Annotated in this window: 41 protein-coding genes, 8 tRNA genes and 1 other RNA gene (1 of these 50 running past the window's edge); 35 read left to right on the top strand and 15 right to left on the bottom strand. The window is 64.8% G+C overall.

From position 1 onward, the window contains the following. The 3 genes from carB to AC1DT6_RS21395 form a co-directional block, all read left to right on the top strand. Positions 1–2,674, top strand: partial view of a carbamoyl-phosphate synthase large subunit gene (gene carB / locus AC1DT6_RS21405; protein WP_441627462.1) — the 3' portion only. Its footprint begins 575 nt before the window's first position; only the last 2,674 of its 3,249 coding nucleotides appear in the window; its start codon lies beyond the left edge, outside the window; it ends in the stop codon at positions 2,672–2,674. 224 nt (positions 2,675–2,898) lie between these two features. Then, complete coding sequence (gene greA / locus AC1DT6_RS21400) at positions 2,899–3,375, top strand: transcription elongation factor GreA (protein ID WP_035860659.1); 477 nt, start codon at positions 2,899–2,901, stop codon at positions 3,373–3,375. Positions 3,376–3,385: 10 nt separating this feature from the next. Beyond that, complete coding sequence (locus tag AC1DT6_RS21395; RefSeq protein ID WP_035860548.1) at positions 3,386–3,889, top strand: DUF4149 domain-containing protein; 504 nt, start codon at positions 3,386–3,388, stop codon at positions 3,887–3,889. Between the two features lie 85 nt (positions 3,890–3,974). Here the strand turns inward: AC1DT6_RS21395 and AC1DT6_RS21390 are convergent, their stop codons facing one another. After that, on the bottom strand, positions 3,975–4,472 hold the full coding sequence (locus AC1DT6_RS21390; RefSeq protein WP_477114882.1) for a YhbY family RNA-binding protein: 498 nt from the start codon (positions 4,470–4,472) through the stop codon (positions 3,975–3,977). 194 nt (positions 4,473–4,666) lie between these two features. Between AC1DT6_RS21390 and AC1DT6_RS21385 the strand changes: the two genes are divergently transcribed. The 11 genes from AC1DT6_RS21385 (at position 4,667) to phoR (ending at position 17,055) form a co-directional block, all read left to right on the top strand. After that, positions 4,667–5,332, top strand: a complete 666-nt coding sequence (locus AC1DT6_RS21385; RefSeq protein WP_035860545.1) for an RlmE family RNA methyltransferase — start codon at positions 4,667–4,669, stop codon at positions 5,330–5,332. A gap of 103 nt (positions 5,333–5,435) precedes the next feature. Next, a complete protein-coding gene (gene ftsH, locus AC1DT6_RS21380; protein ID WP_441627457.1) occupies positions 5,436–7,319 on the top strand; it encodes an ATP-dependent zinc metalloprotease FtsH in 1,884 nt (627 codons plus the stop codon). Between the two features lie 251 nt (positions 7,320–7,570). Then, the gene (gene folP / locus AC1DT6_RS21375; RefSeq protein WP_441627455.1) at positions 7,571–8,368 is read left to right on the top strand and encodes a dihydropteroate synthase; all 798 of its coding nucleotides are present in this window, start codon (positions 7,571–7,573) and stop codon (positions 8,366–8,368) included. 87 nt (positions 8,369–8,455) lie between these two features. Continuing rightward, positions 8,456–9,802 (top strand): phosphoglucosamine mutase, encoded by a 1,347-nt coding sequence (gene glmM / locus AC1DT6_RS21370; RefSeq protein WP_035860542.1) that lies wholly within the window; start codon positions 8,456–8,458, stop codon positions 9,800–9,802. A 259-nt stretch (positions 9,803–10,061) separates the two neighbouring features. Continuing rightward, positions 10,062–11,096, top strand: a complete 1,035-nt coding sequence (pstS, locus tag AC1DT6_RS21365) for a phosphate ABC transporter substrate-binding protein PstS (protein ID WP_441627453.1) — start codon at positions 10,062–10,064, stop codon at positions 11,094–11,096. Between the two features lie 242 nt (positions 11,097–11,338). Beyond that, complete coding sequence (pstC, locus tag AC1DT6_RS21360) at positions 11,339–12,304, top strand: phosphate ABC transporter permease PstC (protein ID WP_441627451.1); 966 nt, start codon at positions 11,339–11,341, stop codon at positions 12,302–12,304. Further along, on the top strand, positions 12,301–13,203 hold the full coding sequence (gene pstA, locus AC1DT6_RS21355) for a phosphate ABC transporter permease PstA (protein WP_441627449.1): 903 nt from the start codon (positions 12,301–12,303) through the stop codon (positions 13,201–13,203). Before pstC ends, pstA begins: the two co-directional genes overlap by 4 nt. Before the next feature lie 53 nt (positions 13,204–13,256). Continuing rightward, complete coding sequence (gene pstB / locus AC1DT6_RS21350; protein ID WP_006157701.1) at positions 13,257–14,045, top strand: phosphate ABC transporter ATP-binding protein PstB; 789 nt, start codon at positions 13,257–13,259, stop codon at positions 14,043–14,045. Between the two features lie 56 nt (positions 14,046–14,101). Next, positions 14,102–14,806: a phosphate signaling complex protein PhoU gene (gene phoU, locus AC1DT6_RS21345; protein ID WP_035860529.1), complete on the top strand. Its 705-nt coding sequence runs from the start codon at positions 14,102–14,104 to the stop codon at positions 14,804–14,806. A gap of 26 nt (positions 14,807–14,832) precedes the next feature. Further along, entirely contained in the window at positions 14,833–15,540 is a 708-nt protein-coding gene (gene phoB / locus AC1DT6_RS21340) for a phosphate regulon transcriptional regulator PhoB (RefSeq protein ID WP_441627446.1), read from the top strand. A gap of 171 nt (positions 15,541–15,711) precedes the next feature. After that, positions 15,712–17,055: a phosphate regulon sensor histidine kinase PhoR gene (gene phoR / locus AC1DT6_RS21335; RefSeq protein WP_441627444.1), complete on the top strand. Its 1,344-nt coding sequence runs from the start codon at positions 15,712–15,714 to the stop codon at positions 17,053–17,055. A 119-nt stretch (positions 17,056–17,174) separates the two neighbouring features. On the opposite strand, the gene ppk1 is transcribed toward phoR, so the two are convergent. Then, positions 17,175–19,298, bottom strand: a complete 2,124-nt coding sequence (ppk1, locus tag AC1DT6_RS21330) for a polyphosphate kinase 1 (RefSeq protein WP_477103524.1) — start codon at positions 19,296–19,298, stop codon at positions 17,175–17,177. A 147-nt stretch (positions 19,299–19,445) separates the two neighbouring features. On the opposite strand from ppk1, the gene ppx reads away from it, so the two are divergent. Beyond that, positions 19,446–20,978, top strand: a complete 1,533-nt coding sequence (ppx, locus tag AC1DT6_RS21325) for an exopolyphosphatase (protein WP_441627440.1) — start codon at positions 19,446–19,448, stop codon at positions 20,976–20,978. A 91-nt stretch (positions 20,979–21,069) separates the two neighbouring features. Here ppx and AC1DT6_RS21320 read toward each other — a convergent pair whose 3' ends face one another. From AC1DT6_RS21320 to AC1DT6_RS21305, 4 genes are all read right to left on the bottom strand, one after another. Next, complete coding sequence (locus AC1DT6_RS21320; protein WP_081862006.1) at positions 21,070–21,924, bottom strand: GNAT family N-acetyltransferase; 855 nt, start codon at positions 21,922–21,924, stop codon at positions 21,070–21,072. 146 nt (positions 21,925–22,070) lie between these two features. Further along, positions 22,071–22,547 (bottom strand): SixA phosphatase family protein, encoded by a 477-nt coding sequence (locus tag AC1DT6_RS21315; RefSeq protein ID WP_035860512.1) that lies wholly within the window; start codon positions 22,545–22,547, stop codon positions 22,071–22,073. Positions 22,548–22,895: 348 nt separating this feature from the next. After that, positions 22,896–23,117 (bottom strand): translation initiation factor IF-1, encoded by a 222-nt coding sequence (gene infA, locus AC1DT6_RS21310; protein ID WP_006157708.1) that lies wholly within the window; start codon positions 23,115–23,117, stop codon positions 22,896–22,898. Between the two features lie 746 nt (positions 23,118–23,863). After that, positions 23,864–23,940, bottom strand: a tRNA-Pro gene (locus tag AC1DT6_RS21305). A 395-nt stretch (positions 23,941–24,335) separates the two neighbouring features. Here AC1DT6_RS21305 and AC1DT6_RS21300 point away from each other — a divergent pair. The 3 genes from AC1DT6_RS21300 to AC1DT6_RS21290 all read left to right on the top strand — a co-directional run bounded on the left by AC1DT6_RS21300 (position 24,336) and on the right by AC1DT6_RS21290 (position 26,710). Then, a complete protein-coding gene (locus AC1DT6_RS21300; RefSeq protein ID WP_441627437.1) occupies positions 24,336–25,553 on the top strand; it encodes a GGDEF domain-containing protein in 1,218 nt (405 codons plus the stop codon). Positions 25,554–25,656: 103 nt separating this feature from the next. Further along, positions 25,657–25,733, top strand: a tRNA-Arg gene (locus tag AC1DT6_RS21295). A gap of 89 nt (positions 25,734–25,822) precedes the next feature. After that, the gene (locus AC1DT6_RS21290) at positions 25,823–26,710 is read left to right on the top strand and encodes an alpha/beta hydrolase (RefSeq protein WP_477103523.1); all 888 of its coding nucleotides are present in this window, start codon (positions 25,823–25,825) and stop codon (positions 26,708–26,710) included. A 122-nt stretch (positions 26,711–26,832) separates the two neighbouring features. Here AC1DT6_RS21290 and fabI read toward each other — a convergent pair whose 3' ends face one another. Next, positions 26,833–27,621, bottom strand: a complete 789-nt coding sequence (gene fabI / locus AC1DT6_RS21285; protein ID WP_035860500.1) for an enoyl-ACP reductase FabI — start codon at positions 27,619–27,621, stop codon at positions 26,833–26,835. 237 nt (positions 27,622–27,858) lie between these two features. Here fabI and AC1DT6_RS21280 point away from each other — a divergent pair, with 237 nt between their 5' ends. The 5 genes from AC1DT6_RS21280 to AC1DT6_RS21260 all read left to right on the top strand — a co-directional run bounded on the left by AC1DT6_RS21280 (position 27,859) and on the right by AC1DT6_RS21260 (position 34,626). Beyond that, the gene (locus AC1DT6_RS21280; RefSeq protein WP_477114881.1) at positions 27,859–29,739 is read left to right on the top strand and encodes an extracellular solute-binding protein; all 1,881 of its coding nucleotides are present in this window, start codon (positions 27,859–27,861) and stop codon (positions 29,737–29,739) included. An 18-nt stretch (positions 29,740–29,757) separates the two neighbouring features. Then, positions 29,758–30,810, top strand: coding sequence for a microcin C ABC transporter permease YejB (locus AC1DT6_RS21275; RefSeq protein ID WP_441627430.1), 1,053 nt, complete (start codon positions 29,758–29,760; stop codon positions 30,808–30,810). Continuing rightward, positions 30,807–31,934: an ABC transporter permease gene (locus AC1DT6_RS21270; RefSeq protein WP_035860490.1), complete on the top strand. Its 1,128-nt coding sequence runs from the start codon at positions 30,807–30,809 to the stop codon at positions 31,932–31,934. Before AC1DT6_RS21275 ends, AC1DT6_RS21270 begins: the two co-directional genes overlap by 4 nt. 74 nt (positions 31,935–32,008) lie before the next feature. Next, positions 32,009–33,649 (top strand): ABC transporter ATP-binding protein, encoded by a 1,641-nt coding sequence (locus AC1DT6_RS21265; protein ID WP_441627538.1) that lies wholly within the window; start codon positions 32,009–32,011, stop codon positions 33,647–33,649. 287 nt (positions 33,650–33,936) lie between these two features. Further along, a complete protein-coding gene (locus tag AC1DT6_RS21260) occupies positions 33,937–34,626 on the top strand; it encodes a C40 family peptidase (RefSeq protein ID WP_477114880.1) in 690 nt (229 codons plus the stop codon). A 102-nt stretch (positions 34,627–34,728) separates the two neighbouring features. Here the strand turns inward: AC1DT6_RS21260 and AC1DT6_RS21255 are convergent, their stop codons facing one another. Beyond that, positions 34,729–35,670, bottom strand: a complete 942-nt coding sequence (locus AC1DT6_RS21255; protein ID WP_441627427.1) for a patatin-like phospholipase family protein — start codon at positions 35,668–35,670, stop codon at positions 34,729–34,731. Positions 35,671–35,920: 250 nt separating this feature from the next. Between AC1DT6_RS21255 and gltX the strand changes: the two genes are divergently transcribed. The 7 genes from gltX (at position 35,921) to AC1DT6_RS21220 (ending at position 38,729) form a co-directional block, all read left to right on the top strand. Then, a complete protein-coding gene (gltX, locus tag AC1DT6_RS21250) occupies positions 35,921–37,324 on the top strand; it encodes a glutamate--tRNA ligase (RefSeq protein WP_441627423.1) in 1,404 nt (467 codons plus the stop codon). A 265-nt stretch (positions 37,325–37,589) separates the two neighbouring features. Next, positions 37,590–37,665 (top strand) — tRNA-Ala (locus AC1DT6_RS21245). 107 nt (positions 37,666–37,772) lie between these two features. Continuing rightward, a tRNA-Glu gene (locus AC1DT6_RS21240) sits at positions 37,773–37,848 on the top strand. A gap of 69 nt (positions 37,849–37,917) precedes the next feature. Then, positions 37,918–37,994, top strand: a tRNA-Asp gene (locus AC1DT6_RS21235). Between the two features lie 331 nt (positions 37,995–38,325). Then, positions 38,326–38,401 (top strand) — tRNA-Ala (locus AC1DT6_RS21230). 107 nt (positions 38,402–38,508) lie between these two features. After that, positions 38,509–38,584, top strand: a tRNA-Glu gene (locus AC1DT6_RS21225). Positions 38,585–38,652: 68 nt separating this feature from the next. Continuing rightward, positions 38,653–38,729, top strand: a tRNA-Asp gene (locus AC1DT6_RS21220). 257 nt (positions 38,730–38,986) lie between these two features. Here the strand turns inward: AC1DT6_RS21220 and AC1DT6_RS21215 are convergent. The 6 genes from AC1DT6_RS21215 to trxA form a co-directional block, all read right to left on the bottom strand. Beyond that, complete coding sequence (locus AC1DT6_RS21215) at positions 38,987–40,339, bottom strand: MATE family efflux transporter (RefSeq protein ID WP_441627421.1); 1,353 nt, start codon at positions 40,337–40,339, stop codon at positions 38,987–38,989. Positions 40,340–40,400: 61 nt separating this feature from the next. Continuing rightward, a complete protein-coding gene (locus tag AC1DT6_RS21210) occupies positions 40,401–42,188 on the bottom strand; it encodes an ArnT family glycosyltransferase (RefSeq protein WP_441627419.1) in 1,788 nt (595 codons plus the stop codon). Between the two features lie 253 nt (positions 42,189–42,441). Continuing rightward, positions 42,442–42,705, bottom strand: coding sequence for a type B 50S ribosomal protein L31 (locus tag AC1DT6_RS21205; RefSeq protein WP_017225511.1), 264 nt, complete (start codon positions 42,703–42,705; stop codon positions 42,442–42,444). Positions 42,706–42,888: 183 nt separating this feature from the next. Continuing rightward, on the bottom strand, positions 42,889–43,740 hold the full coding sequence (locus AC1DT6_RS21200; protein ID WP_441627416.1) for a M90 family metallopeptidase: 852 nt from the start codon (positions 43,738–43,740) through the stop codon (positions 42,889–42,891). 183 nt (positions 43,741–43,923) lie between these two features. Next, a complete protein-coding gene (gene rho, locus AC1DT6_RS21195) occupies positions 43,924–45,186 on the bottom strand; it encodes a transcription termination factor Rho (RefSeq protein ID WP_035868076.1) in 1,263 nt (420 codons plus the stop codon). Positions 45,187–45,376: 190 nt separating this feature from the next. After that, on the bottom strand, positions 45,377–45,703 hold the full coding sequence (trxA, locus tag AC1DT6_RS21190; RefSeq protein WP_010814265.1) for a thioredoxin TrxA: 327 nt from the start codon (positions 45,701–45,703) through the stop codon (positions 45,377–45,379). Positions 45,704–46,218: 515 nt separating this feature from the next. On the opposite strand from trxA, the gene AC1DT6_RS21185 reads away from it, so the two are divergent. From AC1DT6_RS21185 to AC1DT6_RS21175, 3 genes are all read left to right on the top strand, one after another. After that, positions 46,219–46,485 (top strand): hypothetical protein, encoded by a 267-nt coding sequence (locus tag AC1DT6_RS21185; protein WP_035868090.1) that lies wholly within the window; start codon positions 46,219–46,221, stop codon positions 46,483–46,485. A gap of 122 nt (positions 46,486–46,607) precedes the next feature. Beyond that, entirely contained in the window at positions 46,608–49,541 is a 2,934-nt protein-coding gene (locus AC1DT6_RS21180) for a PD-(D/E)XK nuclease family protein (RefSeq protein ID WP_477114879.1), read from the top strand. Beyond that, positions 49,538–53,164 (top strand): UvrD-helicase domain-containing protein, encoded by a 3,627-nt coding sequence (locus tag AC1DT6_RS21175; RefSeq protein WP_441637116.1) that lies wholly within the window; start codon positions 49,538–49,540, stop codon positions 53,162–53,164. The genes AC1DT6_RS21180 and AC1DT6_RS21175 overlap by 4 nt, the downstream gene beginning before the upstream one ends. 251 nt (positions 53,165–53,415) lie before the next feature. On the opposite strand, the gene ffs is transcribed toward AC1DT6_RS21175, so the two are convergent. Next, an RNA gene (ffs, locus tag AC1DT6_RS21170) (signal recognition particle sRNA small type) lies at positions 53,416–53,514 on the bottom strand. A gap of 182 nt (positions 53,515–53,696) precedes the next feature. On the opposite strand from ffs, the gene AC1DT6_RS21165 reads away from it, so the two are divergent. Continuing rightward, positions 53,697–56,195, top strand: coding sequence for an adenosylcobalamin-dependent ribonucleoside-diphosphate reductase (locus tag AC1DT6_RS21165; protein ID WP_477114878.1), 2,499 nt, complete (start codon positions 53,697–53,699; stop codon positions 56,193–56,195). 83 nt (positions 56,196–56,278) lie between these two features. After that, a partial coding sequence (locus AC1DT6_RS21160; protein ID WP_477114877.1) for a DNA polymerase III subunit gamma/tau occupies positions 56,279–57,671 on the top strand: 1,393 nt, incomplete at its 3' end.

The following is a 57,671-nucleotide window of genomic DNA, read 5'->3' as shown; positions in this document are numbered from 1 at the left end:
CGAGGAATTCGAGGAAATCTGCAAGCGCGGCCTGGATCTCTCGCCGACCCGCGAACTGCTGATCGAAGAATCGCTGCTGGGCTGGAAAGAGTATGAGATGGAAGTGGTCCGCGACAAAAAGGACAACTGCATCATCATCTGCTCGATCGAGAACCTGGACCCGATGGGCATCCACACCGGCGACTCCATCACGGTGGCGCCGGCCCAGACCCTGACCGACAAGGAATACCAGATCCTGCGTAACGCCTCGCTGGCGGTGCTGCGCGAGATCGGCGTCGATACCGGCGGCTCCAACGTGCAGTTCTCGATCAACCCGGCCGACGGCCGCATGATCGTGATCGAGATGAACCCCCGCGTATCGCGTTCGTCGGCGCTGGCGTCCAAGGCCACCGGCTTCCCGATCGCCAAGGTTGCCGCCAAGCTGGCGGTGGGCTACACGCTGGACGAGCTGAAGAACGAGATCACCGGCGGTGCGACCCCGGCCTCGTTCGAGCCGTCGATCGACTACGTGGTCACCAAGGTGCCGCGTTTCGCCTTCGAGAAATTCCCGCAGGCCGACAGCCACCTGACCACCCAGATGAAGTCCGTGGGTGAAGTGATGGCCATGGGCCGCACCTTCCAGGAATCGTTCCAGAAGGCGCTGCGTGGCCTGGAAGTCGGCGTGGACGGCCTGGACGACAAGTCCACCGACCGCGACGAGATCGTCGAGGAAATCGGCGAAGCCGGCCCGGACCGCATCTGGTACGTGGGCGACGCCTTCCGTATCGGCATGTCGCTGGAAGAAGTGCACGCCGAGACCGACATCGACCCGTGGTTCCTGGCCCAGATCGAAGACATCGTCAAGACCGAGACCCTGGTCAAGGCGCGCAAGCTGGACAGCCTGTCGGCCGCCGAGCTGCGCCACCTGAAGCAGAAGGGCTTCTCGGATCGCCGCCTGGCCAAGCTGATGGGCGCCGAGCCCAAGGCCGTGCGCGCCGCGCGCCATGCCGCCGGCGTGCGCCCGGTGTACAAGCGCGTGGACACCTGCGCCGCCGAGTTCGCCACCAATACCGCCTACATGTACGGCACGTATGAAGCCGAGCATGGCGAGTGCGAAGCCGAGCCCACCACCAATCGCAAGATCATGGTGCTGGGCGGCGGTCCGAACCGGATCGGCCAGGGCATCGAATTCGACTACTGCTGCGTGCATGCCGCGCTGGCGCTGCGCGAGGACGGGTACGAGACCATCATGGTCAACTGCAACCCGGAAACCGTGTCGACCGACTACGACACCTCGGACCGCCTCTACTTCGAGCCGTTGACGCTGGAAGACGTGCTGGAAATCGTCGACAAGGAAAAACCGGTCGGCGTGATCGTGCAGTACGGCGGCCAGACCCCGCTGAAGCTGGCGCTGGACCTGGAAGCCAACGGCGTGCCCATCATCGGCACCAGCCCCGACATGATCGACGCCGCGGAAGACCGCGAGCGTTTCCAGAAGCTGCTGCATGAGCTGGGCCTGCGCCAGCCGCCCAACCGCACCGCGCGTGCCGAGGACGAAGCGCTGCGCCTGGCCACCGAGATCGGCTACCCGCTGGTGGTGCGTCCGTCGTACGTACTGGGCGGCCGCGCGATGGAAATCGTGCACGAGCCGCGCGACCTCGAGCGCTATATGCGCGAAGCCGTCAAGGTGTCGCATGATTCCCCGGTGCTGCTGGACCGTTTCCTGAACGACGCCATCGAGTGCGACGTCGACGCCCTGTGCGACGGCCAGCGCGTGTTCATCGGCGGCGTGATGGAGCACATCGAGCAAGCCGGCGTGCACTCGGGCGACTCCGCCTGCTCGCTGCCGCCGTACTCGCTGGCGCAAGCCACCGTGGACGAGCTCAAGCGCCAGACCGCCGCCATGGCCAAGGCCCTGAACGTGGTCGGCCTGATGAACGTGCAGTTCGCCATCCAGCAGGTCAACGGCGAGGATATCGTCTACGTGCTGGAAGTGAACCCCCGCGCCTCGCGCACGGTGCCGTACGTGTCCAAGGCCACCGGGCTGTCGCTGGCCAAGATCGCCGCGCGTTGCATGGCCGGCCAGACGCTGGATTCGCAAGGCATCCATGACGAAGTGGTGCCGCCGTACTACAGCGTCAAGGAAGCGGTGTTCCCGTTCAACAAGTTCCCCGGCGTCGACCCGGTGCTCGGACCTGAAATGCGCTCCACCGGCGAGGTGATGGGCGTGGGCAAGACCTTCGGCGAAGCGCTCTTCAAGAGCCAGCTCGCCGCCGGTTCGCGCCTGCCGGAGAAGGGCACGGTGCTGCTGACCGTGAAGGACAGCGACAAGCCGCACGCCGTGGGCGTGGCGCGCATGCTGCACGATATGGGCTACCCCATCGTTGCCACCCGCGGTACCGCCTCGGCCATCGAAGCCGCCGGCATCCCGGTTCGCGTGGTCAACAAGGTGAAGGACGGCCGCCCGCATATCGTCGACATGCTGAAGAACGGCGAACTGGCGCTGGTGTTCACCACGGTGGACGAAACCCGCACCGCTATCGCCGACTCGCGTTCGATCCGTATCTCGGCCCTGGCCAGCCGGGTGCCGTACTACACCACCATCGCCGGCGCGCGCGCCGCGGTGGAGGGTCTGAAGCACATGCAGAGCCTGGAGGTCTACGACCTGCAAGGCCTGCACGCCTCGCTGGCCTGACGGCCCCCTTTGGGCCCCCTGGGCTGCCCGCAGTTGCTGCGGGCAGCCCTCATGGCCTAAACTAACAGCAATACCGTCGATCCGCCGACCGGGCAAGCGTCCGGGCAATGGGTCGATCCAACCTGACAACCTGAAAGGCCGCGGTTGAGCGGAAGTGCCCCGGGCAGCGATGCCGGTGCATGGCTCCAGCTCCGCTGCGGCTCATTTTTTTGCAGAACGAAGACATGAGCACGATTCCGATTACAAAGCGCGGCGCCGAGCTGCTGAAAGAGGAACTGCAGCGCCTGAAGGCCGTCGAACGTCCCGCGGTGATCAATGCCATTTCCGAAGCGCGCGCGCAGGGTGACCTGTCCGAAAACGCCGAATACGACGCCGCCAAGGAAAAGCAGGCCTTTATCGAAGGGCGCATCCTGGAGGTGGAGTCCAAGCTGTCGACCGCGCAAGTCATCGACCCGACCCAGCTCGATACCGATGGCCGCATCGTGTTTGGCGCCACCGTGGACCTGGAAGACCTGGAGTCGGGCAAGCCCGTGAGCTACCAGATCGTCGGTGACGACGAGGCCGACCTCGACAGCGGCAAGATCTCGGTCAGCTCGCCTATCGCGCGCGCGCTGATCGGCAAGTTCGAGGGCGATGTGGCTATCGTGCTGGCCCCTGGCGGCGAGCGCGAGTACGAAGTCATCACGGTTCGCTACGTCTGAACGAGGCTGCGTGTTCTCCTCCTCCTACTCGAGCCTGCCGCCGCTGCCGCATCGGATCTTTCTCCTGCTGACCGTAGTCTGGGCCGGCAGCCTGTGGACCGTGGGCTACATGGTGGCCCCGACGCTGTTTTCGGTGCTGCCCAGCCGGGAGACCGCCGGGCTGATCGCCGGGCAGCTGTTCCGGACCGAGGCAATCCTTGGCGTGGTGGTCGGCGTGCTGCAACTGGCGCTATGCAACCTGATGATCCGCCGTGGCGCGAGGCGCTACCGGGGGCTGCGCTGGCTGGTGCTGGGCATGCTGCTTTGCGTGCTGGTGGGATACTTCGGCATCCAGCCCTTCATGGAGAACCTGAAGGACAAGGCGACGGCGCTGGGCGTGGGCGTGTCCGAATCCCCCTATAAGGGGCAGTTCGGCATGCTGCATGGTGTGTCCAGCGTGTTCTACCTGGCGCACAGCCTGCTTGCACTGGTCCTGGTGTGGCGCGCGGCGGCACCGCGTTCGGCGGGCGAGTAGGGCAAGCCGGCAAGGAGTGTGGCGGACCCCCGCGTGGGGGCGCCGATATCAAGCCGGCGCGCGTCAGGAGGCGCCGGCCAGTCGCTCAGTCGAGCGCTTTCTTCTTCTGGCTGGTCGGACGGGCACGCGCAYGCTTGACGTTGCCGCCAGCGGTGACGCGCTCATTGCCCAGCACCGTCACTTGCGAGCGCTTGGGGCGGCGATTGGGCGCGGCGCTCGGCTTTCTGACGGTCACGGTGCGCGGCGCGGCGCCGCCACGCGGGGCCAGGCGGCCCAGTTCCTGCGGACGATTTTCCTTCAGGACGGCCGGACCCGGGCGCCATACCACCAGCAGCTTGCCGATATGCTGGATCGGGGCGGCGCTGAGATCCTCGCAAATGGCTTCGTACATGGCGATGCGGCTTTCGCGGTCGTCGCCGAACACGCGGATCTTGATCAGGTCGTGAGACGCCAGGCTGCGGTCGATTTCGGCCAGGACGGGCCGGGTCAGGCCCTCGCCGCCGATCATCACGACCGGGTTGAGGCCATGGGCACGTGAGCGAAGTTCGGAGCGCTGGGCGGGAATGAGTTGAAGAGCGGGCATAAGTAAAGCGCAGGCGAGGGCGCAAATGGGCGCGCAAGTGGTGCGCAAACCAAGGCACTGAAGTGCCGAAAAAGCGAATCGGCGCGTATTATCCGTCAAACTGGCACGGTCAGGCTGCAAAATCAGCAAAACGAGTGAAAAACGCACGGTCGACCGCGGGTCGGCGGCGTTTTTCTCAAACAGATGTCTCCGGAATGGCCAAGAACAAATTCAATCAGGCGTGGTTGCACGACCATATCAACGACCCCTACGTCAAAATGGCGCAGCGCGAGGGCTATCGGGCCCGCGCAGCGTATAAGCTGAAGGAGATCGACGAGCAGGACAAGCTGATTCGTCCCGGCCAGGTCATTGTCGACCTGGGCGCTGCCCCCGGCAGCTGGAGCCAGTACGCCCGCAACAAGCTGGCGGCTTCGCCGCGCGCCAAGGACGGCGGCATCGACGGCGCGGTGATCGCCATCGACCTGCTGCCCATGGAGGCGGTCGCCGACGTCACATTCATCCAGGGGGACTTCCGCGAGGAGGACGTTTTCCGGCAGCTGGAGGAAATCGTGCTCCAGGCGTCCGGCGGCGCAAAGATCGACCTTGTATTGTCGGACATGGCCCCCAATTTGTCAGGTGTAGCCTTTGCCGATGCTGCCCGTATCGATTACTTGTGCGACCTGGCGCTGGAATTTGCCCAGGCGCATCTGAAGCCGGAGGGCTCATTGCTGGTAAAGTGTTTCCATGGCAGCGGTTACAGCCAGATCGTGGAGAAGTTCAAGCGCCAGTTCAAGGTGGTCGCCAAACGCAAGCCCAAGGCGTCGCGCGACAAGTCTTCAGAGACCTTCATTCTTGGGCGTTACCTCAAGTCGGCGGGGTGAAGCGAGCCTATCGCTTCGATCAATTTGCTTTTTCCCCCGACGCCGGGCGCTGCATTACAATGCAGCTATCCCGTTGGCAAGGCGTTCGTAAAGGAGTTTGGCCTTGAATAACAACCTGTTTCAAAAGGCGGCAATCTGGCTCGTGATCGCGCTGGTGTTGTTTACCGTCTTCAAGCAGTTCGACAAGCCCCGCACGCAGGAAGGCGTCACCTATTCGCAGTTCATGGATGATGCCAAGTCCGGCAAGGTGGGCCGGGTCGACGTGCAAGGCCGTAATCTGGTGGTGACGCCCAAGGAAGGGCAGAAGTACACCATCATCTCGCCGGGCGACATCTGGATGGTCGGCGACCTGATGAAGTACGGCGTTCAGGTGACCGGCAAGGCTGACGACGAACCCAACATGCTGGTGCAGGCCCTGTACTACCTCGGGCCCACCCTGCTGATCATCGTGTTCTGGTTCTACATGATGCGGCAGATGCAGGGCGGCGGCAAAGGCGGTGCCTTTTCCTTCGGCAAGTCGCGCGCACGCCTGATCGATGAAAACCAGAACGCGGTCACCTTCCAGGACGTCGCCGGTTGCGATGAATCTAAGGAAGAAGTGGTCGAACTGGTGGACTTCCTCAAGGATCCGCAGAAATTCCAGAAGCTGGGCGGCCGTATCCCGCGCGGCGTGCTGCTGGTCGGCCCTCCGGGCACCGGCAAGACGCTGCTGGCGCGCGCGATCGCCGGCGAAGCCAAGGTGCCGTTCTTCAGCATCTCCGGTTCGGACTTCGTTGAAATGTTCGTCGGCGTGGGCGCGGCCCGTGTGCGCGACATGTTCGAGAACGCCAAGAAGCAGGCGCCCTGCATCGTCTTCATTGACGAAATCGATGCGGTCGGCCGTCACCGCGGCGCTGGCATGGGCGGCGGCAACGACGAGCGCGAGCAGACCCTGAACCAGATGCTGGTCGAGATGGACGGCTTCGAGGCCAACTCGGGTGTGATCGTGATCGCGGCCACCAACCGTTCGGACGTGCTGGACAAGGCGCTGCTGCGCCCGGGCCGTTTCGACCGCCAGGTGTACGTCGGCCTGCCCGACATCCGCGGCCGCGAGCAGATCCTGAAGGTCCATATGCGCAAGGTGCCGATTGGCAACGACGTCGACGCCTCGGTAATCGCACGCGGTACCCCGGGCTTCTCGGGCGCCGATCTGGCCAACCTGGTCAATGAAGCCGCACTGTTCGCCGCCCGCCGCAGCAAGCGCGTGGTCGACATGCAGGACTTCGAGGACGCCAAGGACAAGATCTACATGGGTCCGGAGCGCAAGTCCACGGTCATGCGCGAAGAGGAACGCCGCGCTACCGCGTACCACGAGTCCGGCCATGCGGTGGTGGCAAAGCTGCTGCCGAAGGCGGATCCGGTGCACAAGGTCACCATCATGCCGCGCGGCTGGGCGCTTGGCGTGACCTGGCAATTGCCTGAGCACGACAAGTACTCGAAGTACAAGGACAACATGCTCGACGAGATCGCCATCCTGTTTGGCGGCCGCGCGGCGGAAGAGGTCTTCCTCAACGCCATGAGCACCGGTGCTTCCAACGACTTCGAGCGTGCCACCAAGACGGCCCGCGACATGGTCACCCGGTTCGGCATGAGCGATACGCTGGGTACCATGGTGTATGTGGATACCGAGCAGGATGGCATGTTCGGCAAGATGTCGTCCAAGACGGTGTCGGAAGCCACCCAGGTCAAGGTCGACGCGGAAATCCGCCGCATCGTCGACGAACAGTACAACCTGGCCAAGCGACTGCTCGAGGAAAACCGCGACAAGGTCGAGGCAATGACCGCGGCCCTGATGGAGTGGGAAACCATCGACGCGGACCAGGTCAACGACATCATGGCAGGCAAGCCGCCGCGGCCGCCGCGTGGTGCCTCCAGCCAGAACGGTGGTGGCAACACCCCGTCGGGTGGTTCGCCGGTGGCCCCCGCCAACGCACCCGCCACGGCCTGAGCGGCATAGCCGGCGCGCGGCAACGACGTCGGCGGACCAGTAGCCCTGGTGCCGTAGTGGTGGCTGTAGCGTTTGTTCACCAAGCCTGAAGCCGGCGCCTTGTGCGCCGGCTTTTGCTTTGCTGGCGCCGCATATTGCACAGCCAGGTTTCCTTTATCGTCTCTCGCTCTCGTATCTTGTCGTCGATCTCAACTGATTCGTATTTCCAATGCGGCCGCTACCGATTCGCGCGTGACCGCCGACCCCTGGTGATGGGTATTCTCAACGTCACCCCGGATTCCTTTTCCGATGGTGGCCAGCATGCCGGCCGCGATGCCGCCTTGCGGCATGCCGAACGCATGATTGCCGAAGGCGTGGACATCATCGATATTGGCGGCGAGTCGAGCCGGCCAGGATCGGCGGCGCTGCCGCTGGAGCAGGAACTGGAGCGCGTGTTGCCGATGGTCGAGGCGCTGCGCGACTGTGGCCGGGCCTTGTCGATCGATACCTACAAGCCGGAAGTCATGCGCGCCGCGCTGGCCGCCGGTGCCGACCTGATCAATGACATCTGGGGCTTCCGCATGCCCGGCGCGGTCGAGGCGGTGAGCGGGGCGGATGCCGGGCAGGCCGCGCTGTGCGTGATGCACATGCAACGCGATCCGCAAACCATGCAGGAGCGCCCACAGTACGAGGACGTGGTACGCGACGTGGCCGACTTCCTGCGGGAGCGCATCGGCGTGCTGCGTGATGCGGGCATCGACGATGCCCGCATCACGCTCGATCCGGGTTTTGGCTTCGGCAAGACGCCGGATCATAATCTGCGCTTGCTGGGCCAGTTGCCGCAACTCGCCGTGGAAGGATTGCCCCTACTGGTGGGGTTGTCACGGAAGTCGACGCTCGGCACGATTCTGGGCGGCCGCCCACCGCAGGAACGCGTCGCAGCCAGCCTGGCCGCGGCGGTGTGCGCGGCGGAGCGGGGTGCGTATATCGTGCGCGTGCATGATGTAGCGCAAACCGTGGATGCCCTCAAGATCTGGTGGGCCATCCGTCATGAAACCATTGCCAGTTAACATTTGTTTTGACTATTGGCATCCAGCGTTGCGCATTTAGCCCTTAGCATTCGGCATCGCAAGACAGAACAACGGGAGAAAGACCTTATGACACGCAAGTACTTCGGCACGGATGGGGTGCGCGGCAGGGTAGGCGAGGCGCCGATCACGCCCGACTTCGTGATGCGCCTGGGCTATGCGGCGGGCATGGTGCTCGCCCATGGCGCGAAGCAGCAAGACCAGGCGCGTCCGACCGTGCTGATTGGCAAGGACACGCGTATCTCCGGCTATATGCTGGAGGCCGCACTGGAGGCCGGCTTTACCTCGGCTGGCGTCAACGTGCTGCTGACCGGGCCGCTGCCGACGCCGGGCGTGGCGTATCTCACGCGCGCCCTTCGCCTGTCGGCGGGCGTGGTGATCTCCGCCAGCCATAATCCCTACTACGACAACGGCATCAAGTTCTTCTCGGCAGACGGAGACAAGCTGCCCGACGCGGTGGAAATGGCGATCGAGGAGGCATTGGAAGAGCCAATGGTGTGCGTGCGCTCGGACGATCTCGGCCGCGCACGCCGCATCGAGGATGCCGCCGGCAGGTACATCGAGTTCTGCAAGAGCACATTCCCCTACGAGCAGGACCTGCACAAGCTCAAGCTGGTGGTGGATTGCGCCCATGGGGCCGCTTATCACATTGCCCCCCACGTTTTCCACGAACTGGGCGCCGACGTGATCTCGATCGGCAACCAGCCAGACGGACGCAATATCAATGCGGGCTATGGCGCCACCGCGCCTGAGAAGCTGATCGAGGCTGTCAAGGCCAATGGCGCGGACCTGGGCCTGGCCTTCGATGGCGATGCCGACCGCTTGCAGGTGGTGGACCGCGACGGCCGTCTGTTCAACGGTGACGAACTGCTTTACCTCATCGTGCAGGATCGTCTCCATGCGGGGCAGGCCGTACAGGGCGCGGTGGGCACGTTGATGACCAATATGGCGGTCGAGCTGGCGCTAAAGCGCCAGGGCGTGGAGTTCGTGCGCGCCAAGGTGGGCGACCGCTATGTGCTGGAGGAACTGAACAAGCGCAAGTGGACGCTGGGCGGCGAGGGCTCGGGCCATCTGCTCTGCCTCGACCGGCACACCACCGGCGATGGCATCGTGTCCGCCTTGCAGGTCCTGGCGGCATTGCGCCGTAGCGGCAAGAGCCTGGCCCAGTTGCTGGAAGGCGTTTCGCTGTTCCCGCAGACGCTGATCAACGTGCGCGTCGAGAAAGGCTTCGACTGGCAGTCGCACGCTGGACTGAGCGCGGCGCGTGCTGTGATCGAGCCGCAACTGGAAGGCCGCGGCCGTGTCCTGATCCGTGCGTCGGGGACGGAGCCGGTTGTGCGCGTGATGGTCGAGGCCGAGCAGGCCGATACCGCGGAGCAGGCGGCGCAGACGCTGGCGGACGCGTTGCGGGCCTGAGCATCGATTGATTCGACGCGGTCAGGAATGCCGGGCATTGCCCGGCATTTTTTTGCTCCAATCAGCAATTAACCGGCGGAGTTGAAGGCCAGAAGCGAGAGCGGAAGGGAGGTGAGCGGCAGCTGTTTTATGTGAGTCGAGGCTAACTTCCCAGTCGCCAGCAAGAAGATCTCGTGATGTCATGGAATTGTCATACAGGGGGCATACAGTTCGACTTGTCAAAAAATTGTCATTCCCCAACCATGTCTCTGGAGGACATATGAAGCTGGTCAAGACTGCCGTTGCAGGCATCGTGTCGTTGGTGGTGGCGGGCACTGCGTTCGCGGCGGAAATTACCGGTGCTGGCGCATCCTTCCCGGCGCCCGTCTATTCCAAGTGGGCCGACGCATACCAAAAGGCAACGGGTAACAAGGTCAACTATCAATCCATCGGCTCGTCCGGTGGTATCAAGCAGATTGGCGCCAAGACCGTCGATTTCGGCGCTTCCGACGCTCCCCTGAAGGATGAGGAACTCGCCAAGCAAGGCCTGGTGCAGTTTCCCACGGTGATCGGCGGCGTGGTGCCGGTGATCAACCTGCAAGGTATCAAGCCGGGCGAGCTGACCATCACCGGCGAAGTGCTGGCCAACATCTACCTGGGCAAGATCAAGAAGTGGGACGATCCCGCCATCAAGGCGCTGAACCCGCACGCCAAGCTGCCGAACCAGGACATCTTGCCGGTGCGCCGTGCCGATGGTTCGGGCACGACCTTCATCTTCACCAATTACCTGACCAAGGTCAGCCCCGAGTGGAAGAGCTCGGTTGGCGAGGGCACCACGGTCAACTGGCCGGGCGGCGGCACGGGTGGCAAGGGTAACGAAGGCGTCGCTGCTTTCGTGCAGCGCCTGAACGGCGCCATCGGCTACGTCGAGTACGCCTACGCCAAGCAGAACAAGATGACCCACCTGAACATGAAGAACGCTTCGGGTGCCGTGGTCCAGCCGGGCGACGATGCCTTCAAGGCAGCTGCTGCCGGTGCCGACTGGAGCAAGACGTACTACCAGATCCTGACCAACCAGGCTGGCAAGGCGGCATGGCCGATCGCCGGCGCCACCTTCATCCTGGTTCACAAGAACCAGGAAAAGCCGGCACAGGGCACGGAAGTGCTGAAGTTCTTCGACTGGGCGTACAAGAGCGGTGGCAACATGGCCAGCGATCTCGACTACGTGCCGCTGCCGGACGCCGTGGTGAACCAGATCCGCGCGACCTGGAAGAGCTCGGTCAAGGACGGTTCGGGCAAGGCACTGTACAACTGATCGGCCGGCTGCGAACCCGGCCGCATGTGCGGGCCGGGGTTGCAGCTTCGCCTGCCTGGCGCCCAAAAGGCGCCGGGCAGGCAATAAAGTACTACGCAGCAGCAGAGCAGCATCACAGCAGAAACAGCAACGCAGAACGTATGGCAAACATCCTGGCACCCGCAGCGCAATGCGCCGGCTCACGAGCCTGAGCGGGCGGAGCAGCCGGCGACCTGCCCTTAACCGAACTCAAAAACCACATCATGGCGACTACATCCGATCTATCCGCTGTGCGGCCACCCAGCCGTACCGGTGACATCTTGTTTGGTGGCCTGACGCGCGGCGCCGCCATCGTGACCTTGCTGCTGCTGGGCGGCATCATCGTATCGCTCGCGATCAGCGCGTGGCCCACCATCGAGGCCTTCGGCCTGCGCTTCCTGTGGACCGCCGAGTGGGATCCACCCGCCGATGTCTACGGCGCCCTGGTGCCCATCTACGGCACCATCGTGACCTCGCTCATCGCCTTGATCATCGCGGTGCCCATCAGCTTCGGTATTGCGCTGTTCCTGACCGAACTGTCGCCGGCGTGGCTGCGCCGTCCGCTCGGCACGGCCATCGAACTGCTGGCGGCGGTGCCCTCGATTGTCTACGGCATGTGGGGCCTGCTGGTCTTCTCGCCCATTTTCGGCGAGTACTTCCAGAAGCCACTGGCCGCCACGGTGGGCCAGGTGCCGCTGATCGGCAAGCTGTTCCAGGGCGCGCCGCTGGGCATTGGCCTGTTGTGCGCCGGGGTGATCCTGGCGATCATGATCATTCCCTACATTGCCTCGGTGATGCGCGACGTGTTCGAAGTCACGCCGGTGCTGCTCAAGGAATCGGCTTACGGCATCGGTTGCACGACGTGGGAAGTGATGTGGCGCGTGGTGCTGCCTTACACCCGGGCCGGCGTGATCGGCGGCGTGATGCTGGGCCTGGGCCGCGCGCTGGGCGAGACCATGGCGGTCACCTTCGTCATCGGCAATACCAACCTGCTGGACAGCGCCTCGCTGTTTTCGCCGGGCAACAGCATTACCTCGGCGCTGGCCAATGAGTTCGCCGAAGCCGGCGCGGGGCTGCACACTGCTGCGCTGATGGAACTCGGCCTGATCCTGTTCTTCATCACTTTCGTGGTCCTGGCGCTGTCGAAGATCCTCCTGCTGCGCTTGGCCAAGAACGAGGGCGCAAAATGAGCCAAGCCGCAATGTCTTCCTCCTCCTCCTCGATTCCGGCAGTCAGTCCGGATGCGGACTCAATGCGCAAGCGCCTGCAGGCGCGCCGCCGTCGCACCAATTTCTATGCGCTGACCGCGTCGCTGGGCGCCATGGGGTTTGGCCTGTTCTGGCTGGCCTGGATCCTGTGGACCACCATCTCGCTGGGGGTGGGCGGGCTGTCGATGGACCTGTTCACGCAGATGACGCCGGCGCCGAACACCGCCGGCGGCGGCTTGGCCAATGCAATCTACGGCAGTTTCGTGATGGTCGGGCTGGCCACGCTGTGCGGCACGCCGCTAGGCATCCTGGCTGGCATTTACCTGGCGGAATACGGCAAGACTTCGCCGCTGGCCAGCTTCATCCGCTTCATCAACGACATCCTGCTGTCGGCGCCATCGATCGTGATTGGCCTGTTCGTCTACGCGCTGGTGGTGACCCGCATGGGCCATTTCTCCGCCTGGGCAGGCATCTGCGCGCTGGCGCTGCTGCAGATCCCGATCGTGGTGCGTACCACGGAGAACATGCTGAACCTGGTCCCGAACGCACTGCGTGAGGCGGCCTTCGCCCTGGGCACGCCCAAGTGGAAGATGGTGCTGTCCATCACGGTGAAGTCGTCTTATGCGGGCATCGTCACCGGCGTGCTGCTGGCGGTGGCCCGCATCGCCGGCGAGACCGCGCCACTGCTCTTCACGGCCTTGTCCAACCAGTTCTGGACCAGCGACCTGAACAAGCCGATGGCGAACCTCCCGGTGACCATCTTCCGCTTCGCCATGAGCCCGTTTGTCGAATGGCAGCAACTGGCCTGGGCCGGCGTGTTCCTGATTACCGTTGGGGTGCTGGCGCTGAACATCCTGGCCCGCATTCTGTTCAAGAAATGACCAGCGGCGTGATAGCCACACGGCATTCCCGAAATTCCTTGCGAGAGACGAGCATGACCTCGACCGTCATCGACATTCCCGACACGACCCGCGCCAAGATCGACGTGCGCAACCTGAACTTCTACTATGGCCAGTTCCATGCGTTGAAGAACGTCAACATGTCGATCCCGGAGCGCAAAGTGACGGCCTTCATCGGCCCGTCCGGCTGCGGCAAGTCGACCCTGTTGCGTACCTTCAACAAGATGTACGCGCTCTACCCGGAGCAGCGAGCCGAGGGCGAGATCAACATGGACGGCGACAACCTGCTGACCGCCAAGCAGGACATCGCCCTGCTGCGCGCCAAGGTTGGCATGGTGTTCCAGAAGCCCACGCCGTTCCCCATGTCGATCTATGACAATATTGCCTTCGGGGTGCGCTTGTTCGAGAAGCTGTCTCGCTCCGAGATGGACGACCGCGTTGAGTGGGCACTGTCCAAGGCTGCGTTGTGGAACGAGGCCAAGGACAAGCTCAACCAGTCGGGCTATGGTCTGTCGGGCGGGCAGCAGCAGCGCCTGTGCATCGCACGAGGCATCGCCATCCGCCCCGAAGTGCTCTTGCTTGACGAACCGTGCTCTGCTCTCGACCCGATTTCGACCGGGCGCATCGAAGAACTGATTGCGGAGCTGAAGGATGAGTATACGGTGGTGATCGTGACGCACAATATGCAGCAAGCCGCGCGCTGCTCGGACTACACCGCATATATGTATCTGGGTGAACTGATCGAATTCGGCGAGACCGAGAAGATCTTCATCAAGCCGCATCGCAAGGAAACCGAAGACTACATCACCGGCCGTTTCGGCTGATTTGAGCGTTGTGCACGTAACGCATAGCATGCAAATAGAGCGGCTAGGAGAACAACATGTCTGACAAGCACCTGTCGACCCAATTCGACGCCGACCTGAACGCCATCAGCACGAAGCTGCTGCAGATGGGCGGTCTGGTCGAGTCGCAGATCGAAATCGCCATGCGGGCGCTATCGGAGTTCGATGCCGATCTCGCCGACCAGGTGATCGCGCGCGAGCAGCAGCTCAACGCGCTCGAGCTCGAGATCGATGCCGATTGCGGCAATATCATCGCGCGCCGGCAACCGACCGCGCGCGACCTGCGCCTGGTGATGGCGATTTCCAAGACCATCACCAATCTGGAACGCGCCGGTGACGAGGCGGAGAAGATCGCCAAACGCACCAAGCACATCATGGAAGATTCGGGTGCCCACCAGATCAACTATTCCGAGGTGAAGCTCTCGGGCGATATGGCCATCGCGCTGCTGCGCCAGGCTCTGGACGCCTTTGCGCGCCTGGACACCGTGGCCGCGGCCCGGATCGTCAAGGAAGACAAAGCCATTGATGAAGAATTCCGCGCCTTTGTGCGCAAGCTCATCACCTACATGATGGAAGACCCGCGTACGATCTCGGTCGCGCTCGACTTCCTCTTCATCGCCAAGGCAATCGAGCGTATTGGCGATCACGCCAAGAACATCGCCGAATTCATCATCTACATCGTCAAGGGAACCGACGTCCGCCACGCCTCGCGTGAGGACATGGAGCGCGAAGCGCTGAGTTAAAACGGCGCCACTGCGGAGAAAACTACATGCCAAGCAGCATTCTTGTTGTCGAAGACGAACCGGCGATCGCCGAACTGATCGCGGTCAACCTGCAACACGCGGGACATTATCCGATCCGGGCCTACAACGCCGAGCAGGCACTGTCGCTGATGAGCGACGTGTTGCCGGACCTGGTGTTGCTCGACTGGATGCTCCCGGGGAAGTCGGGTGCAACCTTCGCCAAGGAACTGCGCAACAACGACCGTACCAAGCAGATTCCGATCATCATGCTGACCGCGCGCAGCGAGGAGCAGGATAAGATACTGGGGCTCGAGGCCGGCGCGGACGACTACGTCACCAAGCCGTTTTCCCCCAAGGAACTGCTGGCCCGCATCAAGGCCGTGTTGCGCCGCCGCGCACCGCAACTCACCGACGACGTGGTTGCCATCAATGGCCTGCGCCTCGATCCGGCCACGCACCGTGTCACCGGCCAGGACGAGACCGGGCTGATCAAGCTGGATCTGGGGCCCACCGAGTTCCGTCTGCTGCACTTCCTGATGACGCATCCGGAGCGCGTGCACAGCCGCTCGCAGCTGCTGGACCAGGTCTGGGGCGATCACGTGTTCGTCGAAGAGCGGACGGTCGACGTCCATATCAAGCGCCTGCGTGCCGCGCTGACGCCCGGCGGGTACAGCAATATGATCGAGACGGTGCGGGGCAGCGGGTACCGTCTGGCGCGCGCTCCCAGCCACTGACACCAGGCTTGCCACGTCGTCGCTGGCGTGGCGCCTGTCGCCGGGCGGGCGGCCGACCGCCGGCCGCTCGCTTGTTGCCTCGCTTGTGGCCTGTTTCTTGTGGCCTGTTTCGTGGCACACTCCACCGCATTCCCTGCGGTCCTGCCGCCTGCCTGACCTTCTTCCTTCTTCATGAACGTCATCTGGGCCCGTTCGGCGGCCATCCTGATCTTCCTGGCCCTGGCTTCGTCGGGGCTGTACTTCCTTGCCGGTCCCGTACCCGCGCTGGCCATGATGTGCGTCGCGCTGCTGGGACTCTTGCTCTACTACCTGTACCAGATCAACCGCCTGTGGAAAGTGCTCGATGCGCCGGCCTACGGCGAGATTCCCAGCGCGCTCGGGCTGTGGGGCGAGGTGTATTACCGCCTGCATCGGCTGGTCAAGCGGTGGCGTACCCAGGTGCTCCAGGTCGAGCAGCAACATACCCGCTTTATCCAGGCCATCCAGGCTTCGCCCAACGGCGTGTTGATGCTCGATGACGCCGACCAGATCGAGTGGTGCAACGACGTGGCCGAGCAGCACTTCGGCCTCAATGCGCGGCGGGACGTGCGCCAGCGCATTACCCACCTGATCCGGCGCCCCGAGTTCGTCCAGTATCTGCACCTGCAGCGTTTCGACGATCCGCTGCTGATGCGCGACATGGGCGAGCACAAGCGCAGCGTGATTGCCGTACAGATCCTGCCTTACGGGGAGAACCGCAAGCTGGTGCTGACGCACGACATCACCAAGCTGGAGAACACCGAGGCGATGCGCAGGGATTTCGTCGCCAATGTCTCGCACGAGTTGAAGACGCCGCTGACAGTGCTGACCGGCTTCCTGGAGACGGTGCGCGACCTGCCGGTATCGGAGCAGGATCGCAACCGCTATCTCGACATGATGCTGGTGCAGTCCATGCGCATGCAGCATCTGGTCGAGGACTTGCTGGTGCTGGCCAAACTGGAAAGCGACGAGCAGCCGCCGAGCCCGGAGCGCATCGACATGGCCGAACTGGTCGGGCACCTGGTGCATGACGCCGAGGCGCTGTCGCAGGGCGGCCATCAGGTGTCCGCGCAGATCGATCCGGCGGTGGTGATCCGCGGCGCGGAGCGGGAACTGCTATCGGCATTCGGCAACCTCGTTTCCAACGCGGTGCGCTATACGCCCGAGGGCGGGCGCATCGGCATCGCGCTGACGTACGAGAACGAGCACGCCATCTTCTCGGTCAGCGATACGGGCCTGGGCATCGCCGCCGACCACATCCCGCGCCTGACCGAGCGCTTCTACCGGGTCGATCGCAGCCGCTCGCGCGATACCGGCGGCACCGGCCTGGGGCTGGCCATCGTCAAGCACGTGCTGTCGCGCCATCATGCCGATCTGCGTATCACCAGCGAGGTAGGCCGCGGCAGCGTGTTCCGCGTGGTATTCCCGACCGATCGCAGTGGCTACGTGCCGGCCGCCGTGCCGCGCCCCGGCCAGTCGCCGCAGAAGGCAGCCTGACCAGGGCGATTCTCGGTGGTCAGTCGCCGGCCCAGACCGGAGGTTTGCGGCTGGCCCAGGGCATCGACTGCTCCAGTTCGCTGGACACGGCACGCCAGGCGTGCCGTGCCACCCGCGCCTCAGGCACTGCCGAACATGGCCAGCAAGTCGTGCTGGCTGACGTGGGGCTGCTTGGACTTGGTGTGCTTGCGTGTGTAGCTACCGTCTTCCTGCATGATCCAGGCGGAAGCATTGTCGCGCAGGTGAACGCGCAGGCTCTCGCTGATCACGCGCGCCTTCAGTGTCTTGTCCAGTACGGGGAAGGCGACCTCGACCCGGCGGAACAGGTTCCGGTCCATCCAGTCCGCGCTGGACAAGTAGACGACATCGGCACCGTCGGCCAGGAAGTAGTAGACGCGATGATGTTCCAGGAAGCGCCCGACAATCGAGCGTACCGTGATGTTCTCCGACATGCCCGGCACGCCCGGACGCAGCGCGCAAACCCCACGGATGATCAGGTCGATCTTCACGCCGGCGCGCGAAGCCTTGTACAGCTCATCGATGATAGACGGCTCCAGCAGCGCATTCATCTTGGCCATGATGTGCGAGCGCTTGCCGGCGCGGGCGTTGCGCGCTTCCGCGCGGATATGCTCGACCAGGTTGCTCTGCATGGTGAACGGCGACTGCCACAGATGGTTCAGCCGGATGGTGCCCGCGGTGCCGGTGAGCAGCTGAAACACATGCTGGACGTCCTCGCAGATCTGCTCGTTGGCGGTGAGCAGGCCGAAGTCGGTGTACAGCCGCGCGGTGCGCGGATGGTAGTTGCCGGTGCCCAGGTGCGCGTAGCGGCGCAGCTTGTACTGCTTGCTCTTGGCGCCGGCCAGTTCCCGGCGGACCATCAGCAGCATCTTGGCATGGCACTTGTGGCCGACTACGCCGTAGACCACGTGCGCGCCGGCGGACTCGAGCCGTTCGGCCCAGTTGATATTGGTTTCTTCGTCGAAGCGCGCCAGCAGTTCCACCACGACCGTGACTTCCTTGCCATTGCGGGCCGCGGTCATCAGCGCTTCCATCACCGGCGACTCGTTGCCGGTGCGATAGACAGTCTGCTTGATGGCCACCACGGCGGGATCGACTGCGGCCTGCTGCAGCAGGTCGAGCACCGAACTGAAGCTCTCGTAGGGGTGATGCAGCAGCACGTCCTGCTGGCGGATCGCGTCGAACATCGGCACGCCGGGCACGAATGCCTTGACCGGCGCCGGCACGTGGGGCGGGTACTTGAGGGCGGGGCGGTCGACCAGGTCGGGGATCTGCATCAGCCGCACCAGGTTGACGGGGCCGCTCACGCGGTAGACATCCTGCTCGCCCAGGCCGGATTCGAGCAGCAGTCGGCGCGCGATCGTCGGCGGTGTGTCGGAAGAGATTTCCAGGCGCACCGTGTCGCCAAAGTGGCGGGTGGGCAGCTCGCCCTGCAGCGCTTCGCGCAGGTCCGTGATATCGTCCTCGGACACAAACAGGTCAGAGTTGCGGGTGACGCGGAACTGATAGCAGCCGTTGACCTTGATGGCGGGGAACAACTCATGCACGAAGCCTTGCATGAAGGACGACAGCAGCACAAAGCCGTAGGGATAGCCCGAGAGCTCCTCGGGCATCCTGACCATGCGCGGCAGCGCGCGCGGCGCTTGCACGATGGCCAGGTCGGCCTCCCGGCCGAAGGCATCCTTGCCCGACAATTCAATGACAAAATTCAGGCTCTTGTTGAGTACCCGCGGGAAGGGGTGGGCCGGGTCCAGCGCGATCGGCGTCAGGACGGGGCCGAGTTCGCGCACGAAGAAACTGCGCGCCCATTCGCGTTGCGCCTCGTTCCAGGTGGAGGTCAGGTGAAAGAACACCCCTTCTTTCTCCAGCAGGGGGAAGATCACGTTTTGCAGCATGTCATACTGCATCGCCACCAGCGTTTGCACGCGTTCCGTTACGATCTGGTAAGCCTGCTGCAGCGAGAGCCCATCGGGGGTGATGCCGGACGGATTGTCACGCATCTGCTCCTTCAATCCGGCCATGCGGATCTCGAAGAACTCGTCCAGATTGCTTGATACGATACAGATGAACTTCAGACGTTCCAGCAACGGCACCTTGGCGTCAGCAGCCTGTGCCATCACTCGCGTATTGAATTCCAGAATGCCCAGTTCACGGTTGAGCAGCGTGCCAGGTGGGCTTGTCGACATTGGCATGACCTTCTTTTGGTAATGCGGCGACTTTTTCATAGATTGATGTCAAATTGATGACAAAGTGATTTTGTCACGATGCAGACATGATAAAGACATATTTTCCATGGTTGGGCAGCCTTGTTTCGCCCGATGCAATCTTTTGCGCCGCGGCTTGCGGCACCGACTAACATTCCCCCTACCGCGATGAACCAAACCCCTCGCTTGCTGGCCGCCGTCGATATGGGCTCCAACAGCTTCCGCCTGATGATCGGCCGGGTGGACGAGAGCCTGACCGCATCCGGGCCGGCCAGCCAGATTTTCCAGGTCGACGCGCTGCGCGAGCCCGTGCGCTTGGCTGCGGGCCTGACGCCCGACAAATACCTGGACCAGCCGGCTCGCCGCCGCGGCATCGACGCGCTGCGGCGTTTCGGCGACCGCTTGCGCGATTTCTCCGCGGACCATGTGCGTGCTGTGGCCACCAATACGCTGCGGGTGGCCAAGAACGCTTCGGAATTCCTCATCGAGGCCGAGCATGCGCTGGGATTCCCGATCGAGGTGATTGCCGGGCGGGAAGAGGCGCGGCTGATCTACCTGGGGGCCTCGCACGATGCGCCGGCCTGCGCGGGCAATCGGCTGGTGGTTGATATCGGTGGCGGTTCGACCGAGTTCATCATTGGCAGTGGCTACTCGTCCAAGCTGATGGAGAGCCTGTACATCGGCTGCGTCTCGCACAGCCGGCAATTCTTTCCCAGTGGCAACGTCGATGAATACGCGATGAAGCAGGCGGAACTGGCCGCGCGCCGGGAGATCCAGGTGCTGGTGCGCCAGTACCGCGCCGCCGGCTGGCAGCAGGCGGTGGGATCGTCCGGCACGGCGCGCGCGCTGGCTGAATTGATCGAGCTGAACGGCATGAACGACAACCCGGCCGAGCACGGCATCACCCGTGAAGGTCTGGAACGTCTCAAGCGCGCGCTGGTCAAGGCGGAGAACGCCAACCGGGTCAAGCTGGTCGGGCTGAAGGCGGACCGCATTCCCGTGTTGCCCGGCGGCCTGTCGATCATGCTCGGCGTGTTCGCCGAACTCGATATCGAGCGCATGGACGTGACCGATGGCGCGCTGCGCCTCGGCGTGCTGTACGACCTGCTCGGCCGCACGCATCACGAGGATATGCGCACCATTACCGTCGATCAGTTCATGCGACGCTATGGCGTGGACCGTGCCCAGGCGCAGCGCGTGCGACAGGCCGCGCTGGGCTTGCTGGCACAGTTTCCCGAGCCGCGCAATGAGCGCCGCGATGACAATCTTGCGCTGCTGGGCTGGGCTGGCGGGCTGCACGAGATCGGCATGACCATCTCGCACAGTGGCTATCACAAACACTCGGCGTATATCGCCACCCACGCCGACATGCCTGGCTTCTCCAAGACCGACCAGGCACGGCTGGCGACGCTACTGCTCGGACACGCCGGCAAGCTGGGCAAGCTGTCAGGCAGCGGGAAGTTCCTCGACTGGCGCATGCTGTTCAGCCTGCGCCTGGCCTTCGTGCTGTGCCGGCGCCGCGCCGACGAGCCGCTGCCGGAGATCACCGTTGGTCAGCGCTCGGACGAACTGGATGAGGGCTTCGAAGTCCGCTTGCCGAAGGCCTGGATCGAAGCCAATCCGCTGGTGGAATACAGCCTGGCGCAGGAAGCCGATGAGTGGGAACGTATCGGCAAGCGCTACAAGGTGGTCTACGCCTGAGCAAGAGGGCGGGGGCCGGCCGGCAGGCGGCCCCCGGTCAATGACCCGATGTTGCCTGTGCGAGCCAGCGCTCGCGCAGGAACTGTCCGGATCAGGCGCCGCGGTTCAGGCCGAGGAAATGGCGCGCGTAGCGGGGGTTCATATCGTTCACGCGCAGCAGCGTGAGGAAGTCCGCGACGTTGAAGTCGGGATCCCAGGCCGGCATGCCGCAAATGCGCGCGCCGAGCCGCAGGTAGCCCTTGATCAGTGCCGGCGGTTCCACCTCCAGCGTCTGGTTCAGCTCATCGATCGGCAAGGCCAGGCGCGGGAAGGCGTGGTATTCGATCGGCGCCAGGGCACGCTCCGCGAAGACGCGGTAAAGGCTGGCCGCATAGTGGCCGCCGTCGCTCATCGGCACGCTCGCGCATCCTAGCATCGACTCGATTCCCCAGCGCTGCAGGTACTCGCCAAGGCCCCCCCACAGCGCCATGATCACGCTGCCCGAACGGTAGTCCCGGTGCACGCAGGAGCGCCCCAGTTCGACCATCTTGGGTTTGAGGTGGGCCAGGCGCACCAGGTCGAATTCCGACTCGGCATAGAGGCAGCCGATGCGCTTGGCCTGGTGCGGCGCCATGACGCGGTACGTGCCGACCACCTTGAGCGTGGTCATGTCGCGCACGATCAGGTGGTCGCAATAGGCGTCGAACATATCCACGTCGAGTTCCGGCGTCGACGGGTTCAGCCTTGCGCCCATTTCTTCGGCAAAGACTTTGTAGCGCAGGCGTTGCGCCTCGACTACTTCGTCCTGGTGGCGCGCCCACGCCACGCTGAAAGCAGGCTGTTCATGCCCTTGTTCATTTGCCTGTGCAGGTTGCTGGCGATGAAGACGCCTCCGCGCCGAATGGCCGGAGAGGCCATTGGGCAAGGAATCGAACAACGGCTGGGTGGGCGTCGGTAGCTCTCGCATCAGTATGTCCTTACGGTGACGAAACTGTTGCGGTCGAATGTAGAGAGGGCAGGTGACAGTGCCGTGAAGCCGCTGTGACGGTTCGGTGACGATGGCCAGGCAAGTGGAGCCTGCCTGGCCCGGGAGGCAAGAAATCTCTGGAAAAGTCAGAGAAATTCAGGATTGATGACGGCCCGCAGCACCACCTGGGATTCGCTTTCGCGGGTGCGGCCCGATAGCCACCAGATGCCGCTCTTACGCACGCTCCAGTTCATCTCGGTGCCTGCCAGCATCAGGCTGGCAAGGCGGCCTAGCCACGGCTGGTGGCCTACGAGGACAGTGTGCTCGGCGCCCTGCGGCCAGTCGACCGCGGCCAGTACCGAACTGACGTCGGCGCCTGGAGCGAGCTCGGGCAATATCTCGGCGTTCTCCCGCAGGGCGGCGGCGGTCTCGCGGGTGCGCAGCGCCGGACTGCAGACAACACGCGTGCCGGCCGGAAGGTGCGCGCGCAGCCAGGCTGCCGAGGCATCCGCCTGCTTATGGCCGCGCCTTGTCAATGGGCGCTGCAGGTCGGCATTGCGGCTGAGGCCGAGCGAGCCAGGCAACTCTTCGGCTTCGGCATGGCGCCAAAGGATCAGATTCATGGGGGCGGGGTATTCGGACTAGGGGGGTGGCTTGAGTATGGCTACGCCTGCAGGTGCATGCAAGGCGGGCAAACACCGGCCAAACGGGCTTGCAGCATCGCAAGCCCGGATGACGCGCATGTGACGGGCACCTCATGCCAAGACCGCCGGAAACGCATACGGCGCCAGCACGTGGATGCCAGGCCTGGGGGATCAGGCCGGCGTTGCCACGGCGACGCTTCCGGCAGGCCCTTGCCGGTACCAAAGCGGTACCAATGGCCAGATGTTTCCCTGGGCCGGACCGCCGCTATGCGGTGCCCTGGGAGCGCGCTTGGCGCAACGCTCGCTGGCGGCGAGCGTGGAAGAAGATCAGACTTTGTGGCGGAAGTTAATGCGGCCCTTGGTCAAGTCGTAGGGCGACATTTCCAGCGTCACGCGGTCACCGGCCAGGATGCGGATGCGGTGTTTCTGCATCTTGCCCGAGGCATAGGCCCAGATTTCCACGCCGTTTTCCAGCGTTACGCGGTAACGATTGTCGGGCAGGGCTTCCGAGACAACGCCGCCAAATTCAATGAGTTCTTCCTTAGCCAATCTTCTTCCTTTACGGCAGCCTTGGGCTGCATGATTTAGGTAAATCCGGTGAGGCGAGCGCGGGCTTGCCGCCTGCTGACTCGCGAGGTCCGGGTGCCAGCAGTGACAAGCGCCGGCTTGCTTGGTTGCGCCTTGGAGTTGCGGGAGGCAAGCTGACCCGGACCGGCACGGCCGAAGCGCGTGCAACGTGGTCCACGTTAGGGAATCGCCAGGGGGCGCGTCAGTGCCCGGCCGATTGCCTTGCCGGTTGCGGCCCAAGCTAATGCGGCCGAGCTACCGTGATAGGCGCGGGGCAATGAAGCGGGCAAGATGTTCCCGGTGGCTTGCCGATACTGCGTCGCAGTATAAATTGCGGCTTGATTGCAGATTTCGGCAAGGGCGCCCGGTTACAGGGCATGCTGCATACACCCCGGGCTAACGCGCGATTATACCATGCCAGTGCTGCCCGGGCGTGGTGTGCTCTCGGGTACCTTGTTGGTTTCCACTCGCAAAAACACGAAAAAAAGCCCGCGGCCGGGTAGGTGACGGGCTAAAAGTGGTGTGGGCGTTCTGCGGATCCGCCCGCGATCAGTGTCGTCGTTCCGGCTCTCGCGGGGCATCCCATGTTTATGGCATTGCCATGGAATTGGTGCGGCGCAGTGGAGGGGGCGGCAGGCGAGTGGCCGAGATTCGGCCCATGTACCAACAGTGGACGAAAAAAAGGCTTAGACCCTATGGTCTAAGCCTTTGATCATATTGCCAAATACTGGTCGGGGCGACATGATTCGAACATGCGACCCTCTGATCCCAAATCAGATGCGCTACCAGGCTGCGCTACGCCCCGAAGCGTCGGATTGTAGCCCGGCTGGGGGGCACGGGTCAAATTTTACTTTTGCACCGGCCGCGCATGGCGCTGGCCGGTGCCGGTAGCGCTGCCGTATTCGATGGGTAAGGTTCGCTTGACTTGGTCGCAAGCGCTGACATAATCCGCACACCGCAGCGGCCAGACCCCGCGCCCGGTCAGGCGCAAGGGGAAGCGTGCCGCCTGCCGGACTGGCGCCGAGCATGAAAACAAGAGTGCCCTCGCCACGATCGCGAGGCCCAGCCCTCGTCCGCCGGGGCGCATGAAGTCGGTCAGATGCGTAAAAAGAATGAATGGCGAAAACCTTGGGTCCGCGCGGGTCCTGGGGCGCAAGGTGGCGTGATGGAACGCCACCTGCCAAGTTGGACGGGGAAATCATGTTTCAGTCGCAAGTTAGTATGCTCGTCGCGGGTCTATTCGGGTTGCAGATGGCAGTGGTATTCGCCGTCTTGCAGCGCACACCGGGTATGGGCCGGGCGGGCTTGAATTCCTGGGCGGTTGGCGACCTGTTGGTAACGGCCGCCACGGTCTTGCTTGCCGCGCATGACTATCTGCCGGAATGGCTGACGCTCAATCTGGCGGACATGGTCATGACCGCGGCGCTGTCCTTGATGGTTTACGGCACGCGCTGCTTCTTCGGCAGGCGTGGGCGCGCGGGCGCACTCTGCCTGCTGAATCTTGCGGTGCTGGCCGGTGCGGTCTACTTCGATTGGTCGGGGGCGCCGCCATCGGGGCCGGCGCTGCTCTTCGCCCTGGCCAATATCTATCTTCCGCTCGCGTTGCTGCGCGTCGTGGCGGCGCAAGTGCCGGCCAAGCGCGGCACCGGGCGGCTGGCGGCGCTGTCGCTTGGGTTGATCGCGCTCGCCTGCGCGGGTATGGGCGTCTATCAGGCAGCCGACCTGGCCCTGCTTCCTGCCGGGCTCGCCTGGCTGGCGAAGGGGCCACCCGAGGGAACGTTCACCCTCCTGCACGCCTTCGGCATCGTCAGCCTGTCGGTCAGCTTCGCGCTGATGGCCCACGACAGYCTGCGCCGCCGGCTCGAGCATCGCGCCAGTTATGACGATCTTACCGATTTGCTGACGCGCGGCGCTTACTGGGAGGCGCTGGAGGATGCCTGCAAGCAGGCGGACCGCCTGCAACGTCCTTTGACCGTGGCCTTCATCGATCTTGATCACTTCAAGGCCATCAACGATCTCTACGGCCACCTCGCCGGCGACAGCGTGCTGCGCCACTTCAGCGGGTTGCTGCGCAAGTCGGTGCGCACGGGCGATTTCGTCGGCCGGCTGGGTGGGGAAGAGTTCGGCATCGTGATGCCCGATGCGTCACTGGACCAGGGGCGGGCGATCAGCTTGCGGTTGAATATGCTGGTGCGCGCAACGCCATGCCCGTCCGAGCCGGATGCGATCTCCTACACGGTCAGCGTCGGCATGGCCGAGCGGCTGCCGGGAGAGGGCGCGGATGCGCTGATGCGCCGAGCCGACAATGCCCTCTACGACGCCAAGACAATGGGTCGGAATTGCGTTTCCACGCAGCCCGTCGAGCGAATTGCCGGCATGGCAAAGACACCGCGCATGCGGATTTCGCAGGCATCGTGACGATTGCCTGTGCGGCGCGCCGTGTCGGGGCGGTAGGATAGGCTGCGGCTCTGAGGTAGAATACCGGGCTTCGTATCGGTAGTCTTCAGCAGTTTCCACGTATCCGCCCTTAGCTCAGTTGGATAGAGCACTCGCCTTCTAAGCGAGCGGTCACACGTTCGAATCGTGTAGGGCGGGCCACCTTCTCCCGCATTCCCCACAAGTCCGGATTAAGATTCCAGGGTTGAGCCGCGGTTTTTGGCCACGGTCTCGTTTCCCGAGGTGTCCCCATGGCAAAGTCCCCGGCAGGCAGTGCCAGGAAGCTGCGTCAATGGTTGGCCGGCGGCGCCTGCCTGTTGTTGCTGGCTGCTGCTGCCCGCCATGCCTTGTTCCTGGCCGTTGAACGTGATGCGTTCGAACCCAAGCCGGCCGGCTCCGCCGATGCCATGACCCCCGACCGCCTGGGCGCCCCGTCACGCCAGTTCGCTTTTTCCAGCGGGGCGCGCACGTTGCGCGGCTCTTGCGTATTGGTGCAGGCAGCCGAGGCGCCTGCCGTGCTGATCTATCACGGCGACGAGGAGAACCTGTCCGACTGGGCCAGCGCCCAGGCGCTGCTTTACCGTAACGGTGTTTCTTCCTGTGTGTTCGACTACAGCGGCTACGGCGCCAGCGACGGCAAGCCCGGCGTTGTCAACCTGCATGAAGATGGCGTGGCCGCTTACGGGCAGTTCCTTGCCGCTACGCCGTTGTCGTCCCGGCGCTATGTGATGGGATTTTCGCTGGGCTCAGCGGTGCTGCTTGATGTGATATCCACATTGCGCCCGGCGCCGGCTGGCCTGGTGATTGCCGCCGGATTCACGTCCGCGCGCGAGGCGGCGGTGGTGACAGGGCGGGTGCCGGCGTGGTTGGCGCGGCTGTTGCCCGAGCCGTGGGACAACGAGATGCACTTGCGTAATTTGCAGTTGCCGCTGCTGCTTGTGCACAGCCGCGCGGATGAGGTGATTCCCTTCGCGCATGCCGAGCGGCTGGAGCGTGCCGCCGCGGGGGCGCGGCGACTGGTGGCGTTGCCGGCGTTGCCGCACGATGCGGCGATCGAACCGGAGCGTCAGGATGCCTTCTGGGCGCCGATCATTGCTTATCTGCGCTCGGGTCTCCTGCCCGCGCCGGGCCCCGATTAGTTGGCGCGTGCCATGCGCGGTGGTCCCGGTGCCAGCTCGCCGCAGGCACTAAAAAGGGGCGCCGGCCAAAGCCGGGCGCCCCTTTTTTGCGATGGCCGGCCGCCCAGGCGGCCGCACCCGGATTACGCTTCTTCGGGCAGGCTCGCGCCCACCGTGTTGAAGCCGGCGTCGACGTAGGTGATCTCGCCGGTCACACCGCTGGCCAGGTCGGACAGCAGGAATGCGGCCACGTTGCCGACCTCGTCGATGGTCACATTTCGGCGCAGCGGCGCTGCTTCCTCGATATGGCCCAGCAGCTTGCCGAAGCCCTTGATGCCGGAGGCAGCCAGGGTCTTGATCGGGCCCGCCGAGATGCCGTTGGCACGGATGCCGCGCGGGCCTACCGAGGCGGCCAGGTAGCGCACGCTGGCTTCCAGCGAGGCTTTGGCCAGGCCCATGGTGTTGTAGTTCGGCACCACGCGCTCCGCGCCCAGATAGGTCAGCGTCAGCAGCGAGGCCTTGTCCGACAGCATGGGCAGTGCGGCCTTGGCCAGCGCCGGGAAGCTGTAGGCGGAAATGTCGTGCGCCACGCGGAAGGATTCGCGCGAGAGGCCCTCGAGGAAGTCGCCGGCGATCGCTTCGCGCGGTGCGAAGCCGATCGAGTGCACCAGCCCGTCGAGCTTGTCCCAGCTCTGGCCCAGTGCGGCGAAGGTGGCGGCGATTTGCTCGTCGCTGCCGACATCGCATTCGAACACCAGACTGCTGCCAAACTCCTTGGCAAAATCGTTGATGCGGTCCTTGAAACGCTCGCCGACATAAGTAAAGGCGAGTTCCGCGCCTTCGCGCTTGCAGGCCGATGCGATGCCATAGGCAATCGAGCGGTTGGACAGCAAGCCGGTAATCAGGATTCGCTTACCTGCGAGAAATCCCATAACTTCTCCAATGATGTTCGAGGTGGACGGGCACGGTTCGTGCAATCGCGTCCGGGTTGCAGCGCGCGCCGCGGTGGCTGCTTGGCAGCAGGCTGACGACCGGCAAACTAGCGGTGCCGCGTACTGGAATGTCCGGATGGCTGAATGCCGGCCGAACCCATGTAAAATTGTCTCATAACTTGACCGCGCCGCAGACGGCCGCGGACGAATCCGATTCAGGTGGAGGACCCCAACCGGATGTCTATTCGCGCACGTAGACCGCTTCAGGCGGCATGGCAGCGCTTCCGCACGATTGCGGCGCTGGGCTGTGGACTAGTAGCCCTGTGTGCCGCGGGTTTTCCCTTATCCGCTGGCGCGGCCCATGGTTTCGCGCAGTATGGCGGCCTCAAGTATCCCGCCGACTTCACCCATTTCGATTACGTCAATCCGGACGCGCCACGCGGCGGCACGCTGACGCTCGCGAATCCGGATCGCCGCACCAGCTTCGACAAGTTCAACCCGTTTACGCTCAAGGGTACCTCCGCCCCCGGCGTGAATTCGCTGATGTTCGAATCCCTGCTGATCGCCAGCGCCGACGAAACCGCCAGCGCCTATGGCTTGCTGGCCGACGACGTGACCGTGGCGGCGGACGAGCTGTCCGTCTCCTTTCACATTCGGCCGCAGGCGCGCTTCAGCAACGGCGATCCGGTGCTGGCCAGCGATGTCAAGTATTCCTACGACATGCTGATGAGCAAGGCATCCAGCCCAGGCTACCGCAGCATGTGCACCGATGTGAAAGCCGTCACTGTGGTGGATCCGCACACGGTGCGCTTCGATTTCAAGCAGCGCAATGTCGAGTTGCCGCTGATTGTCGGTTCGCTGCCGGTCTTTTCGAAGAAGTGGACCGCCACGGTACCGTTCGACAAGCTGACCTTCGAGGATCCCGTGGCCAGCGGGCCCTACCTGATCGAGCGCTACGATGCCGGGCGCGGCATCAGTTTCAAGCGCAATCCAGCCTATTGGGGCAAGGACCTGGCGGTGCGGCGCGGCACCTTTAACTTCGATCGCGTGGTCTACCGCCTCTACAAGGACGAGACCGCCAAGCTGGAAGCCTTCAAGGCCGGCGAGTTCGACGCCATCGTCGAGTACAAGGCCAAGAGCTGGGCCAAGAGCTATGAGGGCAAGCGCTTTAGCAACGGCGAGTTGGTGAAGACCGATTTTCCGCATCGCAACGGAGCCGGCATGCAAGGCTTCGTCATGAATATGCGCAAGCCGGTGTTCCAGGATGTGCGGGTCAGGCAAGCCATGATCCTGGCGCTGGATTTCGAGTGGCTGAACCGCCAGCTTTTCTACGGTGCTTACCGGCGTCTCGATAGCTGGTTCYCCAACAGCGAACTGGCAGCCAGTGCCACCTTCGACGGCCGGCCAGGCCCCGGCGAGCTGGCGCTGCTGGAGCCGCTGCGCACACAGTTGGCGCCGGAGGTATTCGGGCCTATCGTGACGATGCCTACCACCAATCCGCCGCGCTCCCTGCGGGACAACCTGCGCGAGGCGCGCAGGTTGCTGGCGCAGGCGGGGTGGACCTACACGGATGGTGCGCTGCGCAATGCCAAGGGTGAACCTTTCGTCTTCGAGTTCCTGGATGACGGCGGCGCCATGAGCCGCGTCATTACCACTTATGTGCGCAACCTGGAAAAGCTGGGCATGGAGGTGAACCAGCGCACCACCGATTTCGCGCTATACCAGAAGCGGTTGGAGGACTTCGACTTCGATATGGTGTCGATCCGCTTCCCGGATTCGCAGAGCCCCGGCAACGAACTGCGCGACCGCTTCAACAGCGAAGCCGCAGGCACGCCCGGTTCCGATAATCTGTTCGGCCTGAAATCGCCCGCCATCGACCGGTTGGTGGACAATGTCCTGCACGCCCATACGCGCGAGGAACTGGTCAACGCCGGGCGCGCGCTGGACCGCGTGCTGATGCACGGCTACTACATCGTGCCCAACTGGTATAGCGCCTCGCACCGGGTGTCATATCGGAAAGAGCTGGTCTATCCGCAGCGCTTGCCGCACTACTACACGGCCGAAGGCTGGATACTGAGCGATTGGTGGCGTGCCGACACCAAGCCGGCCGCTCAATAAGCGCGACAAGGAAACAAGATGCTCGCCTATCTGCTCAAGCGCGTATTGCTGATGATCCCGACCCTGATCGGCGTCATCACCCTCACCTTCGCGGTGATCCAGTTCGTGCCGGGGGGGCCGGTCGAGCAGATGATGCTCGAGCTCAAGGGCAGGGGAGGCGGTGGCGGCGAGGCCAGCGGCGGCGGCGCGGAATACCGCGGCCGGCGCGGCGTGGACCCCGAGAAGATCAAGGAGATCCAGGCCCTGTACGGCTTCGACAAGCCGCCGCTGGAGCGCTACTTCATGATGCTCAAGCGCTTCGCCCAGTTCGACCTGGGGCAGAGCTATTTCCAGCACCGCAGCGTGTGGGAGCTGGTGAAGTCGAAGATGCCGGTCTCCGTCAGCCTGGGTCTATGGACCTTCTTCCTGACCTACCTGATATCGGTGCCGCTCGGTATCTCCAAGGCGATCCGGGCGGGCAGCCGCTTCGATGTGGTGACCAGCATGGTGGTGCTGGTGGGCTATGCCATTCCCGGCTTCGTGCTGGGTGTGTTGCTGCTGGTGCTGTTCGGGGGCGGCACGTTCGTGCAGTGGTTCCCGCTGCGCGGGCTCACGTCGGACAACTGGGAGCAGCTCTCGCTGATGGGCAAGGTAATGGATTACCTTTGGCACCTGGTGCTGCCGATCACCGCATCGGTGGTGGGCAGTTTTGCCGTGGTTACCATGCTGACCAAGAACGCTTTCCTCGAAGAGATTCGCAAGCAATACGTGCTGACCGCCCGCGCCAAGGGCCTGGCGGAGCGGCGCGTGCTGTGGAAGCACATCTTCCGCAACGCGCTGATCCCGCTTGTGACCGGTTTCCCGGCGGCCTTTATCGGTGCTTTCTTCACGGGTTCCCTGCTGATCGAAACGCTGTTCTCGCTCGACGGACTCGGCCTGCTGTCCTATGAGGCCGTGCTGCGGCGCGATTACCCGGTCGTGCTGGGCACGCTCTACCTGTTCACCCTGATCGGCCTGGTGACCCGGCTGATTTCCGATGTCTGCTATGTGATGGTCGACCCGCGCATCCACTTCGAGGCAGTGCACCGATGAAATTCCGCTCGCGCACGCTCCCCAACGGGCTGCCGCATTCGCCCTCGCCGCGCCAGCGAGCCTGGCAGCGGTTTCGCCGCAATCGCCTCGGCTACTGGAGCCTGATCCTCTTTGTTGCCATCTTCCTCCTCAGCCTGGTTGCCGAGACCTTGTCGAGCGACAGGCCGCTGGTGGTGAAGTACAAGGGCGAATGGTATTTCCCCATCGTCAAGACCTACGCCGAGAACACCTTCGACGGAGACTTTCCTACCAGGGCGGACTACCTCGATCCCTTTATCCGCGACCGCATCACCAGCAATGGCAATTTCGCGATCTTTCCGCCCAACCGCTATTCGTACGATTCGATCAACTATTTCTCCAAGGAACCCAATCCGGCGCCGCCTTCGGCGGAGAACTGGCTGGGTACCGACGACCGCGGGCGCGACGTGCTGGCACGGCTGCTCTACGGCTTTCGCGTCTCCGTGCTGTTCAGCCTGGCCCTGACCCTGATCGGCGTGGTGATCGGCACCCTGACGGGCGCCCTGATGGGCTTCTTCGGCGGGCGCTTCGACCTGTTCTCGCAGCGCGCCATCGAGATCTGGAGCTCGATGCCCGAGCTCTATCTGCTGATCATCTTCGCCTCGATCTTCACGCCAAGCCTGGCGCTGCTGATCATCCTGCTCTCGCTGTTCGGCTGGATGGGTTTGTCCGACTACGTGCGCGCCGAGTTCTACCGCAATCGCTCGCTCGATTACGTCAAGGCGGCACGGGCGCTCGGACTCTCCAACGTACAGATCATGTGGCGCCACATCCTGCCCAACAGCCTGACGCCCGTCATCACCTTCCTGCCATTCCGCATGAGCGCCGCCATCCTGGCCCTGACCAGCCTCGACTTCCTTGGCCTGGGCGTGCCGCCCACCACCCCTAGCCTGGGTGAGTTGCTGGCGCAGGGCAAGGCCAACCTCGATGCCTGGTGGATTTCCTTGTCGACCTTCGCCGTGCTGGTGGTGACCCTGCTGCTGCTGACCTTCATGGGCGACGCGCTGCGCGATGCCTTCGATACGCGCCTGGGCCTGGCCCAGCTACGCGGACGGGTCGAGCCGAAGGCGCCGGAAGGTTCGCCCGCGGCCGAGGTGACGCCATGAGCGCGCTGTCGCAAGCCAGCACCGTGAATGGTGTGCAAGCGGTGCAAGCCAAGGAGGGCGCTGGCGGTCCGCTAATGTGCATCGAACGCCTGTCGGTCACGTTCGGCCATGGCGACGAGGCCACCCGCGCGGTGCGCGATGTCAGCTTTGACCTGCGTGCGGGCGAACGCTTCGCGCTGGTGGGCGAATCCGGCTCGGGCAAGACGGTTACCGCGCTTGCCATGCTGCGCCTGGTGGAGGACGCGCGTTACCAGGGCGCGGTGCGTTTCGAGGGCCGCGACCTGCTCAAGGTCTCGGAGCGCGAGATGCGGGGCATTCGTGGTGCCGACATCGCCATGATCTTCCAGGAACCGATGACTGCGCTCAACCCGCTCTACACGATCGGCAACCAGATCGTGGAGACGCTGGCGCTGCATGAGGGCCTGGACCGGCGCTCTGCGCGCGAGCGCGCCATTGCGTTGCTCGAGCGCACTGGCATCAGTGATGCGGCGCACCGGTTCGACAGCTTTCCACACCAGCTATCGGGCGGCCAGCGCCAGCGCGCGATGATCGCCATGGCGCTGGCCTGCCGGCCCAAGCTGCTGCTGGCCGACGAGCCTACCACTGCTCTCGACGTCACCATCCGCGTGCAGATCCTCGAGTTGCTGCGCGACCTGCAGGCTGAGTTCGGCATGGCCGTCATGCTGATCACGCACGACCTCAACCTGGTGCGGGCTTTTGCCCAGCGCGTGGGCGTGATGGAGAAGGGCGTGCTGGTCGAGGTGGGCGAAACCACCAGCGTTTTCGCCGCGCCCCAGCATCCCTACACCCGCAAGCTGATCGACAGCCGGCCGCGCCGGGAGGTGCTGCCGTTGGTGCCGCTGGCGCCGGTACTGCTGGAAGCGCGCGGCTTGTGCGTGAACTATGCGCGCAAGCGCAGCGGGCTGGCTGGCTGGTTCGGCCGGGATCAGTTTGCCGCGGTCAAGGGCGTGGATTTTTCGCTGCGCGAGGGCGAGACGATCGGCATCGTGGGCGAATCGGGCTCCGGCAAGACCACGCTGGCTCACGCCGTGCTGAACCTGCAGCGCCGTAGTGCCGGCGAAATCCAGTTCCTGGGCCGCAACCTGGACGAAGTCTCGCGGCGCGAGCGTAGCGTTTTGCGCTCGCGCTTGCAGGTGGTGTTCCAGGACCCGTTCGGTTCGCTCTCGCCGCGCATGACCATCGAGCAGATCGTGGGGGAGGGCCTGGCACTGCACCAGCCGGGCCTTTCGCGCGACGCCATGCGGCAACGCGTTACCGAGGCGCTGCGCGAGGTGGGCATGGACCGCACGGCCCTGGGGCGGTATCCCCATGAGTTCTCCGGCGGCCAGCGCCAGCGCGTGGCGATCGCGCGCGTGCTGATCCTCAAGCCGCAGGTGCTGGTGCTCGATGAGCCGACGTCCGCGCTCGATGTCTCCATCCAGCAGCAGGTGCTGGCGCTGCTGACGCAACTGCAGCGCAAGTACAACCTGAGCTATCTCTTTATCAGCCATGACCTGGCCGTGATCCGCGCCATGGCGCACCGGGTCATCGTGATGAAGTCCGGCGAGGTGGTGGAGGCGGGAGAAACCGAGGTTGTGCTAGGTGATCCGCAGCACGCATACACCCGCAAGCTCATGATCGCGGCCGAAATTGGTGCAGGCGACCCGATTCCGCCGCAAGTTGGTGCGGCCGAACTCAGGGTGTCACCCGATTGACCTGCCGCTGACATAATCAAACCGAGAAAGCATCTGCGACTTCCGTTGTATAGCCTTGATTACAAAGCACTTTATCTGAATTTTGTAACGAACTTTGACATGTGGATGACAACCTTATACCATCCGGCGAGAACTAATTTTACGGGTGGTTCGCGCGTCGCTTATGCACAGCGCGGGTGGCTTGCGTCACTTGGCGCGCTTTTTGCGTGCGATCCACTTCATTGATTTCAGGCCCGCCCCGGTGTGTTTGCCCGGGCCCGGACAAGAACGATTCATCAGGAGAACCAATGCAGCGAACGGTGCTTCATTCCCTGGCGCGCGCCGCCGTAGGAATAGCCATTGCCTGCGGTGCCACTCTATCGAATGGAGTGCTGGCTGACACGGTCTTCAAGGATCCCGACGCCCGCATCGACGCACGTACCGAACTCAGCGCGGAGCCGCATCCGGAAGGCAAGCGCGGCTTGCTGTCTTCGGTCATGAACTCGACCAGCCATGTGGCCAGCAAGGCCGGCGACTTGGTCATGAATGCCCTCGGGTTGATCGGCGTGCGTTACCGCTTCGGCGGCAACAGCCCGGAATCGGGCCTCGACTGCAGCGGTTTTGTCCGCTACGTCTTCAACGATACCTTTGGCTTCATGCTGCCGCGCCGMTCGGTMGAGATGAGCCAGGTTGGCACCACCGTGGCMRCCAGCGACCTGCGCCCCGGCGACCTGGTGTTCTTCAACACCATGCGCCATACCTTCTCGCACGTTGGCATCTACATTGGTGACAACAAGTTCGTACATGCCCCGTCCACCGGCAGCAAGATTCGTGTCGATGACATGCGCGCCTCGTACTGGGTGACGCGCTACAACGGCGCGCGCCGTATCGACGATATGCCGCAGGACAGCGGCAGCGCCAGCAACCTGGGCAATATGGTCGAGACGCTCAAGCGTTTCGATCCCAACGCAGGCGGTCGTTCGCTCTACGGCGGCTGAGGCGAGGGCGGGCCCTGTCCGTGCGTGTCACAACGAAAAAGGACTGCCTCGCAGTCCTTTTTCGTTGGCGCCGCCTCCCGGCGGCATGTGCTCCCGCGGCCGTTATTGCGCGGCCACCGTTCCGGCGGGCCGCGAGCGCGCCAGGGCAAGCTTGTCGCGCAGGCTCGCCATGACCGCGGAGGCCGCTTGCTCGCCAGCCAGGATGGCGCGGTTGCGCGAGGCGAAGTCGCTGCCACCCATGTCCGGCAGGTCGGGGCGGATTACCACATCGGCATGCGCCAGGGCCATCTTGCTGATCGACTGCCCCATGATGGCCGTGGTCTGCAGCAATACGCCGCTCTGGCCGCCGTTCTTCTGGCTGGAGGGCTCGGCGGAGATGTTCACGGCTATCACGAAGTCAGCGCCCATGGCGCGCGCGGAATCGACCGGTACGGGTTCGACCAGCCCGCCATCCACATAGTCATGCCCCTGAATCGAGACCGGCTGGAACACGCCCGGCACGCTGCTCGATGCCCGTACCGCCTGGCCGGTGTTGCCGCGCCGGAACAAGATGCCCTGGCCGGTCTTGAGGTTGGTGGCGACGATGCCCAGTGGCAGCTTCATGGACTCGATCGGGCGATTTGCGACCAGCCGGTTCACGTAGTTCTGCAGCGCCTCGCCCTTGAGCCAGCCGCCAAAGCGGGTGCCGAAGGGCAGGGCCCAGTCGGCGATGGTGGCTTCGTCCATCGTCAGCGCCACCTTGTTGAGCTGGAATCCGTTCATGCCCGATGCGTAGAGTGCCGCGACCACCGCGCCCGCGCTGGTGCCAGTGACCAAGTCCGGATGGATGCCCTGTGCTTCGAGTGCCTTGATCACGCCAATGTGGGCGAAGCCGCGTGCGGCGCCACCGCCGAGCGCAAGGCCGATCTTGATCGGCCGGGGTGGCGCCGTGGGCGGCGCAGCCGGGGTGTCCGGCGCTGCGGTGAGTGCGCCCGGTTTTGGGCCAAAGGAGCAGGCAGCCAGCAGTGCTGCCGCACCGGCACCAAGGAAGTTGCGTCGTTGCATGGAGTAACCGAGGGAGGAGAAATGGCGCGGTCGTCACAGCCAGCGTGGGCGAGGGCAGAATGTGCCGTCCACGTCGGCCGCACGTCCCGTGCGACAGCATTCAGACCGGACGCAGCATAAATGATTCCGCGCGGCCGGGCATTCCAGCGCGAACCGGGGGCGGTTGGCTGCGCCCTGCTTGCTATAATGCGGCGATCCTACACTCCGGCCTGCGCGCATTCGTGCGCGGGCTTTTTTGTTTCATTCCTCTATGACACAACGCGTCCGCACCCGCTTCGCGCCGAGCCCGACCGGCTTCATTCACCTCGGCAATATCCGCTCCGCGCTCTACCCCTGGGCCTTTGCACGCCGCATGAAGGGCGATTTCATCCTGCGCATCGAAGACACGGACGTCGAGCGTTCGTCTCAGGAGTCGGTGGACGTGATCCTGGAGGGCATGGCCTGGCTCGAGCTCGATATCGACGAAGGCCCGTTCTATCAGATGCAGCGCATGGACCGCTATCGCGAGGTGGTCAAGCAGATGCTGGGCAGCGAGCTGGCCTATCCCTGCTACATGAGCACGGAGGAACTGGATGCGCTACGCGACGCGCAGCGCGAGCGCGGCGAGAAGCCGCGCTATAACGGCTTCTGGCGCCCCGAGCCGGGCAAGGTCCTGCCGCAGCCGCCGGCCGGGGTGCAGCCAGTGATCCGCTTCAGGAATCCCATTGGCGGCAGCGTGGTCTGGGACGACGCGGTCAAAGGGCGCATCGAGATATCGAACGACGAGCTCGACGACCTGGTGATCGCCCGCCCGGACGGCACGCCCACCTATAACTTCTGCGTGGTGGTCGATGACCTCGATATGCAGATCACCCACGTGATTCGCGGCGACGATCACGTCAACAACACGCCGCGGCAGATCAACATCATCCGCGCACTCGGCGGTACGCCGCCTGTCTATGCCCACTTGCCGACCGTGCTCAACGAGCAGGGCGAAAAGATGAGCAAACGCCATGGCGCCATGGCCGTGACCGGCTATCGCGACGAAGGCTATCTGCCCGAGGCCGTGCTCAACTACCTGGCCCGCCTGGGCTGGGCGCATGGCGACGCCGAGATCTTCTCGCGCGAGCAGTTCGTAGAGTGGTTTGACCTGGAGCACCTGGGCAAGTCGCCGGCGCAGTACAACCCCGAGAAGCTGGCCTGGCTCAACAACCACTACATCAAGGTGGGCGACAACGCGCGCCTGGCTGGGCTGACCCAACCGTTTATCGAGGCGCTGGGCGGCAAGGTGGAGGGTGCCAGTCTGGAAGGTGTCATCGCGCTGGTGAAGGATCGAGCCAATACCTTGAAAGATGTGGCGCAGGCGGCGATGCTGTTCTATCGCGGCGAGCCGCAAGCTGACCCGGTGCTCAAGGCCGAGCATCTCAACGCCGATATCCTGCCGGCGCTGCAGGCCCTGGCTGCACGGCTGGCGGCCCTGACGGAATGGAAGCGGGAGGACATCAGCGCAGCATTCAAGGCCGTGCTGGCCGAGTTCGGCCTGAAGATGCCGAAGCTGGCCATGCCGGTGCGCCTGCTGGTGGCGGGACAGTTGCAGACCCCCGCCATCGACGCCGTGCTGGAGTTGTTCGGGCGCGACACCGTGCTGCGTCGCATCCAGGCCGGACTCGCCTGAGGAAGTTTGCAAAAAATCCTGGCGGGGGCTTGCGCTTTTGCCAGGACTTGAGCATAATCTCGTTCTCCCTGCAGCGCGGAAAAAACCAAGCGGGCTTAACGGATGGAGGCGATAGGTAGTAATTTCGCAGTAATGCGGATCGCTGAAAAAGTTAAAAAAAGGGTTGTCGAAAAGCAGGGTTGTTTATATAATCTTGCTTTCGCCGAAACGAAGAAACAAACGCGAAACGGCGGCGGCAGGTAGTGAATTAGTAGTGTTGTACCATGGGGCTATAGCTCAGCTGGGAGAGCGCTTGCATGGCATGCAAGAGGTCAGCGGTTCGATCCCGCTTAGCTCCACCAAAATGCCGGAGTTTTGATTTTAGTGAATCAAAACTTTCAGTGCGGTGAAGGTCTGGTAGTTAAGGTCTTCGTCGTGCAAGACGGAACAAGTTGAAAAACAAGTTTCTGTCCCCTTCGTCTAGAGGCCTAGGACATCACCCTTTCACGGTGAGTACAGGGGTTCGAATCCCCTAGGGGACGCCAAATAACGAACGTAACCAAACGTTCGGTTTGTCGTCAGGAGCGTTGGCTCGTGGTGATAAGTAAGAGTATGGAGTGGTAGTTCAGTTGGTTAGAATACCGGCCTGTCACGCCGGGGGTCGCGGGTTCGAGTCCCGTCCACTCCGCCAAAACTAAGCCCGCATGGTTATGCCATGCGGGTTTTTTCTTTTGCCGTCCGGCAATTACCCTGGAGACTCGTTGATAATCTCCGGCTAATCGACGCACGATCGTGCGTGGCTGTGCGCGGCACATTATTCGCGGTCGTGTTTTCTGGGCGGCAGGGCATTATCGCGATAGTGCTCCGCTATAGCCCTGCATGACCCCGCCCTTAATCGATTCGCTGCCCAAAGGGGTTGTCAAAGGGCAAAGTTGTTTATATAATCTCGTCTTCGCTGAAACGAAGAAACAAACGCGAAAACGACGGCGGTGGTAAGCCGCGATGCAGCAACGTAGTATCATGGGGCTATAGCTCAGCTGGGAGAGCGCTTGCATGGCATGCAAGAGGTCAGCGGTTCGATCCCGCTTAGCTCCACCAAATGCCGGAAGTTTCGAGTCTAGTGAATCGAGGCTTCCAGTGTGGCGAGGATCTGGTTGTTAAGGTCTTCGGCACGCAAGACGGAACAAGTTGAAAAACAAGTTCTTGTCCCCTTCGTCTAGAGGCCTAGGACATCACCCTTTCACGGTGAGTACAGGGGTTCGAATCCCCTAGGGGACGCCAGATAACGAACGTAACCAAACGTTCGGTTTGTCATCAGGAGCGTGGCTCGTGGTGATAAGCAAGAGTATGGAGTGGTAGTTCAGCTGGTTAGAATACCGGCCTGTCACGCCGGGGGTCGCGGGTTCGAGTCCCGTCCACTCCGCCAAAACTAAACCCGCATGGTTATGCCATGCGGGTTTTTTCTTTTGCTATCCGGCACTTACCCTGGCGGCTCATTGATAATCTCCGGCAATTCGGCGCCGCTCGCGCAGCGACGGCGCGTGCGTATTACTTGCCTCTGTCTTTCTTGGGTAGTCGGATATTGTTGCGTAGCGCTTGCGGACGGACCGTCGGTATGTCCTGCACATGCCTGCCGGGTCACAGGCAAAATCCATCCGGCACGCGCGTCAGGGGGGGGCAGGCTTAACCGTCGTGGCGACGGCTGACGGTAACGAAGTAGCGCACCAGCAACGAGCCGGCGATGGCCAGGCTGATGCTGTTGGCCATCCAGAACCCAGCGGCGCCATGCGTGAAGGCTGGCAGGGCGTCGATCAGGCCAAAACCAAGCACGTAACCGCCACCCAGGCCGACGCCCCAGAGGGACAGCGCATAGATCAAGGTCGGCACCAGTGCGATCTTGTAGGCGCGCAGGATGAATGCCGTCATGACTTGTACCGCATCGAAGGCCTGGTAGAAGGCAATGAACAGCATCAGCGGCAGGGCGGCGCCGACCACCGCAGGGTCCTTGGCATAGGCATGCAGCAGCGGCTCGCGCAGGATCCACAGCATGCCGCCGACCATGATCGCCAGCGCCGCCGCCAGGCAGATCCCGTGCCGGGCGATGCGGCGCGCCGCCGTCCGGTCGCGCGCGCCAAGGGCTTGCGCCACCAGCGTCGAGGTGGCGATTGCCAGTGACAGCGGCAGCATGTAGGCCACCGCGCCGAGGTTGGCAATGATCTGGTGCCCGGCCAGCACGACGGTGCCCATGCGCGTGATGAAGATCGACATCAGCGTGAACGAGGTTATCTCGATCAGGTAGGTCAGTCCCATTGGCACGCCCAGCCGCAGCAGCGCGCGGATCGGCCGCGCCTGCGGCCATGCCCAGCTGGAAAATATCTGCAAGGGACGGTACGCCGCGTTGCGCCGCAGGATCAGGACGCCGGAGATGCACCAGATCCAGCTGATCAGTGCCGAAGCGAGCGCGCAGCCGGGTCCGCCCATGGCCGCGATGCCGAAGCCGCCACCGATGAACCAGGCATTGAGCGGAATCTTCACCGCCAGCCCGGCAAGCTGCAGCACCGTCACCATGACCGGACGCGACAAGGCATTGTTCAGCGCGGAATAGATGCGAAAGCCCAGCGCGGCCGGCAAGCCGAAGGCCTGGAGATGCAGGTAGCGCGTTGCCTTCTCAACCAGTTCGGGCGGCGCCTGGGCAAAATCCAGCAGCGGACCGGGGAACAAGAGCAGCAACATGCCAGGCACGGCCAGCGCCAGTCCAAGCCAGGCGGCTTGCCTGACCTCGCTGCCGATCTCGGCACTGCGCCCGGCCCCATGGAGTTGGCCGGCAATCGGGGCAAGCGCCTGCAATACGCCCATCAGGCTGATGTAGATCGTGACGTAAATCGATCCGCCCAGCCCCACCGCCGCCAGGTCGATCGCCGAGGCGCGACCCGCCATGATGGTATCGATCACGCCGAAGGCGATCACTGCGAGCTGGCCGACCAGGACCGGCGCGGCCAGCACAGAGATCCGGCGGATATCCTGGAGTGCAGTCATGCGTCGTGCCGTTGCCTGGGAGAGGAGTACCAGCGATCTCGTCGAACCATCTATGTCCGTCTCAGGGTTGGCGGGGCAGCCGGCGCGTAGGCGGGCTGGACTTGGGCGGCGCTACGCGGGACATATCAACCAGGCGATACATGCGGAAGCGCTCATCGCGGTCGGAAGGGCGGCGGCCTTCCCAAATCAGCCGCCATTCGAAATGCGAGATGCTGGTGGGCTCGCCGTAATCGACCGGATCATGGCGCAGCAGGATGTCGCACGCGTCCGCCGGGCCGCCAAAGCGGATATGGCCGAAATACGCGAACGACGCGAGTTGCGCATCGCCCATCCGGATCGGTTGCACGCAGTTATAAGTGGCGGGCAGCGCCATCGAAGCGGCTTGCGCCACGTCGCGATAGGTCTTGCCGTAGTTGATCGATGGCATCCACAGGGTCATCGCCAGCACCCACATCAGCGTGGTGCCGGCGGCCGAGATCACCACGGGGCGCCAGATTTGCTTGGGTGCGCGCGACAGCCGCCAGCGCACGATCAGGATCCAGGCCACGGTTACCAGCAGTGCATACACCACTGCGCGGATAGTGAAGTCTTCCTGGAAGCCCGGCAGCAGGCGGTGGATATTGGCGGCGATGCGCGGCGGCTGGCCCGTCGTCCTGGCGATCCACATGAACCAGACAAAGCCGCCGAAGATGGTGAAAAACAGCAGGGCGAACCAGTCGATTGCATTGATGGCCGCGCGCGTGAGCGTAGGCAGGCCGAATGCAGCCAGTACCGCCATCGGCGGCAGCAGCAGGATGAACTGCACATCGCCCGGCTGGCGCAGCAGGAACAGCATCAGCAGCGGCGGCAGCAGCATGGCAAGCGGCAGCGCCACATGCGGCGCACGGCGCATCCCCGACCAGCTCAGCCAGGCCCAGCCGGCAATCGGCCATACCGGCCAGGTGAACAGCAGCAGGTTGCGTGCGACGAAGTTGAGCGCGGTGGCGTTCGGCGCGCCATAGGTGCGGCGGTCGTAGCGCGACCACTCGCGGATAAAGGTCACGGCGTCGCTGGGGTCGGTGGCGCCGAAGTAGGCGGCGGCCATCCAGGCCGCCACCATTGCAAGTGCCAGCGGCACGCTCACCAGCAACAGGCGCGGCAGGGGCAGAGGCTTGCAAGCCAGGCCGCAGACAATGATCGACGCGAGCAGCACCAGCGGGATGACCGGGCCGCTGGACAGGGTCAGCGCGCCAAGCCCTACGCCCAGCCAGATGCCGCCCTGGACCGGTTTGTCCAGGCTGCGCACCATGCCGTACAGGCTCATGGCGACGAAGCAGACCTGGCCCACCTGCGGCGTGGTCTCGTGCCCGCGCATGGCCAGGCCGACGCAGGCCAGGAAGATCAGCAAGGCACCGTCGGCCAGCGTGCGGCCGTAGTCGCGCGCATTGGGCTGGCCGCCGAAGACATAGGCAAAGGGCTGTACCTCGGCGCGCCGGCCAAGCAGGTAGGTGGCGTACCAGATCAGGGCGCAGGTGCCGAAGTAGAAGAGTGCGGTGGCCACGCGCGACGCGTCCGGCGCGCCGAGCCAGCCGCCAAACAGCCGGATCATGAAGGCGCCGACCCAGAATACCAGGGGGCCGTCTTCCCCATAGGGGCGGCCCACGATATTGGGCATGAGCCAGTCCTGCGCGCCCCCCGTGGCCAGTTGCCACATCACACCGAAACCGGCCGCGTCCTCATTCTTCCACGGGTCGCGGCCAAACAGCCCGGCCAGGCCGTAGATGATGCAGATGGCCAGCAACAGCGCGCGCGGAAGCGTGCCGGTGGCGGCTGCGGTCAGGTGGACACGGGAAGTCTTGGCTGCACTCATTGATCGGTCGGGCTTGGGGCGGCCGGGACGGGCGCTCCCGGTTGGCTACATCCGGCTCATTCGCATGGGACACCGCCGATGCGGGGCGGAATACGCAATGGTATCGGACGAAGTGCGCCTGGCGCTGGCGTGAAAGGCGCCAACCGCGCGAGGGCTGCAAAAGCAAAGAGGCAGCCGATGCTGCCTCTTTGCTTGGGTGCGCGGCGCCGGAGCATCTTGTCCGAAGCCGTGCAGCGAGCGGGCTCGCGGCGAATTACTTCGCGGCGGCCTTGCCCAGCTTGCTGCCGAATTTCTGGCGGAACTTCTCGACGCGGCCGGCCGTGTCCATGATCTTCTGGGTGCCGGTGTAGAACGGGTGCGATTCCGACGAGACTTCGATCTTGGCCAGCGGGTATTCCTTGCCGTCGCGGGTGATCGTGTCGCGCGTCTGGATGGTCGAGCGGGTCACAAAGCTGAAGTCGTTCGACACGTCGAGGAACACGACTTCGCGATAATTCGGGTGAATGCCTTCTTTCATGATGTTTCCTTTCAGGTTGGGTAGCCAGTCCGTTGTTTGCCGCGCTGCTGCCGGGTATTGCGGCGAACGAACCACTTGCCGATAACGGACAATCCGGGATTATCGCAGAAAAACAAAAAACTGGGCAAGATTTGAGTGCGCCAGCAGGAGGACGGGCGAGTACCCCGAAAAATATACCTTTCGTCACATGGAGCCCGGATCCTGGCGGTAGAACGCCGCCAGCGAGTCATAGAGGGCAGGCCAATATCGACGCAGGCCAACCGGCTCGACAAAGAATGTTTCCGATGCCACCGCGAAGAACTCGCTGGGTGCCTCGCAGCCATAGGGGTCGATCACGCGTAGCGCGGGTGGAAGCCGCTCCGGATGATCCCAGGCATGGTCGGATTGCCTGTCGCAGGCCTCAGCGAAGCGGTCGTATTCGGACAGGAAGGTCTCGGCCCACTGCTCACGGTCGATGCCTGGGTGAAGTACGCGTGAGAAGGGTGGCACGCCGTCGGGCTCGCCATCGAGCATGTCGAGCTTGTGGGCGAATTCGTGGATGACCACGTTATAGGTGTCGTCCGGGTGGGCGTGGCGCGCGTTCAGGCCGGCGCCCGGGGTCTTCACGTCGGGCCAGGAAAGGATGACCGGGCCGTGTTCCCAGGCTTCGCCGCTGGCTTCCTCGACCACGCCGTGCACCAGCCCGATATCGTCCTCGACGGTACGTCGGATGACGAACTCTCCAGGGTAAAGCACGATGCCGCGCCAGCCGCGATACCACTCGATACCCAGCCTGAGGATGGGCACGCAGGCCTGCACCGCCACGATCGTCACCATTTCATCGGTAAGAGGCAGGTTGTGCGCGGTGGAGTATTCCTTTTCGGCGATGAAGAGCGTGGCGAGTTCGCGCAAGGCGGCGAGGTCGGCGGCGCCATAGCGCTGCACGAAGGGCAGGCTCGCCACCGTGTGTGCCCACAGCGCATCGGGGATCGCGTAGTGCTCGAGTTTGCGCACGCGCGAGCGCGCACGCAGGAAGTGGCTCAGTCGGCCGAACATGGGACTCCTGCAGGTGTGGCATCGAGGTGGCGCGCGCATGAAGCAGGACGCGGGACCCAAAGCCAGGTCAGGACATCGGCAAGCAATGCATCGTAGTGCAAAAATACAAAAAGGGCGCGCCGAGGCACGCCCTTCCTGTGCGGTACCAGCGCGCGAACCAGCCGTGCGCGGCACAGCGAACGATCAGCCGCCTCTGCGCATCATATCGAAAAACTCGGCGTTGTTCTTGGTCGCCTTCATCTTGTCGAGGATGAATTCCATGGCCTGCACTTCGTCCATATCCGAGATGAACTTGCGCAGCACCCACACCTTCTGCAGGATATCCGGCTTGATCAGCAATTCCTCGCGGCGGGTGCCGGACTTGTTCAGGTTGATCGACGGATAGACGCGTTTTTCCGCCAGGCGGCGTTCCAGGTGCACTTCCATATTGCCGGTGCCCTTGAATTCTTCGTAGATCACGTCGTCCATGCGGCTGCCGGTTTCGATCAGCGCGGTGGCGATGATGGTCAGCGAGCCGCCTTCTTCCAGGTTACGCGCGGCGCCGAAGAAACGCTTGGGGCGTTGCAGCGCGTTGGCGTCCACGCCGCCGGTCAGCACCTTGCCCGAAGCCGGCACCACCGTGTTGTAGGCGCGTGCCAGGCGGGTGATCGAGTCCAGCAGGATCACCACGTCGCGCTTGAGCTCGACCAGGCGCTTGGCCTTTTCGATCACCATTTCGGCAACCTGCACGTGGCGGATGGCGGGCTCGTCGAAGGTCGACGCCACCACTTCGCCGCGCACCGAGCGCAGCATTTCGGTCACTTCTTCCGGCCGTTCGTCGATCAACAGCACGAACAGGTCGGCTTCCGGATGGTTGTTGGCAATCGCATGGGCGATGTGCTGCAGCATCACGGTCTTGCCGGACTTTGGCGATGCCACCAGCAGCGCGCGCTGGCCGCGGCCGATCGGCGCGATCATGTCGATGATGCGGCCGGTGATGTTTTCCTCGGCGCGGATTTCGCGTTCGAGCGTGAGCGGCCGGTTCGGGTGCAGCGGCGTCAGGTTCTCGAACATGATGCGGTTCTTCACCGCTTCAGGCGCCTGGCCGTTGACCTTGTCCACCTTCACCAGCGCGAAATAGCGCTCGCCGTCCTTCGGGGTCCGTACTTCGCCCTCGATCGTATCGCCGGTATGCAGATTGAAGCGGCGGATCTGCGAAGGGCTGATGTAGATGTCGTCCGTGCTTGCCAGGTAGGAGGTCTCGGGCGAGCGCAGGAAGCCGAAGCCGTCCGGCAGGACTTCCAGCGTGCCGTCTCCGAAGATGGTTTCGCCCAGCTTGGCGCGCTTCTTCAGGATCGCAAACATCAGCTCCTGTTTGCGCATCCGTTGTGCATTGTCGATCTCGAGGGTCGCGGCCATTTCGAGAAGCGCAGACACGTGAAGCGATTTGAGTTCTGTCAGGTGCATAGACGAGGGGTACAGAGGCGCCCGGACGGGCTGGACCTAAAGGAAGGGGGAAGAAATGAGCGAACGCTCGGGGAAGTTGTTGGTGCCATCTTAGCACAATCCGGACGGTGCGCCAGGACTGGCGCACGGACGTCGGATTGTGGCTACAACCGGGGCGGCGCCTGGCGGCACCTCGCCCCGGGCTAGCGACTTACAGATTGCCGTCGAGGAAAGCGGTCAGTTGCGACTTGGACAGCGCGCCGACCTTCTGCGCGGCAACCGCGCCATTCTTGAACAGGATCAGCGTGGGAATACCGCGGATGCCGAACTTGGCCGGCACTTGCTGGTTTTCATCGACGTTGATCTTGGCGATCTGCAGCTTGTCGCCGTAGTCCTTGGCCACTTCGTCCAGGATCGGGGCGATCATCTTGCACGGGCCGCACCATTCGGCCCAGAAGTCGAGCAGGACGGGCTTGTCGGACTGGAGCACGTCGGCGTCGAAGGAGGCGTCGCTCACATACTTGATTTGTTCACTCATGGCGGAAAACCTCTGGTTTCGCTCTGTTTGATTTGAAGGCGGGATTTGCCGAACCGCTACATTACACGAGTTTGCGCATACCCGTAGGCAGGCGCATCACCCGGTGCGTGCGGGCCCGAGCGACGGGCACGCCACGGAAAGGCGAGTTTTGCTCATATGTTACCAGTTGACGGGAATTCAATACCTTCCCGGTCAAGGTCACGGTGCGTTGCCGAACACGGCGGGGAAAGACATTTTTGTGCGGCGAAGCATGGGGGCATTCTGCCCCGGAAGGCTGGCCCTGTTGAGTGATTCTATTAATCGGGGCGAGAGCTTTTCTCAATCGGGGGCTGCGGCAAAGGCCGATGCGGCGCGGCCGGCGTATGATTTATCGGACACTTCGCTTTGGTGCCGCATGGCCCGAGCGCTCCCTTGCGTGTTCGCGAATGTGCGGCGCGCCGGGGCGCGTAGAATATAAACATGCGCCAGGCCTTGCGCCCGGCGCCTTCCCGCGCAACAGACAAGGCAAATCGACCATGACGCCCGACACCCCTTCCAAGCCCGATCCGCAACAGCCGCCCGAAGTGGGACACCTGAGCGACGCGCTGGATCACATCAATAGCGCGGTCGAACAGAACAGCATTGCCGGCGGCGCGGCCAAGGGTCTTCTGTACAGCATCATCGAGACATTGGGCGCGCTGGTCGGTGACCCCGACCTTCCCGAGCATGCACGCTCCGGCTACCAGGGCTTGCTCGAGACCGCGCGCGAGATCCGCGCCCGTCTGGAGGGCGGCAGCCACTGAAGACCCTCGGGGTTTTCCCGTATTTTCACGTTGCCCGAGCGCGCTGCCCGGCTCGCCGGCCAGGCAGTGCGTGCCTGCGCGCCGCGCGCCATGACTTCCGATCCGGCCGCCACACTCGCTTCATGACTTCGCTGCAATTCCGTCCCGRCCCCGACTTCCTGCCGCAGGCTGCCGCTTCGGCCTGGTATTTTCTCGACCATTGCGGGGAGCAGCAAGCCGCTGCGCACGTGGTAGTGCCTACCGCGGCGCAGATTCCCGGCGTGCGGCAGGCGCTGGATGCCGCGGCGCGCGCTGCCGGCGCGCCGCGCCTGCTGCCGCGCGTGCTCACGCTTGGCCACTGGTTGCTCGATCTGCCGCCCGACCCGGTGCCGGTGCGCAGCCATGCGGCCCGGCTGCTGGCGGTGCAGCAGGCCATCCGCGCGCAGGACTGGTTACGGCGTGCCTTCGGCGCGCAGACCGAGGCAGCGGCGTGGGGGCTGGCGCAGACGCTGCTGACCATCAGCGACGAACTGAGCGCGCGCTGGCTTGACGATGACGCCATCCGCGATGAAGACATCGACGGCGACGACCGCGCCGCGCTGCTGCAAGGCGCGCTGGAACGAACCTACGCGCATTTGTCGTCGCGCTTCCTTGGCGAGGAGGCGCGCATCGTGATGGCCTTCTGGCAAGCCTTGTCGGGCCCGGACGATCCGCTGCCGGCGCGCCGCCGCGTTCTGCACCGGCTGGCCCAGCACGTGGCGGGGCCGGTGATCTGGCTGGGGCCGACTCCGCCCGCGCCGATCGAGGACGCCTTCCTGAAGCAGGCCGCCGAGCTCGTGCCGGTGATCCGCATCGGCTATGACTGGTCGGCGCAGTCAACGCCGTCGGAGAGCCACGCGCTCGATGCTGGCGGGGATGATGAAGACGCCGCGGCAGGGGCATTCGACTGGTATGACACCCTGCTTGCCCTGTGGCCGGAGGCCAGGTTGCCGGGGGCGCAGGAAGCGGCGCCGCGCCGCGCGCCGCGCGGCCTGCCGGCCGGGCGCCCACGCGTGCGCGTGATCGGCAGCGCGCGCTTCGAGGACGAAGCCGGCGCCGCCGCCGACCAGCTTGTGCAGTGGCTCAATGAAGGCCGGCGCCACGTAGCCCTGGTTGCGCACGATCGTGTGGTGGCGCGGCGCGCGCGCGCCTTGCTGGCGCGCGCCGGCGCGCCGGTGCGCGACGAAACGGGCTGGAAACTMTCAACCACGCGCGCCGCCGCCGCGCTSATGCGCTGGTTCGATCTGCTCAACCAGGACGGCGATACCTCGGCCCTGCTCGACCTGCTCAAGAGCCCGTTTTGCCTGCCGCATTTCCCCTTGCGCGGCGCGGCCATCGCCGCGCTGGAGCGGCAGATTCGCCGCGACGGCATCAGTGGCGGCTGGCGCCGCCTGCAGCAGCGCTTCAGGCCGGACGCCGCGGACGAATCACGCGCGAGCGCGGATGAAGCCAGCACCGGCGATGTCGCGGAGCAGGACGCCCGCCGCGCGGCGCGGCAGGCCGCGTGCGAGCTGGTGCAGTGCCTTGCGGCCGAAGCCGCAGCCTGGCCGCGCGGCAAGGCGCAGAAACCGGTGTCGACCTGGCTGGAGCGGCTCGATGCCACGCTCGACGTGATCGGCATGCGCAATGCGCTGGCCGCCGACGATGCGGGCAGCCAGCTGCTCGACGCGCTGGCGCGCCTTGCCGACTTGCCTCAGGACGAGACAGGCGCGCTCGCCACGCTCGATCTCGGCGAGTTCCGCTCCATGCTGTCGGCCTTGCTCGAATCGGTCGCTTACAAGGAGCCCTCGGCCAGCGGCGCCGCGCGCATCACCATCCTGCCGCTCAACGGCGCGCGCATGCGGCGCTTCGATGGCGTGGTGGTGGTGGGGTGCGACGATACGCAGCTACCCTCCAGCGCGGCGGAACTGATGTTCTTCTCCAACCAGATGCGGCGCGAACTGGCGCTGGAAGATCGCGAGGTGCGCTTTGCACAGCAGGCGCGCGATCTTGCCGAGGTCCTGCTGAATAACGATGACGTCGTGCTGACCTGGCAACGCCTTGGCGCGCGCGGCGAGCCCAAGCACGTGTCGGGCTGGATCGAGCGCCTCAGCGCGCTGTGCTCGCGGGCGGGCGCGCCCATCGAGGCGAGTGCCTTGCCCGCGCAGCACGAGACCCTCGCCGAGGTGGGCGGAATGCCCGCACCAGCGGCTTCGGAACTGGTGCCTGCGCGCTGGAGCGCGCAGGCGTACAACATGCTGCGGCGCTGTCCCTACCAGTTCTTCGCGGGCCGCATGCTCGGGCTGGCCGGGCTGGAGGTCGTCAGCGACGATCTGGAAAAGCGCGATATCGGCGAGCTGTTGCACCGCGTGCTGTTGCGCTACCACCGCGAGGCATCGCAGGACGGCTTGCGCCACCAGGACGCCCGGCTGGCGCGGCTGCGCGAGATTTCCGACCACGAGTTCGGCGCGCTGATGAAGGAAGACGGCAACGCCATCGGCTATTACCGCCGCTGGTGTGAAGTGCTGCCTTCCTACGTGGCATGGCAGGCTGAACGCGAGGCGCAAGGCTGGTTCTGGGACGATGGCGAGCTGGACGCCACCGTCGACCTGCCCATGCCCGATGGCCAGCCGCTGCGCGTCAATGGCCGCATCGACCGGCTCGACCGCGCCCGCGATGGCAGCCGCGCGGTGCTCGATTACAAGACGCAGAGCGTGCTGCGTCTCAAGCGCAAGGTAGGGGACGTGGAAGAGGATTGCCAGTTGCCATTCTATGGATTGCTGCGCGCCGACGTTGCCGGTGGCAGCTGGGTGGCGCTTGAGGGCGTGAAGGATGGCCCGCCCGCGTCCCAGCGCGAGGTTGGCTTGCCTGACTTCGACGCCGCGGTGGCCTGGCTGGAGCAACAGTTGCGCACCGACGTGATGCGCTTGCGCCGGGACGCGCCGCTGCCGGCTTTCGGCGATGCCAGCGCATGCACCTATTGCACGGCCCGCGGCCTGTGCCGCAAGGGTTTCTGGGAAAGCACGGCGTTGCCGCCACAGGTGGGAGGGCGCGCATGAGCATCCATGCCTATTTGCGCGATGGCGAGCCGATTGCGGAGGCTGAGTTCACTCGCGCGGCCTGCGACCCCGCCCGCTCGGTGGTGGTCGAGGCCTGCGCGGGCAGCGGCAAGACCTGGCTGCTGGTGGCGCGCCTGTTGCGCCTGTTGCTGGCTGGCGCGGCGCCGCACGAGATCCTCGCCATCACCTTCACGCGCAAGGCCGCCGAGGAAATGCGCGAGCGCCTGCTGGAAGTGCTCGCGCAACTTGCGCGTGACGATGACGAGGCGGTGATCGCCGCGCTGACGCAGCGCGGGCTTTCCCCCGATGCGGCACGCGTGGCACTGCCGCGCGCCCGCGGCCTGCACGCGCAGGTGCTCGCCGCGCCCGGCCGCATGGCCATCGATACGTTCCACGGCTGGTTCGGCACCCTGCTGCGCGGGGCGCCGCTGGCGTCGGGCATCGTGCCGGGCGCCACGCTGCGCGAAGACGCGCTGCGCATGAAGCGCGAAGCGTGGGCGCCGTTCTGGCAGGCGCTGGCAACACCGCCGTACGCCGACCTGCGCGCGGCGTTCGAGCGGCTGGTCGACGCCATTGGCGAGTTCCAGGCGCGCGCGCTGCTTGATGCCATGTTCCACGCGCGCAGCGAGTGGCTGGCGTTCCGCGAAAGTGCCGATCCTGCGCAGGCGCTCGCCGCCGACCTTGGCGAGGATGCGCAGGTCGACGTGCTGCTCGAAGTACTGGCCGACGACAGCTGGCTCGACGCTTGCCAGGGCCTTGCTTCGCAGTTGGGCAGGGGCGGCAAGACCGAGCAGGCGCATGCCACGCGCCTGGCTGACGCGATCATGGCGATCCGCGCCTGGCGCGAGGCGGGTGCCGCAGGAGGCGAGCCCGCCGAGCGCGCTTTCGCGGTACTGCGCGATGCGTTCTTCACTGCCGCGGGCAAGCCGCGCTCGCTGCGTGCCACCGCGGCGCTGACCAAGGCGCTGGGCGGCGAGGCGATGGTCGACGCGTTCCTGGCCGAGCACGGCGAGATGTGCGCCGCGCTGGAGCAGGTGGCGCAGCGCCGTTGCGAGGCTGCGGTGCTGGCGGTCAACCTTGCGCTCTACCACTTGGGCGATGCGCTGCTGACACGCTACCAGCACCACAAGTCCGAGCAGCGCGCGATGGACTTCGCCGACCTGGAGTGGCTGGCCGCGCGGCTGATGGGCGATGAAGAGACCGCCACCTACCTGCAGGTCCGGCTCGATGCACGCTACCGCCACCTGCTGCTCGACGAGTTCCAGGACACCAACCCGCTGCAATGGCGAATCCTGCAGGGCTGGCTGGCCGGCTACGCGGGGCTGGGCGAGCGGCCTACGGTGTTTCTGGTGGGCGACCCCAAGCAATCGATCTATCGCTTCCGCCGCGCCGATGCGCGTCTGTTCCAGACCGCCAGCGAGATGCTGCAGTCCGGTTTCGGCGCCACCGTGCTGCGCACCAACCGGACCCGCCGCAATCGCCCCGAGGTGCTGGACTGGGTCAACGCCGTGTTCGATGCCGCGCGTGCCGACGGCCGCTATCCGCTGTTCGAGACGCAGACTACCGCGCTCGGCGAGCCGGGCGGGCCGGTGTGGCTGCTGCCACTGGTCGAGCCCGAGGAAGAGGCGGGGGGCAACCCCGCTACGCCGGAGGGCGAAGCCACCGATGAAGCCGGCGAGGCCGTCCCGAAAGCCGCAACGCACCGCGATACGCTCACCCAGCCGCGACAGCATGAGGGCGATTCGCTGCGGCTCGAAGAGGGCAGGCGCGTGGCCGCCTGGCTGCGGCATATCCGCGCCACCGTGCCGGTCGCCGATAGCGATGGCCCGCGGCCCGCGCGCTGGAGCGACATGCACTTGCTGGTGCGCCGCAAGACCCATCTGGCGGAATACGAACGCGCCTTCCGCGAGGCCGGCATCCCGTGCCTGAGCCCGCGCCGGGGCGGCTTGCTGGCCACGCTCGAAGCGCTCGACCTGTCGGCGCTGCTGGCCTTCCTGATGACGCCGGAATCCGATCTGGACCTGGCCCATGTGCTGAAAAGCCCGCTGGTGGGCGCCACTGACGAAGACCTGATTGCTATCGCGCAGATGACTCAGGCGCGCGAGCCGCGGCCGGGATGGTGGGCCTGCCTGATGGAGCAAGGGCTGCCCGAGTACAGCAGCCCCGCGCTGCGCGACGGCATCGCGCGGCTGCGCCACTGGCAGGAAGTGGCGCCGCATCGCCCGGTGCATGACCTGATCGACCATATCTACCACGGCGGCGAAGTACGCCGCCGCTATGCCGAAGCCGCGCCTGCCGAGATCCGCGACCAGGTGCTGGCGAACCTCGATGCCTTCCTGAAGCTTTCGCTCGATCTTGACGGCGGCCGCTACCCGAGCTTGCCGAAGTTCATCGACGAACTGCAGGAAATCCGCCGCGGCGAAGAAGGCGAAAGCCCGGACGAAGGCGGCATGGCCGACAACGCCGAGGATGCCGAGGGCGAAGCCGATGCCGACGCCGCCGACAACGCACAGGACGCGGTCCACATTCTCACCGTGCATGCGGCCAAGGGCCTGGAGGCCCCGTTCGTCGTGTTGCTGGACGCAAACCACAGCGATGCCGCCGCTGACCGGGGCGGCATCCTGATCGACTGGCCGCCGTCGTCGCCCGTGCCGGTGCATTTCTCGGCGTATGGCAAGCGCAGCACGCGCGGGCTGGCACGCGCGCCCTTGTTCGAGGCCGAGGCCGCGTTGGCCGAGCGCGAGAACTGGAACCTGCTCTATGTGGCGATGACGCGCGCGCGCCAGGGCTTGCTGGTGAGCGGCGTGAAGGGACGCGCGTCGCGCAGCGCCGACAGCGGCGAAGGCAATCGCGAGATCGCGGGAAGCTGGTATGCGCGATTGTTGTCAGCCAGGGTCGGCGAGGAAGTCGATCCCTTTCCGCCGGCCAGCGCGCAGGACGTGGCGGGCGCCGCGTCAGGCAACGACGCGCGCGTGCGCTATACGGATTTTCGCCAGCGTTACCGCGAGGCGGCCGAGACGCTGGCGCCGGTGCTGGAGTGGGAAGACGAGGCGGCGGAGCAAGGTGCGAGCCCGAGCGAGGATGGCCATGCCATCGTGTTCGATGCCGACGCGGCTCGCCATGGCGAATTGCTGCACGCGCTGCTGGAACGTGTGACGCGTTACCCCGAGGCGTTCGAGGGGCTGCCCGAACCCGAGGTGGTCATGCGCTGGTTCCCGCTGGCCGGGGCCGGCACCGCGCAGGCGCGCGTGCTGTGGCGGGACCAGGCGCATGCCGCCGTCGAGGCAGCGCGCCTGATGCTGGAGGCCCCGGCCTTGCGGGCGCTGCTGTTCCCGCAAGCGGCCATCAGCGCGCGCAACGAGGTTGAACTCTACGATGCGCGCGGCCGCCTGCTGCGGATCGACCGTCTGGTGGAGTTCGCCGACCGGGTGGTGATCATCGATTACAAGTTGCGCCTGCTGCCGCAGGAGCACGCCGCCTACGCGCAGCAGCTTGCGCGTTATGTGGCGGCGGTCAGGCCGATGTTCCCTGGGCGGGCGGTCGAGGCTGGCGTGGCCACGGCTGACGGGGAGTGGATTGCGGCGCAGGCGCTGCAGACGGAACGCCAGGGTTCTCTGTTCTAGGTATGTCCTGGATCATGGCAAGGGCGGGGGAGGCGCGGCAGAATAGCTAACGTCGGCGGCGCGGGCACGGGGGATGAAACTGGCTCCCAAGCCGCGGACTCGACGCGGCCGGACTGCCGTGCGGGAATATTCTGCTGAAGGCGGATTGTAACCAGCGGACGATCGGCGCCTGGCGCAAGTGCTTGATGCACATGCGGCAAGAAAGCGCGATGATGCGGGGGGATGCTGCGGATACGACTGGGGAATGTTAGGGGGACGAGCCCGACCCTCGGCACTGGCGGAAAACGGCTGTGGCTGCTTCGTTCCCGACCTGACCAGGTTGACCGCGCCGCCATGCGAGGAGGCCCGTCCGGTCGGCATTGTAACCCAGAGCGGACGGATCGGGCAGATTTCCCGCGAAATTGATTGAGTAAAGCGCATGGCCCAGGCAACGCCAGGGCGTGCAAGGACGAAAACGCGCTAGCCGCCAGCGTCGGGACGCAACGCGGCCCGGCTGGCGGATATGGCAACCGTGACACCAGCGAGACCTGCGATGAATGCCAACGAACAGATGCTCCGTACCACGCTGCCGCCCCAGGACATCTCCACCGAAGTCTYGCTGGAGAAGTACGCCAAGGGCGCGGAAGCCACCGCCGCCGACGTGCGCCTGCGCGTGGCGCGCGCGCTGGCCGAGGCCGAACCAGAGTCGCAGCGCGAGCACTGGGCCGAGCGTTTCCTGTGGGCGCAGGAGCAGGGCTTCGTGCCTGCCGGGCGCATCAACTCCGCGGCAGGCACTCGCATCGAGGCCACGCTGATCAACTGCTTCGTGCAGCCCGTAGGCGATTCGGTATCGGAGCCGGGCGGCGGCAAGCCCAGCATCTACACTGCGGTGGCGCAGGCGGCGGAGACCATGCGCCGCGGCGGCGGGGTGGGTTACGATTTCTCCGCGATACGCCCGGCCGGGGCGCTGGTGCGGGGCACGCACTCGCGCGCCTCGGGGCCGGTGTCCTTCATGAAGGTGTTCGACGCATCCTGCGCCACGGTGGAGTCGGCCGGATCGCGCCGCGGCGCGCAGATGGGCGTGCTGCGCTGCGACCACCCGGACATCGAGGCCTTTATCCACGCCAAGGACCGCGGCGACCTGACCAACTTCAATATCTCGATCGGCGTGAGCGACGAATTCATGCGGGCGGTCGAGGCTGGCGGCGAGGTCGAGCTGGTGCATGAGGCCGAGCCCGCTGCCCAGGCCATTGCCGGCGGCGCCTACCGGCGCGACGACGGCCAGTGGGTTTACCGCCGCGTGCCGGCGCGGCAGCTGTGGGACCAGGTGATGCAGGCCACCTACGATCACGCTGAGCCCGGCATCCTGTTCCTGTCCCATATCAACGACGACAACAATCTCTATTACTGCGAGCGCATCGAGGCGACCAATCCCTGTGCGGAGCAGCCACTGCCGTCTTATGGCTGCTGCGACCTGGGCTCGATCGACCTGACCCGCTTCGTGCGCCAGCCCTTCGGCGCGGACAGCCGCTTTGATTTCGAAGGATTCGCCGAAGTGGTGCGGCTGGCGGTAYGCATGCTCGACAACGTGCTAGACGTTACCTATTGGCCGCTGCCGGAGCAGCAGGCCGAGGCCCATGCCAAGCGGCGCATCGGGCTGGGTTTCCTCGGGCTGGGCAGCGCGCTGGTGATGCTGGGCATCCGCTACGACAGCGAGCCGGGGCGAGAGCTGGCCGCGCATATTGCGCAGGCCATGCGCGATACCGCCTACCTGGCATCGGCCGGACTGGCGCGCGAGAAGGGCGCCTTCCCGCTGTTCAAGGCCAAGGAATACCTGGCCAGCGGTTTTGCGCAGCGCTTGCCGCAAGCCGTGCGCAAGGCGATCGGCCGCGATGGCATCCGCAATTCGCACCTGCTGTCGATCGCCCCGACCGGCACCATCACGCTGGCGTTTGCCGATAACGCATCGAACGGCATCGAGCCGGCCTTCTCCTGGACCTATAACCGCAAGAAGCGCATGGCGGACGACAGCTACAAGGTAGTCGAGGTAGCCGACCATGCCTGGCGCCTTTATCGTCACCTGGGTGGGGATATGGCGCAACTGCCGGACAGTTTCGTCACGGCGCTGCAGATGTCGGCGCTCGATCATATGAAGATGCTGGAGGCGGTGCAGCCCTTTATCGATACCAGCATCAGCAAGACCGTCAACGTGCCTGAGGACTATCCCTATGAGGCCTTCCGCAACCTCTACCTGGAAGCCTGGCGGGCCGGGCTGAAGGGACTTGCCACCTACCGCCCCAACAGCGTGCTGGGGGCGGTGCTGTCGGTGACGCCGCCGCCGGCCGTCCCCGCCGCGGTGGCAACAACCGACGACCCCCTGCGAAAGCCGTTCGAGAGCCGTCCGGTGGGCGATCTCGAAGGGGTGACCTCCAAGGTCGAGTACATGACCTATGAGGGCCACAAGACGGTCTACCTGACCGTGAACTTCATGCGCGTGGCGGGGCTGCTCGACGGCAAGCCGGTGGCGGTGGAGCGTCCGGTGGAATTTTTCATGCCGGCCGGGCAGCGCAACGACGGCCAGCAGTGGATCACCTCCACCATGCGGCTGCTGTCGATGGTGGCGCGTTCGGGCGGATCGATCGCCAAGGCGCTGGCGGACATGCGCAATGTGGTGTGGGACAAGGGCACGGTGCGTTACGGCGTGCTCAACCGCCAGGACGGCACCGAGGTGCCGCGCTTCCATGATTCCGAGGTAGCGGCGATCGGCTATGCCCTGCAACGCATCCTGATCAAGCGGGGCTTTCTCGACGCCGACGGTGCCCAGGTGCCGGTGGCGGCGCTTGCCGCCCGCCTGGCCGGGATGGAAGGGCCGGACAGTGGCAGTGCCGGCGGCAGGGTCCCGGCCGGGGCGGTCAGTGCTGGCGGCGCGCCGGCAACAGGGTTGGGGCTGGGTTCGGGCAAGCCTTGTCCGGAATGCGGCGCCCATGCCTTGCACAAGGTCGATGGCTGCGCCAAGTGCGCCAACTGCGGCTATGTCGGCGAATGCGGCTAGCGGCGCGGGGGCCGGCGGTTTGGATCGCGCCGGTCCCGTGAATCCTGCCTGAAGGACGGCCGCCTTTTGCTACAATCGCCGCCATGAGTTATCAAGTGCTAGCGCGCAAATGGCGCCCCCGGGATTTCACCACKCTGGTCGGCCAGGAGCACGTGGTCCGCGCGCTCACGCACGCGCTGGAGCAACAGCGGCTGCACCATGCCTACCTGTTCACCGGCACGCGGGGCGTCGGCAAGACCACGCTGTCCCGGATCCTGGCCAAGGCGCTGAACTGCGTCGGGCCGGATGGTAACGGCGATATCACCGCGCAGCCTTGCGGGGTGTGCAAGGCCTGCACCGAGATCGACAGCGGGCGCTTCGTCGACTACATCGAGATGGACGCCGCCTCCAACCGCGGCGTCGACGAGATGGCCTCCCTGCTCGACAAGGCGGTGTACGCCCCGACGGCGGGGCGCTTCAAGGTCTACATGATCGACGAAGTGCACATGCTGACCAACCACGCCTTCAACGCCATGCTGAAGACGCTGGAAGAGCCGCCCGCGCACGTCAAATTCATCCTGGCCACCACCGACCCGCAGAAGATCCCGGTGACGGTGCTGTCGCGCTGCCTGCAGTTCAACCTCAAGCAGATGCCGCCCGGCCATATCGTCAGCCACCTCGACCACGTGCTGGGCGAGGAGGGCATCGTGCGCGAAGCCAATGCGCTGCGCCTGCTGGCCCAGGCCGCCCATGGCTCGATGCGCGACGCGCTGTCGCTGACCGACCAGGCCATCGCCTACAGTGCCGGCCAGGTGTCCGAGGCCGCCGTGCGCGGCATGCTGGGCGCCATCGACCAGAGCTACCTGGTGCAATTGCTGGATGCGCTGGCAGCCGAGGATGGCGCCGCCATGCTGGGCGTGGCCGACGGCATGGCCGATCGCAGCCTGTCGTTTGCCGGGGCCTTGCAGGATCTCGCTTCGCTGCTGCACAAGATCGCGCTGGCCCAGGCGGTGCCCGCCTCGGTTCAGGAAGAATGGCCGGAAGCGGCGGAAGTGCGCCGCTTTGCCGCTGCGTTCGATGCGCAGGAAGTGCAGTTGTTCTATCAGATCGCCAATCTTGGCCGTAGCGAACTGGCGCTGGCGCCGGACGAGTACGCTGGTTTCACCATGACGCTGCTGCGCATGCTGGCCTTTCGCCCGTCGGCGAGTCCCGCGCCCGTGGCGGGTGGACAGGGTGGCGGCCAGTTGGCGCCGCGCGCGCGCGGCGCTGCCGCGCCGGCGGGCCGGGTTGCCGCGGATGCCGCTGCCGCTGTCGTTCCGGCCGCTCCCGCCCTGCGTCCGGCTGCGCCGGTGCGGCCCGATCCCGAGCCAGTCCAGGCACAACAAGCTGCGTCCAGGCCCGTAGCGCCCGCGCCGGCCCCGGTAGCCACTGCGCCAATGGCCGCGCCCGCTGCCGCAGGCGGCGCACCGATGTCGCCCGCCCGCGCCGCGCTGRCCG

Source organism: Cupriavidus sp. 01L45, assembly GCF_056399885.1.
The sequence above is the reverse complement of the archived record's forward strand: the minus strand, read 5'-3'. Positions and strand labels throughout refer to the sequence as shown.

Coding starts and splice junctions, on each gene's coding strand:
- phoR (WP_441627444.1), top strand. CDS start 15,712: ATGAACGTCATCTGGGCCCGTTCGGCGGCCATCCTGATCTTCCTGGCC.
- glmM (WP_035860542.1), top strand. CDS start 8,456: ATGACACGCAAGTACTTCGGCACGGATGGGGTGCGCGGCAGGGTAGGC.
- folP (WP_441627455.1), top strand. CDS start 7,571: ATGGGTATTCTCAACGTCACCCCGGATTCCTTTTCCGATGGTGGCCAG.
- pstA (WP_441627449.1), top strand. CDS start 12,301: ATGAGCCAAGCCGCAATGTCTTCCTCCTCCTCCTCGATTCCGGCAGTC.
- pstS (WP_441627453.1), top strand. CDS start 10,062: ATGAAGCTGGTCAAGACTGCCGTTGCAGGCATCGTGTCGTTGGTGGTG.
- phoU (WP_035860529.1), top strand. CDS start 14,102: ATGTCTGACAAGCACCTGTCGACCCAATTCGACGCCGACCTGAACGCC.
- rho (WP_035868076.1), bottom strand. CDS start 45,186: ATGCACCTGACAGAACTCAAATCGCTTCACGTGTCTGCGCTTCTCGAA.
- AC1DT6_RS21275 (WP_441627430.1), top strand. CDS start 29,758: ATGCTCGCCTATCTGCTCAAGCGCGTATTGCTGATGATCCCGACCCTG.
- AC1DT6_RS21255 (WP_441627427.1), bottom strand. CDS start 35,670: ATGCAACGACGCAACTTCCTTGGTGCCGGTGCGGCAGCACTGCTGGCT.
- AC1DT6_RS21175 (WP_441637116.1), top strand. CDS start 49,538: ATGAGCATCCATGCCTATTTGCGCGATGGCGAGCCGATTGCGGAGGCT.
- gltX (WP_441627423.1), top strand. CDS start 35,921: ATGACACAACGCGTCCGCACCCGCTTCGCGCCGAGCCCGACCGGCTTC.
- AC1DT6_RS21215 (WP_441627421.1), bottom strand. CDS start 40,339: ATGACTGCACTCCAGGATATCCGCCGGATCTCTGTGCTGGCCGCGCCG.
- AC1DT6_RS21385 (WP_035860545.1), top strand. CDS start 4,667: ATGGCCAAGAACAAATTCAATCAGGCGTGGTTGCACGACCATATCAAC.
- fabI (WP_035860500.1), bottom strand. CDS start 27,621: ATGGGATTTCTCGCAGGTAAGCGAATCCTGATTACCGGCTTGCTGTCC.
- AC1DT6_RS21270 (WP_035860490.1), top strand. CDS start 30,807: ATGAAATTCCGCTCGCGCACGCTCCCCAACGGGCTGCCGCATTCGCCC.
- AC1DT6_RS21315 (WP_035860512.1), bottom strand. CDS start 22,547: ATGAATCTGATCCTTTGGCGCCATGCCGAAGCCGAAGAGTTGCCTGGC.
- AC1DT6_RS21185 (WP_035868090.1), top strand. CDS start 46,219: ATGACGCCCGACACCCCTTCCAAGCCCGATCCGCAACAGCCGCCCGAA.
- AC1DT6_RS21290 (WP_477103523.1), top strand. CDS start 25,823: ATGGCAAAGTCCCCGGCAGGCAGTGCCAGGAAGCTGCGTCAATGGTTG.
- ppx (WP_441627440.1), top strand. CDS start 19,446: ATGAACCAAACCCCTCGCTTGCTGGCCGCCGTCGATATGGGCTCCAAC.
- AC1DT6_RS21205 (WP_017225511.1), bottom strand. CDS start 42,705: ATGAAAGAAGGCATTCACCCGAATTATCGCGAAGTCGTGTTCCTCGAC.
- ppk1 (WP_477103524.1), bottom strand. CDS start 19,298: ATGAAAAAGTCGCCGCATTACCAAAAGAAGGTCATGCCAATGTCGACA.
- AC1DT6_RS21320 (WP_081862006.1), bottom strand. CDS start 21,924: ATGCGAGAGCTACCGACGCCCACCCAGCCGTTGTTCGATTCCTTGCCC.
- phoB (WP_441627446.1), top strand. CDS start 14,833: ATGCCAAGCAGCATTCTTGTTGTCGAAGACGAACCGGCGATCGCCGAA.
- trxA (WP_010814265.1), bottom strand. CDS start 45,703: ATGAGTGAACAAATCAAGTATGTGAGCGACGCCTCCTTCGACGCCGAC.
- AC1DT6_RS21200 (WP_441627416.1), bottom strand. CDS start 43,740: ATGTTCGGCCGACTGAGCCACTTCCTGCGTGCGCGCTCGCGCGTGCGC.
- pstC (WP_441627451.1), top strand. CDS start 11,339: ATGGCGACTACATCCGATCTATCCGCTGTGCGGCCACCCAGCCGTACC.
- AC1DT6_RS21265 (WP_441627538.1), top strand. CDS start 32,009: ATGTGCATCGAACGCCTGTCGGTCACGTTCGGCCATGGCGACGAGGCC.
- pstB (WP_006157701.1), top strand. CDS start 13,257: ATGACCTCGACCGTCATCGACATTCCCGACACGACCCGCGCCAAGATC.
- greA (WP_035860659.1), top strand. CDS start 2,899: ATGAGCACGATTCCGATTACAAAGCGCGGCGCCGAGCTGCTGAAAGAG.
- AC1DT6_RS21210 (WP_441627419.1), bottom strand. CDS start 42,188: ATGAGTGCAGCCAAGACTTCCCGTGTCCACCTGACCGCAGCCGCCACC.